At 68.8% G+C, this 55052-nt stretch carries 55 protein-coding genes, 1 pseudogene and 2 riboswitches (2 of these 58 running past the window's edge); of the genes and pseudogenes, 25 read left to right on the top strand and 31 right to left on the bottom strand.

Annotated elements, in window-relative coordinates; all coding sequences use genetic code 11:
* Window positions 1-290, bottom strand: partial view of a metalloregulator ArsR/SmtB family transcription factor gene (locus tag ACIBKY_RS43935; RefSeq protein ID WP_397106699.1) — the 5' portion only. 58 nt of this gene lie to the left of the window's left edge; only the first 290 of its 348 coding nucleotides appear in the window; the start codon lies at window positions 288-290; the stop codon falls past the left edge of the window.
* A 215-nt stretch (window positions 291-505) separates the two neighbouring features.
* On the opposite strand from ACIBKY_RS43935, the gene ACIBKY_RS43940 reads away from it, so the two are divergent.
* Together ACIBKY_RS43940 and ACIBKY_RS43945 are read left to right on the top strand one after the other, a co-directional pair.
* Entirely contained in the window at window positions 506-1738 is a 1233-nt protein-coding gene (locus ACIBKY_RS43940; RefSeq protein WP_397106701.1) for a sensor histidine kinase, read from the top strand.
* Window positions 1735-2424 carry a response regulator gene (locus ACIBKY_RS43945; protein ID WP_397106703.1) on the top strand — a complete coding sequence of 230 codons (690 nt, stop codon included), beginning with the start codon at window positions 1735-1737 and terminating at the stop codon, window positions 2422-2424. Before ACIBKY_RS43940 ends, ACIBKY_RS43945 begins: the two co-directional genes overlap by 4 nt.
* On the opposite strand, the gene ACIBKY_RS43950 is transcribed toward ACIBKY_RS43945, so the two are convergent.
* From ACIBKY_RS43950 to lanKC, 8 genes are all read right to left on the bottom strand, one after another.
* Window positions 2403-4154 (bottom strand): ATP-binding cassette domain-containing protein, encoded by a 1752-nt coding sequence (locus ACIBKY_RS43950; protein ID WP_397106705.1) that lies wholly within the window; start codon window positions 4152-4154, stop codon window positions 2403-2405. The two genes, ACIBKY_RS43945 and ACIBKY_RS43950, sit on opposite strands and share 22 nt — an antisense overlap.
* Complete coding sequence (locus ACIBKY_RS43955; RefSeq protein ID WP_397106707.1) at window positions 4144-5829, bottom strand: ABC transporter ATP-binding protein; 1686 nt, start codon at window positions 5827-5829, stop codon at window positions 4144-4146. Before ACIBKY_RS43955 ends, ACIBKY_RS43950 begins: the two co-directional genes overlap by 11 nt.
* A 65-nt stretch (window positions 5830-5894) precedes the next feature.
* On the bottom strand, window positions 5895-6059 hold the full coding sequence (locus ACIBKY_RS43960) for a hypothetical protein (RefSeq protein ID WP_397106709.1): 165 nt from the start codon (window positions 6057-6059) through the stop codon (window positions 5895-5897).
* Between the two features lie 28 nt (window positions 6060-6087).
* Window positions 6088-6213 carry a hypothetical protein gene (locus ACIBKY_RS43965; protein WP_397106711.1) on the bottom strand — a complete coding sequence of 42 codons (126 nt, stop codon included), beginning with the start codon at window positions 6211-6213 and terminating at the stop codon, window positions 6088-6090.
* A 20-nt stretch (window positions 6214-6233) separates the two neighbouring features.
* Window positions 6234-6380 carry a hypothetical protein gene (locus ACIBKY_RS43970; RefSeq protein ID WP_397106713.1) on the bottom strand — a complete coding sequence of 49 codons (147 nt, stop codon included), beginning with the start codon at window positions 6378-6380 and terminating at the stop codon, window positions 6234-6236.
* Window positions 6381-6400: 20 nt separating this feature from the next.
* Window positions 6401-6529: a SapB/AmfS family lanthipeptide gene (locus ACIBKY_RS43975; protein ID WP_397106715.1), complete on the bottom strand. Its 129-nt coding sequence runs from the start codon at window positions 6527-6529 to the stop codon at window positions 6401-6403.
* Between the two features lie 21 nt (window positions 6530-6550).
* Window positions 6551-6682 (bottom strand): hypothetical protein, encoded by a 132-nt coding sequence (locus ACIBKY_RS43980; protein WP_397106717.1) that lies wholly within the window; start codon window positions 6680-6682, stop codon window positions 6551-6553.
* Window positions 6683-6714: 32 nt separating this feature from the next.
* Window positions 6715-9345 (bottom strand): class III lanthionine synthetase LanKC, encoded by a 2631-nt coding sequence (lanKC, locus tag ACIBKY_RS43985; protein ID WP_397106719.1) that lies wholly within the window; start codon window positions 9343-9345, stop codon window positions 6715-6717.
* Between the two features lie 673 nt (window positions 9346-10018).
* Between lanKC and ACIBKY_RS43990 the strand changes: the two genes are divergently transcribed.
* Both ACIBKY_RS43990 and ACIBKY_RS43995 read left to right on the top strand, forming a co-directional pair.
* Window positions 10019-10480, top strand: coding sequence for a GbsR/MarR family transcriptional regulator (locus tag ACIBKY_RS43990; RefSeq protein WP_397106721.1), 462 nt, complete (start codon window positions 10019-10021; stop codon window positions 10478-10480).
* A complete protein-coding gene (locus tag ACIBKY_RS43995) occupies window positions 10477-11601 on the top strand; it encodes an FAD-dependent monooxygenase (RefSeq protein WP_397106723.1) in 1125 nt (374 codons plus the stop codon). The genes ACIBKY_RS43990 and ACIBKY_RS43995 overlap by 4 nt, the downstream gene beginning before the upstream one ends.
* Window positions 11602-11646: 45 nt before the next feature.
* Here ACIBKY_RS43995 and ACIBKY_RS44000 read toward each other — a convergent pair.
* Together ACIBKY_RS44000 and ACIBKY_RS44005 are read right to left on the bottom strand one after the other, a co-directional pair.
* Window positions 11647-12609 (bottom strand): annotated as a pseudogene (locus tag ACIBKY_RS44000) (alpha/beta hydrolase); the annotation flags it as partial.
* Window positions 12610-13385: 776 nt separating this feature from the next.
* Window positions 13386-13994: a TetR/AcrR family transcriptional regulator gene (locus ACIBKY_RS44005; protein WP_397106725.1), complete on the bottom strand. Its 609-nt coding sequence runs from the start codon at window positions 13992-13994 to the stop codon at window positions 13386-13388.
* Window positions 13995-14124: 130 nt separating this feature from the next.
* Here ACIBKY_RS44005 and ACIBKY_RS44010 point away from each other — a divergent pair, with 130 nt between their 5' ends.
* Complete coding sequence (locus tag ACIBKY_RS44010) at window positions 14125-14781, top strand: hypothetical protein (protein ID WP_397106727.1); 657 nt, start codon at window positions 14125-14127, stop codon at window positions 14779-14781.
* A gap of 64 nt (window positions 14782-14845) precedes the next feature.
* Window positions 14846-15463, top strand: a complete 618-nt coding sequence (locus tag ACIBKY_RS44015; protein ID WP_397106729.1) for a stage II sporulation protein M — start codon at window positions 14846-14848, stop codon at window positions 15461-15463.
* Between the two features lie 273 nt (window positions 15464-15736).
* On the opposite strand, the gene ACIBKY_RS44020 is transcribed toward ACIBKY_RS44015, so the two are convergent.
* The 3 genes from ACIBKY_RS44020 to ACIBKY_RS44030 all read right to left on the bottom strand — a co-directional run bounded on the left by ACIBKY_RS44020 (window position 15737) and on the right by ACIBKY_RS44030 (window position 18332).
* Complete coding sequence (locus ACIBKY_RS44020) at window positions 15737-16150, bottom strand: Dabb family protein (protein WP_397106731.1); 414 nt, start codon at window positions 16148-16150, stop codon at window positions 15737-15739.
* Between the two features lie 39 nt (window positions 16151-16189).
* Complete coding sequence (locus ACIBKY_RS44025; protein WP_397106733.1) at window positions 16190-17404, bottom strand: MFS transporter; 1215 nt, start codon at window positions 17402-17404, stop codon at window positions 16190-16192.
* Window positions 17405-17762: 358 nt separating this feature from the next.
* The gene (locus ACIBKY_RS44030; protein ID WP_397106735.1) at window positions 17763-18332 is read right to left on the bottom strand and encodes a TetR/AcrR family transcriptional regulator; all 570 of its coding nucleotides are present in this window, start codon (window positions 18330-18332) and stop codon (window positions 17763-17765) included.
* 158 nt (window positions 18333-18490) lie between these two features.
* Between ACIBKY_RS44030 and ACIBKY_RS44035 the strand changes: the two genes are divergently transcribed.
* Window positions 18491-18691, top strand: a complete 201-nt coding sequence (locus ACIBKY_RS44035) for a hypothetical protein (RefSeq protein ID WP_397106737.1) — start codon at window positions 18491-18493, stop codon at window positions 18689-18691.
* Between the two features lie 131 nt (window positions 18692-18822).
* On the opposite strand, the gene ACIBKY_RS44040 is transcribed toward ACIBKY_RS44035, so the two are convergent.
* Window positions 18823-19680 (bottom strand): hypothetical protein, encoded by an 858-nt coding sequence (locus tag ACIBKY_RS44040; RefSeq protein ID WP_397106739.1) that lies wholly within the window; start codon window positions 19678-19680, stop codon window positions 18823-18825.
* 223 nt (window positions 19681-19903) lie between these two features.
* Window positions 19904-20452, bottom strand: a complete 549-nt coding sequence (locus tag ACIBKY_RS44045) for a PadR family transcriptional regulator (RefSeq protein WP_397106741.1) — start codon at window positions 20450-20452, stop codon at window positions 19904-19906.
* 209 nt (window positions 20453-20661) lie between these two features.
* Here ACIBKY_RS44045 and ACIBKY_RS44050 point away from each other — a divergent pair, with 209 nt between their 5' ends.
* Both ACIBKY_RS44050 and ACIBKY_RS44055 read left to right on the top strand, forming a co-directional pair.
* Window positions 20662-22299, top strand: coding sequence for an MFS transporter (locus ACIBKY_RS44050; protein ID WP_397106743.1), 1638 nt, complete (start codon window positions 20662-20664; stop codon window positions 22297-22299).
* Between the two features lie 46 nt (window positions 22300-22345).
* Window positions 22346-23188, top strand: a complete 843-nt coding sequence (locus tag ACIBKY_RS44055; RefSeq protein WP_397106745.1) for an NAD(P)H-binding protein — start codon at window positions 22346-22348, stop codon at window positions 23186-23188.
* A 176-nt stretch (window positions 23189-23364) separates the two neighbouring features.
* Here the strand turns inward: ACIBKY_RS44055 and ACIBKY_RS44060 are convergent, their stop codons facing one another.
* The 7 genes from ACIBKY_RS44060 to ACIBKY_RS44090 all read right to left on the bottom strand — a co-directional run bounded on the left by ACIBKY_RS44060 (window position 23365) and on the right by ACIBKY_RS44090 (window position 28801).
* The gene (locus tag ACIBKY_RS44060) at window positions 23365-23844 is read right to left on the bottom strand and encodes a TspO/MBR family protein (RefSeq protein ID WP_397106747.1); all 480 of its coding nucleotides are present in this window, start codon (window positions 23842-23844) and stop codon (window positions 23365-23367) included.
* 42 nt (window positions 23845-23886) lie between these two features.
* Entirely contained in the window at window positions 23887-24342 is a 456-nt protein-coding gene (locus ACIBKY_RS44065) for an SDR family oxidoreductase (protein WP_397106749.1), read from the bottom strand.
* Between the two features lie 1060 nt (window positions 24343-25402).
* Window positions 25403-25591 carry a hypothetical protein gene (locus tag ACIBKY_RS44070; protein WP_397106751.1) on the bottom strand — a complete coding sequence of 63 codons (189 nt, stop codon included), beginning with the start codon at window positions 25589-25591 and terminating at the stop codon, window positions 25403-25405.
* A 47-nt stretch (window positions 25592-25638) separates the two neighbouring features.
* Window positions 25639-26937, bottom strand: a complete 1299-nt coding sequence (locus tag ACIBKY_RS44075; RefSeq protein ID WP_397106752.1) for a hypothetical protein — start codon at window positions 26935-26937, stop codon at window positions 25639-25641.
* Window positions 26938-26963: 26 nt separating this feature from the next.
* Entirely contained in the window at window positions 26964-27434 is a 471-nt protein-coding gene (locus ACIBKY_RS44080) for a SigE family RNA polymerase sigma factor (protein WP_397106753.1), read from the bottom strand.
* Window positions 27435-27740: 306 nt separating this feature from the next.
* Window positions 27741-28313 (bottom strand): type II toxin-antitoxin system PemK/MazF family toxin, encoded by a 573-nt coding sequence (locus tag ACIBKY_RS44085; RefSeq protein ID WP_397106754.1) that lies wholly within the window; start codon window positions 28311-28313, stop codon window positions 27741-27743.
* Window positions 28314-28447: 134 nt separating this feature from the next.
* A complete protein-coding gene (locus ACIBKY_RS44090) occupies window positions 28448-28801 on the bottom strand; it encodes a hypothetical protein (protein WP_397106755.1) in 354 nt (117 codons plus the stop codon).
* A gap of 153 nt (window positions 28802-28954) precedes the next feature.
* Here ACIBKY_RS44090 and ACIBKY_RS44095 point away from each other — a divergent pair, with 153 nt between their 5' ends.
* From ACIBKY_RS44095 to ACIBKY_RS44105, 3 genes are all read left to right on the top strand, one after another.
* Window positions 28955-29800 carry a hypothetical protein gene (locus ACIBKY_RS44095; RefSeq protein WP_397106756.1) on the top strand — a complete coding sequence of 282 codons (846 nt, stop codon included), beginning with the start codon at window positions 28955-28957 and terminating at the stop codon, window positions 29798-29800.
* 190 nt (window positions 29801-29990) lie between these two features.
* Window positions 29991-34532 (top strand): hypothetical protein, encoded by a 4542-nt coding sequence (locus ACIBKY_RS44100; protein WP_397106757.1) that lies wholly within the window; start codon window positions 29991-29993, stop codon window positions 34530-34532.
* Window positions 34529-34990, top strand: a complete 462-nt coding sequence (locus tag ACIBKY_RS44105; RefSeq protein ID WP_397106758.1) for a FixH family protein — start codon at window positions 34529-34531, stop codon at window positions 34988-34990. The genes ACIBKY_RS44100 and ACIBKY_RS44105 overlap by 4 nt, the downstream gene beginning before the upstream one ends.
* A gap of 65 nt (window positions 34991-35055) precedes the next feature.
* On the opposite strand, the gene ACIBKY_RS44110 is transcribed toward ACIBKY_RS44105, so the two are convergent.
* Window positions 35056-35676: a LuxR C-terminal-related transcriptional regulator gene (locus tag ACIBKY_RS44110; protein WP_397106759.1), complete on the bottom strand. Its 621-nt coding sequence runs from the start codon at window positions 35674-35676 to the stop codon at window positions 35056-35058.
* A gap of 619 nt (window positions 35677-36295) precedes the next feature.
* Here ACIBKY_RS44110 and ACIBKY_RS44115 point away from each other — a divergent pair.
* On the top strand, window positions 36296-37333 hold the full coding sequence (locus ACIBKY_RS44115) for a hypothetical protein (RefSeq protein ID WP_397106761.1): 1038 nt from the start codon (window positions 36296-36298) through the stop codon (window positions 37331-37333).
* 246 nt (window positions 37334-37579) lie between these two features.
* Here the strand turns inward: ACIBKY_RS44115 and ACIBKY_RS44120 are convergent, their stop codons facing one another.
* The 3 genes from ACIBKY_RS44120 to ACIBKY_RS44130 all read right to left on the bottom strand — a co-directional run bounded on the left by ACIBKY_RS44120 (window position 37580) and on the right by ACIBKY_RS44130 (window position 40293).
* Window positions 37580-38623 (bottom strand): ATP-dependent Clp protease proteolytic subunit, encoded by a 1044-nt coding sequence (locus tag ACIBKY_RS44120; protein WP_397106949.1) that lies wholly within the window; start codon window positions 38621-38623, stop codon window positions 37580-37582.
* Window positions 38624-38940: 317 nt separating this feature from the next.
* Window positions 38941-39810: a hypothetical protein gene (locus ACIBKY_RS44125; RefSeq protein ID WP_397106763.1), complete on the bottom strand. Its 870-nt coding sequence runs from the start codon at window positions 39808-39810 to the stop codon at window positions 38941-38943.
* 45 nt (window positions 39811-39855) lie between these two features.
* Complete coding sequence (locus ACIBKY_RS44130; protein ID WP_397106765.1) at window positions 39856-40293, bottom strand: peptidase inhibitor family I36 protein; 438 nt, start codon at window positions 40291-40293, stop codon at window positions 39856-39858.
* Between the two features lie 731 nt (window positions 40294-41024).
* Here ACIBKY_RS44130 and ACIBKY_RS44135 point away from each other — a divergent pair.
* From ACIBKY_RS44135 to ACIBKY_RS44155, 5 genes are all read left to right on the top strand, one after another.
* Entirely contained in the window at window positions 41025-41543 is a 519-nt protein-coding gene (locus tag ACIBKY_RS44135) for a sigma factor-like helix-turn-helix DNA-binding protein (protein WP_397106767.1), read from the top strand.
* A gap of 36 nt (window positions 41544-41579) precedes the next feature.
* Window positions 41580-41876 (top strand): hypothetical protein, encoded by a 297-nt coding sequence (locus ACIBKY_RS44140; RefSeq protein WP_397106769.1) that lies wholly within the window; start codon window positions 41580-41582, stop codon window positions 41874-41876.
* Between the two features lie 22 nt (window positions 41877-41898).
* Entirely contained in the window at window positions 41899-42519 is a 621-nt protein-coding gene (locus ACIBKY_RS44145; RefSeq protein ID WP_397106771.1) for a TetR/AcrR family transcriptional regulator, read from the top strand.
* Window positions 42520-42559: 40 nt separating this feature from the next.
* Window positions 42560-43750, top strand: a complete 1191-nt coding sequence (locus tag ACIBKY_RS44150; protein WP_397106773.1) for a cytochrome P450 — start codon at window positions 42560-42562, stop codon at window positions 43748-43750.
* A 183-nt stretch (window positions 43751-43933) separates the two neighbouring features.
* A complete protein-coding gene (locus tag ACIBKY_RS44155; protein ID WP_397106775.1) occupies window positions 43934-44665 on the top strand; it encodes a hypothetical protein in 732 nt (243 codons plus the stop codon).
* A 257-nt stretch (window positions 44666-44922) separates the two neighbouring features.
* Here ACIBKY_RS44155 and ACIBKY_RS44160 read toward each other — a convergent pair whose 3' ends face one another.
* From ACIBKY_RS44160 to ACIBKY_RS44175, 4 genes are read right to left on the bottom strand one after another with little or no spacing between them, the layout of a single operon-like run.
* Window positions 44923-45471 (bottom strand): hypothetical protein, encoded by a 549-nt coding sequence (locus ACIBKY_RS44160; protein ID WP_397106777.1) that lies wholly within the window; start codon window positions 45469-45471, stop codon window positions 44923-44925.
* Complete coding sequence (locus tag ACIBKY_RS44165) at window positions 45468-47225, bottom strand: ATP-binding cassette domain-containing protein (RefSeq protein WP_397106779.1); 1758 nt, start codon at window positions 47223-47225, stop codon at window positions 45468-45470. The genes ACIBKY_RS44160 and ACIBKY_RS44165 overlap by 4 nt, the downstream gene beginning before the upstream one ends.
* Window positions 47222-48298, bottom strand: a complete 1077-nt coding sequence (locus ACIBKY_RS44170) for an iron chelate uptake ABC transporter family permease subunit (RefSeq protein WP_397106781.1) — start codon at window positions 48296-48298, stop codon at window positions 47222-47224. The genes ACIBKY_RS44165 and ACIBKY_RS44170 overlap by 4 nt, the downstream gene beginning before the upstream one ends.
* Window positions 48295-49482 carry an ABC transporter substrate-binding protein gene (locus tag ACIBKY_RS44175; RefSeq protein ID WP_397106783.1) on the bottom strand — a complete coding sequence of 396 codons (1188 nt, stop codon included), beginning with the start codon at window positions 49480-49482 and terminating at the stop codon, window positions 48295-48297. The genes ACIBKY_RS44170 and ACIBKY_RS44175 overlap by 4 nt, the downstream gene beginning before the upstream one ends.
* A 134-nt stretch (window positions 49483-49616) precedes the next feature.
* A riboswitch (cobalamin riboswitch) is annotated at window positions 49617-49812 on the bottom strand.
* 26 nt (window positions 49813-49838) lie between these two features.
* Window positions 49839-49965, top strand: a riboswitch (cobalamin riboswitch).
* Between the two features lie 146 nt (window positions 49966-50111).
* Between ACIBKY_RS44175 and ACIBKY_RS44180 the strand changes: the two genes are divergently transcribed.
* The 7 genes from ACIBKY_RS44180 to ACIBKY_RS44210 all read left to right on the top strand — a co-directional run.
* On the top strand, window positions 50112-51164 hold the full coding sequence (locus tag ACIBKY_RS44180) for a hypothetical protein (protein ID WP_397106785.1): 1053 nt from the start codon (window positions 50112-50114) through the stop codon (window positions 51162-51164).
* 61 nt (window positions 51165-51225) lie between these two features.
* Window positions 51226-51597 (top strand): (2Fe-2S) ferredoxin domain-containing protein, encoded by a 372-nt coding sequence (locus tag ACIBKY_RS44185; RefSeq protein WP_397106787.1) that lies wholly within the window; start codon window positions 51226-51228, stop codon window positions 51595-51597.
* Between the two features lie 119 nt (window positions 51598-51716).
* On the top strand, window positions 51717-52265 hold the full coding sequence (locus ACIBKY_RS44190; protein ID WP_397106789.1) for a hypothetical protein: 549 nt from the start codon (window positions 51717-51719) through the stop codon (window positions 52263-52265).
* Window positions 52266-52407: 142 nt separating this feature from the next.
* A complete protein-coding gene (locus tag ACIBKY_RS44195; protein WP_397106791.1) occupies window positions 52408-53037 on the top strand; it encodes a metal ABC transporter ATP-binding protein in 630 nt (209 codons plus the stop codon).
* Entirely contained in the window at window positions 53034-53831 is a 798-nt protein-coding gene (locus ACIBKY_RS44200) for a metal ABC transporter permease (RefSeq protein ID WP_397106793.1), read from the top strand. Before ACIBKY_RS44195 ends, ACIBKY_RS44200 begins: the two co-directional genes overlap by 4 nt.
* Window positions 53828-54565 carry a metal ABC transporter solute-binding protein, Zn/Mn family gene (locus tag ACIBKY_RS44205; RefSeq protein ID WP_397106795.1) on the top strand — a complete coding sequence of 246 codons (738 nt, stop codon included), beginning with the start codon at window positions 53828-53830 and terminating at the stop codon, window positions 54563-54565. Before ACIBKY_RS44200 ends, ACIBKY_RS44205 begins: the two co-directional genes overlap by 4 nt.
* Window positions 54562-55052, top strand: partial view of an FAD-dependent monooxygenase gene (locus tag ACIBKY_RS44210; RefSeq protein ID WP_397106797.1) — the start only. It continues 1033 nt past the right edge of the window; the window shows 491 of its 1524 coding nt (coding positions 1-491); its start codon is at window positions 54562-54564; the stop codon falls past the right edge of the window. The genes ACIBKY_RS44205 and ACIBKY_RS44210 overlap by 4 nt, the downstream gene beginning before the upstream one ends.

Here is a 55052-nt window from a genome sequence, read left to right on the forward strand (position 1 = left end):
GCGCGGACCTTGAGTGCGGTGTTTTCCCTGGTCAGCAGCGATAAGACGAGATGGGCGGTCTCTTCCATCACGCTGAGGTTGAGCCGGTACCAGATGGTCGTCCCGTCTCGCTCGCCTACGATCAGCTCCGCGCCTTTCAGGACGTTGAGATGCCCGGACAGGGTGGGCCGGGGCACGCCGAGGTGCTCGGCGAGCTGGCCGGCCGACATCCGCTGGTGATCTCTGAGTACGGACAACACCTCGCGGCGCCGCGCGTGAGCCAATGCTTCGAAGGTGCGATTCGCCAACACCTAACACGCTCCGTTCCGACGTTTGTCGCTGCCTGAGCCGGGCCCCCGTTAGGAGTCGTGATGATCGTAGATTCGGATAATCGGTCCCAGATATCCCACACACGGCACATCAGGGTCATGATTCGGAGCGGGGCCGCCATGACCGGGGTCATGGCTGTCAGGACATGACCTTTGCCACGCTGTGCTGAGGGAAAGGGCTGGTTATGCTCCCGGTTATGCGGGATGCCAGGTCGATCCGTGACGTCAACAGCTGGGTGGGATTCCCAGAGGATCGCCCGCCGCTGGTGTTCAACATCTTCTTCTGGGGGTCCGCGCTCATCAGCGCGCTGGTGTTCGTGGTCGGATTCCAGGCGTCAGATCGGTTGCAGGGTGGGTGGCCGCTGTCGCAGACGACGTTCCTGATCAGCGCGGCCGCCTTACCACTGAGCTGCGTGTTGTGGCTGGCGGTGCCGTGGCGGCCCGGGGCTTCGGTTCTGCGCAAGACGGCCAGTGCGCTGTTCGTGATCACGAGCCTGCTGCTGATGACGGCCGGAGGGGTCGCCGCTCTGCTGATCGCCAGCATGGCGGTGGGCAACGTCCTGGTGGTCTTCGGATTGCGCGGGGGCATCGCCTACGCCGCCACGGCCGGGTTGTTCCACTTCATGCTCGGCGTGATCAACCCGGAGCAGTCGCTGCTGGCCGCCGTTCTGAACGGCGCGACCGTGCTGCTTCTCTGTTTGGTGATCATGGTTGTCGTGGTGGCGATGATCGAGGCGCATCGGCGGGCGGAGGAGACGCGGCGTCTGCTGTCCGAACTGGAGGATGCGCACGCGGAGCTCCGGCGCCATGCGGCGCGGACACGGGAGCTGGCCATTGCCGAGGAGCGGGCCAGGATGGCGCGGGACATGCATGATTCGGTGGGTCACTATCTGACCGTGATCAACGTGGGGCTGTCGAACGCGCAGCGGTACAGGTCCTTGCGCCCCGAGGCGGCCTGGGGGGAAGTGCGGCAAGCCCAAGAGCTCACGCTGGAGGCCCTGACGGACACGAGGCGGTGGGTGCGTGCGCTGCGGCCGTTGCGGATGGACGGCCGCAAGGGTATCGCCGCGCTGCGGGCACTGGCCGAGTCGTTCTCCTCGGCCGACCTTGAGGTCGACTTCACGGTGACGGGCGCGTGGCCGGACATCGATGAGGGCCGTGAACTGGTGTGTTACCGGATAGTTCAGGAAGGGTTGACCAATGCTCTACGCCATTCCCGGGCGCGCCGCATCGAGGTGGCGCTCCAGTGCACGCCGGAGCGTGTGGAGGTGAGCGTCCGCGATGACGGCACCGGTGTTGTGGTGGACGCGATCGCCGGCGGGTTCGGACTGCGCGGCCTGCGGGAACGAGTGGAAGCCGTCAAGGGCGAGCTGCGGCTGGCGAGCGACCCTGGTGAGGGATTCACTCTGCGAGCGATGGTGCCGGTGTGAACGTGATTCGGGTGTTGCTGGTCGACGATCAGATCCTCATGCGTGAGGGCCTGCGTAAGCTGCTGGAGATCGAGCCGGGTATCGAGGTCGCCGGGTTGGCCGCCGATGGCCTGGAGGCGCTGGAACTGCTGACGACGTTTTCGCGGGAGCGTCAGCCGGAGGTCGCCTTGGTCGATGCCCGGATGCCGCGTATGGATGGTGTCGAGCTGGTCGCGAGGCTTCGTGCGGACTTTCCGCGGATCGCCGCGGTGATGCTGACGACGTTCGACGACGATGACTACATTTTTGGCGGCCTGCGCGCGGGAGCGCGCGGTTATCTGTTGAAGGACACCTCGCCAGACGAACTGGTGGCCGCGATCAGGCGGGCTGCGCGGGGGGAGACCGTGCTGGGCGCGCCCGCGGCCGAGCGGCTGGTGGCGGCCCTGCGTGAAGAGGCCGGCGTGGCTGGTCCGGCCGAGCCGCAGCAGCCGGGCGCCGCGACGGGGGCACCGTGCGGGTTGTCGGATCGCGAGTATGAGGTTGCCATGCTCATCGGTTCCGGTGCTTCCAACCGTGAGATCGCGCGGCACCTGCACATCACCGAGGGCACGACCAAGAATCACATCTCCAACTGCCTGCGCAAGCTGGGCCTGCGCGACCGGACCCAGCTGGCGGTGTGGGTGTCTCAGCGGCAGACCGGCTCGTGAGGTACGGCCGATCCGCCGTGGCCTGATCCGCGCTGTCCGGCGGGAGCCACGAGTTCGGCGTAGAGCGCGCAGGATGTCAGGAGATGGTCGTGGTCGCCGAAGAAGGCACGGGTGCCGTCCAGCAGGAGGATGTGGTCAGCCCGCAGGGCGGACGCGGCGCGGTGAGCGATCACGATGAGCGTGCCCGGCCGGTCGCGGAACGCGCGTTCGGCGTGTGCCTCCGCGGCGGGGTCCAGGTGGCAGCTGGCCTCGTCGAGAATGACCACCCGGGCTCGGCTCGCGTAGGCGCGGGCCAGCCCGATCAGCTGCTTCTCGCCCGCCGACAACGTGGCGGGGTCGAGCTGCGCGCGCAGCCCGCCCAGGCGGCTGATGAGCTGGTCGGCGCCGACGAGCTCAGCGGCGGTCGCCAGCTCGTGCTCGTTCGACTCGGGAGCGAGGTAGCGGAGATTGTCGGCGACGGTGGCGCGGAAGACATACGACTCCTGCGGTAGCAGCACGATGTGCTCGCGGCGGTGGATGGCGGCGATGCCATCCGGACGCACCGCCCCCACCGTGACCTGCCCCCGGCAGGGGAGCGCAAGGCCGGCCAGGAGCATCGCGAGCGTCGACTTGCCGATGCCGCTGGGGCCCACGATGGCCAGATGGCCGTCCTCGGGCACGGCGAAGGACAACTCACGCAGGACGGGTTCGGCGTCCGCGCCGTAGGAGAACCAGATGTCGTCCACCATGACGCGGTTGCCGCGCGGGGTGACCGGCTCGCCTGCCTGAGCGGGCGCCGGCGCGTGATCGAGGGCGGCGAGGCGGCGGACGGTCACCGCCAGCTGCAGCCCGGACCCGCCGACGAGCTCGGTGAGCATCCGCATGGCCGGCTCCAGGTGCGCGCTGAGGTAGGTCGCCGCGCCCACGAGCACACCGGCGCTCATACCACGGTCAATGAGCCAGGGGGCGGCCAGCAGCAACGCGAGCAGAGGCAACTGGCCGCCGATCGCGGTGATGAGGCTGCGCGTGGCGGTCGCGCCGGCCAGCCGCTGCTGGGCCGCGCGCTCGGCGCTCAGCGCGAGGTGGACGCCGTCGACCACCTCGTCCTGGCGGCCGAAGGCCGCGATGTCGCGATGGCCGCCGATGGCGGCGCCCGCCTCGCGGGCCACGCGCTCGTTCGCCTCGATCGTGGCCCGCTGGCGGCGGGCCAGGCGGCGTAGCAGCGCGGTGAACAGCAGTGCAGAGGCGAGCACGGGCGGCAGGATCAGCCACACGATCTCGCCGGCCAGCGCGCTCAGCCCGATGGCCGCCGCGACGATCGTGAAGGCGAAGCGGCGCAAGCCGTTCAGCAGCGCCGCCACCGATCTGCGTACGGATTCGACCTGCTGGGTGATACGGGAGATCGTGGCTCCGTCGGCGATGACGCCGTCGCCGCCGCGTACGATGCCGGCGACGACCGCGTGCATCAGCTCGTCGCGCAGGGGCTCGACGATCGATCCGATCATCGGGAAGGTGAAGCGGGTGGCGATGCCGCCCAGGGCGTAGGCGAGCAGCAGCCCGGACAACCACAGCAGCCCGGTCGGGATGTCGCCGCGCAGAAAGCCCGTGTCGATCGCCTTGGCGAGCAGCAACCCGGTTACGGTCGCGGGCAGCGCCTCGAGAGCCGACCAGGCCGCCAGCCCGGCCAGCGGCCTGCGGCGGGCCAAGAGCGAGCGGCCGATCAGGTGCCAGCCCACTGTGTCATGACGCATGGCTGAACTCCCGTTCCTGTCCTGGGTTGAACAGCCGGCGGTAGCGCGGCTGTTTCCACAGCTCGTGGTGTGGCGCCACGGCGAGCAGGCGGCCGTCTTCGAGCCAGGCCACCCGGTCGGCGCGGGCGGCCAGTGAAGGGCGGTGGGTCACGATGATCCGGGTAGCGGTGACCTGCTGGGTGAGGGCCTTGCTGATGTGCAGCTCGGTGACGCTGTCCACGCTGGACAGCGCGTCGTCGAGGATCAGCAGGCGACTGGTGTGGGCCAGGGCGCGGGCCAGGCCAAGGCGCTGGCGTTCCCCGCCGGACAGCGGGGTGCTCGCGCACGCGCTGTCATACCCTTGGGGCAACCGCCTGATGAACGCGTCCGCCCGCGCCGCCCGGGCGGCATCCCGGACCCGGTCGCCGGAGCCGAAACCGATCGCGTCCGTGAACGTCCCCTCCAGGTAGCAAGGGCGCTCGAACGCCCAGCTGACATGGGCGGCCAGCTCCGCGGCGGTGAGTTCACGTACCGGTACCCCGTCCAGGAGTAGTTGGCCGGTGTCCGGGTCGATGAGCCGACCGGCGACCGCTGCCAGCGTGCTCTTGCCCGATCCGGACAAGCCGACGAGAGCAAGGCTGCTTCCGCCCGGCACGCGCAGGTTGACGCCGTCCAGGACACCGTTCACGGTCAGGCCTTGGAAGGTGAGGTCACCGGGACCTTCGGGCAGCGTGCGCGTGCCGTACGACATGGTCGGGGTGGACAGGACCTCCTCCAGGCGGCGGGCGCCCGCGCGTGCCTGGGCAAGGGCCATGAAAGCCCCGGCCTGACTCAGCAGCCCGAGTGCCATCCCCGCATACCCCGCTGCGGCGGTCAGCCGGCCCGGGGTGATGTCGCCACCCACCAGCGCGTACCCGGCGGTGGCCAGGACCGCGACCTGGATCAGCGGCATCAGCAGGGAGGCACGCAGGCTCAGCTTGCCCTGCAGTATCCACGAGTCATGCCCGGCGCGACGGAGGTCGGGCAGGTCCGCGAGCACGCGGTCGATCTCCTGAGTTTCGGAGCCGGCCGCGCGGACCGTGCGGATGCCGGCCAGAACCTCCGCCAGCCGGCCCGACATCCGGCCCTGGATCTCCAGATACGCGGTCAGCAGTGGCGAGACCCTGCCGACGAAGGAGCGGATCACCAGAGCGGCGACCGGCGCGCCGACGACGAAGGCGGCCGACAGGCGAAGGTCGATCAGAGCGAGCGCGATCAGGGCGCCGCCGGATACCAGCAGCGAGGTGATCCAGGAGCTGAACAGCGGGACGACGGAGGCCGTCTCCGTGGTGTTGGTCAGCAACCTGCTGGTCAGATCGCCGCCGGCGAACCTGGCACGCTCGCGGGTGCCGAGCCGCAGGATGTGGGTGAGGAAATCACGCCGCAGGCCCAGGACGAGCGTGCTCACACACCAGGGCGCGATGAGCTGGTTGACCACCTCGGCTGCCAGCAGTAGGAGGACCAGGCCGGTCAGCTGGGCGATGGCGGTATGTCCCTCCTCCTTCGCGAGCCGCTCGTCGATCGCAGCCGCGAGGACCGCCGGGAGCGCGAGCGCCCCGGCCGCGCGGATCAGATTCACGGTGAAAAGCGGGATGTTCCACCACCAGCCGGCCCGTGCCGTGCGGGCCAGTAACCGGTCGGCGCTTGTCCAGCGCATTCATGTCCTCCCTGACATGAGCGTGGCCGGGACGCGCGAGGCGCCCCGGCCAGGCCCGGACGGTGCTACATGCAGACGACGGCGCTCACCGTGCTGCCGCCGATGCACGCCGACAGGCTGACGGTGCTGGCCAGGCAGGCGACGCCGACGCTGACGGTGCTGAGCACCGAGGCGGGTCCCTCACCGGAGGAGGGGGCGCTTCTGTTCTGCAGATTGAGGACGTATCCCATGGTCGGTTCCTTTCGCTTGTGCGGATGGTTAGCAGACGGCGATGCTGGTGGTGCTGAAGCAGGTCACAGGGCTGAGGAAGCTGAGCGAGGCCGGCTCGACGCCGTCGTGCGCCTCGCGGACGTTCTTGGTCTGGAGATCGAGGACGAAGCTCATGTCGGGTTTCTCCTTTCAGATCACGCGGTGATGGTGGTGATGCACAGGAACTGACTGGCGCTGCTCTGGCAGTTGAACCAGCTGTTGGTGCTGATCGACAGGACCGCGTCACCGTCGGCGGAGGCGCCGGATCGCGACAGGTCCTGAAGGTTGAGGACGAAAGCCATGTCGGTCTCTCCTTAACGGGCTAGCAGGCGGCCCAGCTTTGATTGCTGAAGCACAGCGACAGGCTCCAGGTGCTGGGCTGCCGGGCGGCGCCGTTCCCGGTGTCGTCACGGCCGGCCTGGATGCTCTGCAGGTTCAGAACGAAGGACATCTCTTGGACTCCCTTGGGTCGTCAGCAGCCGATCAAGGTCCAGCCGCTGATACAGAACGATGGGCTGAGACTGCTCGGACCGAGCGCGTCGTAGTCGCCGTTGGCCCGGTCGGCCGGAACGCCACGCGACTGGAGGTCGAGGACGAATGCCATGTGGATCTTCCTTTCGGGATGGAGTGGAACGGTCAGTCGAGCTCGTCTGGGTGAGCCGGCGCCTCCTTTCCGCGCTCTGCCCCGGCGAAGGGCCGCAGGAAAGGCAGCAGCGGCAACGACGCATCGCGTACACCGGCGAGCGCGTGCAGGATGCCCGCGCTGCCGGTGCCGAAGTCCATCGACAGCCGCATCAGCTGATCGCCGGGGAAGGCGATCTCGCCCCGGAGCCCGACCATGTGCAGACGCAGCCGCTCGCGTTTGACGGCGATCAGCTCATCCAGGCGGGTGGTGTCCGGGTAAAGCGTGCGGAGGTGGTTGAGGAAGCCCATCTGGCCGGCAGTGCCGAAGAACACCATGGGGCACACGTGGAACTCGGCGTGGGCCGCGCGGCGCAGGCGATCCATCGCGACCGACAGATCCTCGGTACGGCGGTGCCGCAGCAGCTCACTGAGAGCCAGCCCGACCCCCGCCGACCCCGTGCCGATGTAGGGCATCATGCGCCAGCCCTCGTTGACGAACAGCACGTCGGTTTCCTCGACGTGGGCGCAGCACTCCAGCTCGTGCCCGATGGCCTGTTCGGCCAGATCGAGGTAGGTGTCGTCGCCGGTGGCCTCGAAGAGCCGGACGAACAGCAGGGCCGGCCCCGACATGCCATACAGCAGCCCGGCTCTGCGGTGCTTGCCGTTGTCGTCGACCGGCTTGGGCGGCTGGTTCACCAGCCGTTCGCCGATCTGGTTGGCCGCCTTGATCGCCGAGTCGCGTAACCCCTGATCGTCGAGGCGTCCGGCGAAGTAGAGCTGGTTCAGCGCCACACCGCTCAGCCCGCTCATCAGCTCGTCGGCCAGCGACACGTGGCCGATCGTGTCGATCCGGTCGAGCACTTCCAGCGCTGCCTCCCGGTTGCCGATCTCCTCGAAGGCATGAGCGATGCCGTGCAGACCGTCATAGAAGCCGATCCGGTGCAGGCCCTGATGGTGGCGGACCCGCTCCAGCAGCCACCGCTCGTATTCCTCGCGCCGGCCGTACCCGCTCTTGGCCAGCGCGTACAGCACGCCGGCCGCGCCATAGCCGAACCCGAGGCCGCCCAGGGTGAACTGCTCGACGTCGCCCGGAAAGAGGCGGTCTTCGCGTTCCGGTGTGGCGCTGGCCCACACCGCCCTGGCCATGGACGCCTCGATCTCCTGCCAGTCGCCTCCAGCGATCACCTCGCTGGTGTGCGTCATCTGCTCCTGGCTGCCCGCCCATTCAGAGGAGCCCAGGTCGAGCAGGCCGAGCACGCTCTCGCCCCAGCCTTCGGGCATCGGGAAGCGCTGCCGCACGAAGTCGACCAGGGCGCGTGCCCTGGTGGTGTCGAGGGTGATGAGCACGGTGAGCGGCACGAACGGCGCGATCTTCAAGCAGCCGAGGGCATAACGGTCGGCGGCCAGGCTCTCGCGCTTGTCCGGCGGCACGAAGCCCGGCGCCCCCATGCCGATGCGCTGTTCTTGGTCGACGTAGGTGGCCAGCTCGAAGTCGATCAGTTTCACCTGACCCTCTTCGGTGATCATGATGTTGTTCGGGTGCAGGTCTCCGAAGGCGATGCCGCGTTCGTGCAGCCGGGCGACGACCTCGTCGATCTGCGCCGTGATGTCGACGGCCCATTCGGCGAACTCGCGGATCGTCTCCTCGGTGGGCTCGAACTGGATCAGCGGCGTGCGGTGCACCATGCGCTTGTTGAGCGTGACGCCGTCGACGAACTCCTGGACCAGGAAGTGGTGCTCCCAAAGCTCGAAGTAGTCGTAGCAGTCGACCACCGCGTCCAGGTCGGTCAGCTTGACCAGGAACTCGTGCTCCCTTTTCAACCGGCTGACCGCGTCCCGGCCAACCTGGTCGAGCCCCGCTCCGGGCCTGGCCTCCTTCAAGATGACCTTCCTGCCGGTGGCCTTCTCGATGGCCACGTAGATGCCGCCGCCGTTGGAGAAGTGCACTGCCGACTCGATGTCGTAAGGGAAGTCGGCGGGGGCCTCACCGTCGCGCCGCTCGCGCAGATGGGAGTCGAGGAAGGCCGGCGGGCGCACCCAGTCCGGCACGTAGAACACCGGATCCCGCTGGTCCACCACCAGCTCGCCGTCCGGCGTCTCGATCGCCATGGCCGGCTCGCCCAGGTCATTGCGGGTCACCCGCTCGACGAAGCCGCCGTAGCGCAGGTACAGCGGGCCGTCCTTCCAGCGCAGGTCACTGAGGATGTACGGCCCGCCGAGCCCGCGCAGACGCGGGTCCAGGTCATCGAGCACCTGCTTGAGCTGCTCGTCAGAGGTCGGGTAGATGGTGATGAACTTCCCGCTGCCGCCCCGGTCGGCGTACTTGAGGTTGCGGCCGATGAACGCGGCCTCGCTGGTCAGGAACTTGAAGGAGATCTGCCCGGCCAGGCAGTACTCCGCGGTGACGTCGAGCACCTGTTGTGCTGTTTCACGAGTGGCCGAAATATGAATCTTCCAGCCCTGGGAGAGCATTGTCGCCGCGCCGCACATGTAATTGAACCAGGGGCCCTTTCTGACCGTGCGCCAGCCTTCTGGAGCAGGGGCCTCGGCCTGCTTGTAACCCTTCTGGGCTGCAGCCCACTTGCCTGGCTCGTCATAGAAGAGGCGGTCGGCGAAACAGTACTCGAAGTATTGGAGCTTCATCTCTGCACCGTCCTGAGTGGGCCTTGTCTGTGTGCGTGACTAACACGATATGGACAATGCGAATTAAGTCCAATTACGCAGAGTTGCCGCGATCTGGGCAGCTGGCTGTGCTGATAACGTTTTCAATCACGTCTGCGATGCGCTCCGACGCACTCCGTGATCGCCGTTGAACATTTCCCAAGGGAAAGGAAAGGAGTCCTGATTACGCTCTGTGATATCCCGGGCGAAGACTTCTTGAAAAACGTCGCTATTTTGATTCTTTCCGAATAATCAAAAAGGCGCGATCGGGGCCCGGTTGACATGAAATGGCTCGCGGCTAAATTCGGCGATGGCGTTATGTAGAGAAAATGTAGACGAAGCGAGTAGTCTGCACAATTCTTTTCCCGGCCGCCCGTAGAAGTGCGCCGCGTTCGGGGCTCGTCCTGAGCGCCTGGGGGCTCATCGCCCTGCGGATCTGGCCGCTCGTGCTGGGCGCCGTCCTGCTCGTGATGGCCCAACTGCGGCGGATCGATCGCTACGGCCTGCTGTACGGCCGGCGAGAGAACGATGGCGGCCGAGTGAGCCGGACGGCCGGTGCGGCGATCCAGCAGAACATGGGAAGACCTGCGGGCCGACCAGGCTTCCCGGTTCACCCTCTTGCTGGATACACGGGTTTTATCTCATACTAAATCTCGTGAAAAGCGTGGAAGACGACAAGCTGCTGGAGTGGGCCGAGCAGGTGGCCATGTACCTGGCACGCGACGGTGTGCCACCCATCGCCGGGCGCATCCTCGGCTGGCTGATGGTGTGCGACCCGGCCGAGCAGTCGGCCGGGCAGATCAGCGCCGCGATCGGCGCCAGCCGCGCCTCGCTCACCCTCAACCTGCGACTGCTGACCGGCATGGGCTTCCTGTCCTGGCGCACCCGGCCGGGTGATCGCACCATGTACTACCGGATGGCCGACGACGCCTGGCATGCCGTGGTCCGCAAGCAGATCGCCGGGATCACCGCTTTCCTCGACATCACCCGCCAGGGCCTCGACCTGGTCGGCCCGGACGGCGAGCGCGCCGCCCGCATCCGCCAGGCACAGGCCACCTTCAGCTGGATGGCCGCGGTGTTCGACAACGCCCCGCCCCTGGACCAGGAGGAACCATGACCGGCCACGCCATCGTGATCGGCGCCGGCATCGGAGGGCTCGCAGCCGCACTGGCCCTGCACCGCATCGGCTGGCGGGCCACCGTGCTCGAACGCGCACCCGAGCTGGGCGAGATCGGTGCGGGCATGTCCCAGGCCCCCAACGCCCTGCGCGCCCTCGACGAACTCGGTGTCGGCGAGCGGGCCCGCCAGGTGGGCGTGCCCACGCACGCCACCGCCAACCTGCGCACCGCCAACGGCCGCCACCTGCAACGGGCCCACCCCGTCGAGCCCTCGCCCCTGCTCGCCTTCCACCGCGCCGACCTGCACCGCCTCATGATGGAGTCCCTGCCCGCCGGCTGGATCCGCACGGGCTCCGAGGCCACCGGCATCAGCCAGGACCGTGGCAGCGCCGCCGTCGGTGAGCTGAGCGCCGACCTGGTCATCGCCGCGGACGGCATCGGCAGTACGGCACGGCGCCTGCTGTGGCCCGATGCCCCGGCACCCCGGTTTCTCGGCCGGACCGCCTGGCTGGGCGTCGCCCCGATCGACGGGCTGCCGGGCAGCATGACGCTGGGACCAGGCGCCTACTTCCTCATCCACCCCCTGTCCCGGGGCCGTGCCTACTGGGCCCTGGTCGCCACCGCCGACCGGCCCGGCATTCGCCACGCCGACGAGAAGGCCGAGGCGGCCCGCCGTACCCAGGACTGGCATGATCCGATCCCCGGCCTGATCGACGCCACCCCCGCCGACGCGGTGATCCACATCGACATCCGCGACCTCGACCCGCTGCCCACCTACGTCAACGGCCGCGTGGCCCTTCTGGGTGACGCCGCGCACGCGATGAGCCCCGACCGCGGCCAGGGCGCCGGTCAGTCGATCGAGGACGCCGTCGTCCTGGCCGCCGCCCTCGCCACCGAGCCCACCGTCGAGACGGCGTTGCGCCACTACGACGCCGCCCGCCGTCCCCGCACCCAGACCACCGCCCGTGGGGCCCGCGCGGACGGCCGCCGCGCCACCTCCCGCGCCGCCCATCGGGCACTGACCACCATGATCCGGCTCACCCCCGCGTCCCTGTGGCGGCGGGGCATCGCGCCGGACGCCAACCCCACCTGGCGCTGGCGTCCCCCGCGCCTCGGCTGAGGCCGCCGATCACCGGACGAGCCCGCGAGTTCTCCGTGCCGCTGTTCAGGACGGGCCGGGCGGATCGAGCGGGAGGGTGGCTGGTGTGGGTCGGGACTGTGGCGGCGCCGGTGTGCTCGTGTAGGGGACCGCGGGGCAGCGTGTGCCGGGAGGGGGAAGCGTCTGGTCGATGAGGTATCGGTCGATCGTGCCGCGGGTGCACTGGCTGCGGTTGTAGATGCTGTGTCCCCAGCCTTCGTACGTCAGCAGCCGTGCCTCACCGCCGATCTGGCCGGCCGCGCTGGCTGCCCAGGCGTGGCCGGTGGCGGGGTCATGCCGTGCGTTGCCCAGGAGCAACGTGGGGGTGCCATCGATCCGCAGGCGGTGTTGCGGGTTGGGGATCGGGACGGGTTCGCCGAGGCAGCCCATGGTGAAGGAGAAGGTCAGCGGGCTCACCCGCATGTCAGGTGCGATGCGCTGCGAACGGCGCAGGAGGGCCGCGAACTCGCGGTAGTTCCGGATCGGCAGATGGAAGTCCTGGCAGACGATTCGCAGGGGGTTGGGGACGAGACCGTCCGCGCGCGGGGTCCGGCGCTGCGTGAGCTGACGTGTGAAGATCTCCGGCAGCGCTTTCGAGGGGGTGGCGCCGCTGTCGATCGCGACCATCGTCTCGGCGAGTTCCCGCCAGTAGGGGCCGTAGGCGGTCTGGAAGGGAAGCCTGATGAGGTCGAGAGTGCTCAGCGTGACGGTGGGGTGGCCGGGGTGGTGCAACTCGCCGCGTTCGGCGCGGGCGAGCAAGTTCGCCCAGAACGCGCGTAGGTCGCGGTCATGCAGTACGCAGGCGCTGTCGCGTTCGCACCAGGCTGCGAACTCCTCGAAGGAGTCCTGGGCCGTGGCGGCCCCCGTGTTGAGGAAGGCGGCGGTGCGCAGGCTGTGGTCGATGTTGCTGTCCAGGGCGAGCGCCCGGACTCGGCCGGGGAAACGCTCGGCGTACAGCTGCCCGATGAGGGTGCCGTAGGAAAGGCCGTAGTAGGTGAGTTCCTGTCACCGATGGCGGCGCGCAACGCGTCCACGTCGTTGACCACACTGAGCGTGTCGACGTGGTCGAACAGGGGTCCGGTCCGGGCGCGGCAATCGGCGCGGAGCCGGTTGTTGTAGTCGAGCCATCGATCGAAGTCGATCTGGCTCTTGAGGAAAGGGTCGGCTGGTGCCTGCCGCATGAGTTCGGCGGAGCAGACCACGGGAGTGCTTCGTGCCACGCCGCGAGGATCGAATCCGACGATGTCGAATCTCCGGGTGATCTCTTCGCTGAAGTAGCTTCGCCGTCTCAGGGCGAAGTCGACCCCCGATTCGCCGGGACCACCCGGGTTGATGATCAGGGAGCCGATTCTGGCTTGGGGGTCGGTGGCCTTGCGCCTGGCCACGGCCAGGTCGATGGTGGGGCCGCCGGGGTTCGCCCCATCGATGGGGACGGTCAGGGTGCCGCACTCCGCGGTCGGGTTCTCGACGCAGGGTGCCCAGGCGATGGCCCGGCCGGCCGACGTAACGGCCGCAGCCGCGTTTCCACGAGGGATGAGGACCGTCATCATCAGAAGAACGGTCAGGACGCGAACGAATCTTGTCATGCTTCTCCGCTCGTCAGGTGGGGTTGGCCGACCGCACCGGTTATCGGAAAGGCGATTCGTCCCGATTATCGATCATGCACGGCAGCTGCGCCCATGAGGCGTGAGGATGACATGACTGGTCGTCCCTTCGAGGGATGTCGATGAGATGGTGTCCAGTTCTCGCTGCCCGGCACGAACGGGTCAGGATGTTCCGGAGTTCAGGACCGCGTCGACCGCCATGTAGAGGGTGTCGTTCTCGGACTGCAGGATCGAGCCGTCGGAGGGGAGGGCTCGCTCCAGCGCGAGGCCGTTCAGGACGGTAAGGAGGAACTTCGCGCGCCGGGAGGTGTCGCCGGGGGTGAGAGCGCCTTCCTGCGTGAGCACCGTCAGCCAGTACTCCACGCGACGACGCCCCTCCCCTTCGAGGGCGAGATACGCCTCCCGCACGTGTTCGGTCGGTTCCGGGGCGATGAAGTGTTCGTGGATGGTGCGGTGCGCCTCCCGTGCGCCGGCGCCGACTCCGGCGGGGGCGAGGACCTGGCGCAGGCAGTCGGCAAGGCGGTCACGGGCCGGCACGTCCCGATCGTGGATCCGGTCTTCGGGGACGACGACGTCGTACAGACGGGTGAGTACCTCGTCCTGGAGCGCCCGCTGTGTCGGGAAGTGGAACCGGAGAGATCCTGTGCTCACTCCCGCGCGGGCGGCGACCGCTCGCACGCTGAGCTTCGCCCCGGGGTTTTCCCCGATCAGCTGCATCGCCGCCAGGAGAACCTTGTCCCGGCTGCTGAGCCGCTCGTTCTGTTCCGTCATCACCTGAGCCTCCGCCTCACTCGTTCACAGCACTATCACACTGTACTAGCACGCTGTGATAGCTTGTCCATTATTCCGGGTAACACAGTGTGTTAGTCGAGTGCTGATGAAGCGACGAAGTGGAGGAAACGTGTTGAAGGCATGGCGGCGCAGCCGGGCGATCCGGCGGGTCAAGCGCGGCGACGGGCGGCCTCTTCAGCGGTATCGCTGGTGGCAGTTGCCCTTGGGGCGCGCGCTGTTCCACCTGCCGCCCTCGTCCGATGGCCGGAGGCCGGGGACATACGCCGTCGACGTGCGGCACTGGGGCAACCAGTCGGGCGGCGAGAGTACGGCGCACCTGTATCTCGACGGTCGCCATCACGCCCAGTCGAAGATCCCCGCCGTGTTCCCCCTGGAGTGCGGCGTCATCGAGGTCGCGACGAGCAGCTTCGGGATCAAGCGCTGCCATTTCGTCACCACCACGGGCGAGGAGCACCAACTCGTTCCCGACCCGGCATCGGGAGAGGGCAGGCGGGCCCGGCTCCAGCGTGATCATCCGACGGTGAGCCGCATGATCGCCGCCGCCTCGGTCGTGATGCTCGTGATCGGCCTGATGCTGAACCTCCCGCAGATCATCGGGCCGATCTCACGGGTGCCGCCCATCGCCGAGAACCTCGGCACCTTCACTTCCCCCATCCACCTGCCGCTCTGGCTCAACCTCACGCTCGCCCTCGGCGCCGCGCTGGCCGGCATGGAAAGGGCACTGCGTCTGCGCCACCACTGGCTGCTCGACGCCGGGGGCAACTGACCGCCGGGTGGCCCGCTCCGGCAGACGCCGATGACACATCACCAGAGAAACGGAGACGAGAATCATGAACCTCCTTCGCAGGCCATTCCAGATCATCCGTGCCGACCCGCGCGCGTACCTGCTGATCAACGCCCTTGCCTACGGCACGCTCCTCCTGGGCATGGCCCTGGCCCTGATCTTCCCCGATCTCCACGCCGCGCGGACGTCCTCCTTCGTCGACGGCGGCCAGGGGGCGCTCGTCGACACCGTGATCGGCAGCCCCTGGATCTTCGGCGCGACCATCTTCTTGGTCAACGTGTTCGCGACGGCGCTGCCGCTCATCGTCCTGCCGTCCCTCGTGATCCCCTTCGCGGGCCTCGTGGTCTTCGTGATCAAGACGATCGACATAGGGATCCTCCTGGCGCCCGTCGACCGGACATCGGCGCTGATCCTCATCCCGCACTCGCTGACCATGCTCATCGAGTTCCAGGCCTACGCGCTGGTGATGTTCGGCGCCTACCTGCTGGGCAGGTCCTGGCTCCGGCCGGCGACGGTGGGGGCCACCACGCGACGACAGGCCTACGTGCGCGGTCTGGGCCGGCTTGGCCGGCTCTGGCTGGCGGCGCTCGCGCTCTTCGTCATCGGCGCGGTCTACGAGGCCGTCGAGATCTACTTCCTCGTACCGCTGGTGCTCGGCGCCTGAATGTCCCCATGGCGACGCCGATCGAGGCTTCCGGGCTCGCCCGCCTGAGCGAGTCCGGCCGGTCAGGCGTCACTCAGATCTGGTTCAGGCCGCCGTCGACGTACGATCGGGTGGCGGCCCTGGGTCGCCGCGTACACGCCGAACTCCCGCGGCATCTCGCGCCATTGAGCGCCGGTCCTGAACCGCCGGATCATGCCCGGGCTGGGCAGACTGCCGGAGGGCGCCCGTCCCGGCCGGGACGGGCGCCCTCCAGTTCAGAGTGTGACGCGGTGGTCAGGCTCCGTGCGGGCCCGGCGCGGCGCTTCCCTTGTACTCTCCCAGGTCGGAGACCAGCTCCGCGATGTCGGGGATGTTGTCGTAGCGGCGCTGGTGCAGGGCGGCGATCTTCGCGCCGATGTCCGGGTCGGGGTCGTCGGTGATGTCGAACGAGGTCATCTTGTCGATCAGCGGTAGTCCGATGCGGTCGGTGTGGAGGTGTGCGGGGTGGATGAGGTACTCCCAGTAGCGGTCGAGGTCCTCGATCGCCCAGGTGGCTCCCCACTCGTACTCACCGCCGTAGTCGCGGCCGACGACGAAGGACGTCACGGGCGGGATCTTGCCGTGGTTGCGCAGGCTCTGGAGGGCCTCCTCGAGCTGTTGCGGTGTGACGCCGGGCTTGAGGGTGAAGCGGATGCCGTGAATGATCATCGGTCTTCCCTTTCTGGTGGTGTTGGTGGTGATGGGTTGTCAGCCGGCGGCGGCGCGGGCCCTGCGTGCCACCCACGGTGCGAGGGCGGCGAGGGCGGCTGCCGCTGCCATCGCGATCCCGGTCCAGGTGAAGGCGGCGGTGATGCCGGCGCTCCGGACCAGGGGTTGGATGACCAGTGGGGACAGGAACTGTCCGAGGAAGATGCCCGTGACCAGGCCGCTGAGGACCCGGCCGCGCTGGTCGGGGTGGGCGAGCTCGCTGAGGCGCAGGTTGAGGTTGGGGACGGCGAATCCGACCCCGAGGCCGCCGACGAGCAGCCCGGCCGCGATCTGGCCAACGGCGTCGGCCGTGCCGACCAGCAGCCAGCCCGCGCCGAGCAGGGCGACGCTGACCGCGGTGATCGTGGCGGACCTCAGTCGCCGGCGCAGTGCCGGGAAGGCCAGAGCGCCGATCGCGCTGGACAGGGTGCTCCCGGCGATCACCGCGCCGGTGAGGGTGGGTCCGCTGCCGTGGCTGCTGAGCAGGAACGGCAGCTGGGTGGGTGCCATGTAGAACGCCAGCGTCACGACCAGGGCCAGCGCGTACACGCCGAGGATCCTGCCGGTCATCGGCGACCGCCGAGGACGTGGGAGGCCGGGCGCCGCCGTACGCCGGCTCGGTGGTTCCCGGCGCAGGGCGCCGATGGCGAGCGCGGCGACGCCGGCCGAGGCGAGGTAGATCCAGAACGGTGCCCGCCAGGTGGCCGTGGCCAGCAGTCCGGCCAGTGGCAGGAAGACGACACCGCCCAGGCCGGCGAAGGCCTGCTGCAGCCCGAGGAAGGACGCACGCCGCGGCCCGGCGAACCAGTCGGTGATCGTCGCGCTGACCGCCGTCATGATTCCGCCCACCGCGATGCCGAGCAGCGCCCTGGTGGCCAGCAGCAGGTACAGGTCGTTGGCGAAGAATCCGGCGGTGCCGCTGATGGCGTACAGCACGAGGCTGGAGACCAGCAGCGGGCGGCGCCCCAGGCGGTCGGCGACCAGCCCGGAGACGGGGGCGCTGACGGCGATCGCGAGGGAGGTGACGGTCAGCGCGAAGCGGACGAGGAGGTCCGCGCCGGGGGTGTCGGCGAAGGCCTCCCGCATCGCGGGCAGACTGGGCGAGATGATCGCCGGCGCCATGATCGTCAGCATGGCCGCCGCCAGGATTGCGGCGCGCGCCGGGCGTGAGGGCGCCCGCTGGGACGGGGCGGGCTGAGTCGAAACGGATGCCATGGGAGGGCTCCTCTCGCGGGATCGGCCGAGAGCGCCCGGCCGGAGGGTCAGTTCCAGAGCGTGACCATGAAGGCCAGGGCGAGGGTCAGGACGGTGAGCGTGGCCGCCCAGGCGAGGCGTTCGGCGCGTGGGGTCGTCGGGGTGGTCATGGCGATCTCCTCAATCTCCAGATATGTGTGGTCAATCACTCACTCTTTGGTCCGAAAAAATGGCCACCGGGGACCGGTGACGCGGGGCGCTCAGCGCCACAGCATGAACAGCACCACGTCCAGAACGGCCAGCGGCGCGAGCGCGGCCCAACGGATCACGACGGTGCGGGTCATGTCATCACCTCCTTCGGTCTACCTCGGAACGGATGTCAGTAATGGCGCAGGCCGTCGCTCAGCACCCGGGCCCAGGGAGCGTCGACCTGGTGGGCGTCAATGGCGACCACCAGATGGCACAGCATGCCCCTGGCGAAGAACTGCTGGATATCGGCCTCCGCCGCACCGGAGACACCTCGTACGTACTCGACCAGCCGGGCGTAGCCGACGCGCACCACCTCACGGATCGCGGCCTCCGAGGCCGCCGCACACTGCGCGTGCAACTTCACCAGGAGCAGATTCCGGTCGGCGACAAGCCGGGCGTAGGCGTCGCCCATCGCATCCAGGACCTTCTCCGGCGAGCTGCCCCCGGCCGCGGCGGCGCCATCGCTCAGGCTCTCGCGGATCAGGGCGAAGCAGTGCTCGACCACCGCCACGAACAGCGTCTCCTTGTCGGGAAACAGCCGATAGACGTAGGCCTGCGAGATGCCCGCCCGCTGGGCCACATCCATGGTCGTGGTCCCGAAGTAGCCCCGGCCGGCGAAGGTGCTGACCGCTGTTTCAAGGACCACCTTCTTCCGTTCGTCGGCGGTCGACAGCTGTCGTCGGGATGGTGATGTCGCCATGTGAGTAATAAACCACTCACACTTTTGCCTGTCAAGCCCGGCTCGGAGCCTCCGCTCATCCCGGCCGAAGCGTCCAGCTAAGTTGCTCACGGCTGTCCGCAGGTTCCTCAGCCCCGTTGACCGGCGCCGCCGTCACCGGCGTTCAGGCTCGTGGGCCGATGCCCAGCGTCAAGTGGCTCTGCGGGAAGCCGATCGTCAAGAAGCTCATCCCCGCGTGCTCGAACGGCAAGTGGGAGCTTCCGATGATCAAGAAGATGCGATGCATCCAGGGGCACGCGCCGTACGTGGGCATCTTCGGCATGTCGAAGCTGACGTACTGGTCGATGAAGTGCTTCAAATCCGAGTGGCAGAGGTGGTAGCCGACTGCCTCAGTGGGCGATGCAGCCCCCTGTGCTGTCGCCGTCCCGCAGAACTACCGAGTCGCGCGGCATCGTGAGGATGAAAGGCGTCATTGATCGGATGCGAATGGCCGCTGAATGAAAGGGCGAGCTCACGTACCGCAAATGGCGTGCGAGGTGATGCCTCTCGGGCCGGTGTTGCCGGGGTGCGCACGTGCGTAGATCGTCCAGGAGTCCTGCGCGGAACGGTAGGAGTCGGTGATCGTCACGCCCTGATGGGTGTCGTACCAGACGCCGCCCCCGCCTCCGCCGAGGAGCGTGGTCCCCGCCGGGCAGGTCGCGGTGGCCGGTTTGTACTCGCCCGGGGCGACGACCGCACCCCCTCCCGAGACGATCTGGGTCGTCAGGCCGCTGCCGCAGATGGCGATGGGCTGGATGCCGATGATCTCCGCGTTGTGGTTGCGGACCCGGATGAACCAGCGATCACTGACCGAGTCGCTCAGCGGAAGCGAAGCGTCGATGGAGACGTTGAGCGGGCCGCTGATCCACTGCCCGCCGCCGAGGATCCGCATCCCCGCCGGGCAGTCCACGGAGGCCAGCTCCTGGCCGCCGTTCGGGGTGACGCTGACCGCGCTTCCGTGGACTTGCCGGTACGCGGTGAGGCCGCTTCCGCAGACCGCGTAACCGGTGACATAGGCGTCGCTCGTACCGTTGTTGCGCACGGTGGTCTCCCACGTGCCGCGCCACGGGACCGAGCGGGTGATGACCACGGTCCCGGAGACGGGGTTGCTTTCGCCGCCGCCGAACACCTGCGTCCCGGCCGGGCAGGTGGCGATGGCTTGGGCGGTGCCGCCCGCGGGCACCCTGACCGGCGAGGACTGGACGAAGACGGGAGCGTCCGCGCTGCCGGCCACCGCCGAAGTGGACCACGGTTCGATCTTGGATGGCGGGGGCTCGCCGGGCGGGATCGGCCCTGGCAGGTACAGGCCGAGGGCGACAGTCAACGCCATGACCTCAGCAAGAAGGGGCATACGGATCTCCCGCCGTCATCGTGATCGCCTCCGGGCCCATCCCATTGTGACCGCGCAAAGGGAAAGCAAGGGGCGAAACGCGTAACCGCCGAGGGGCCCGGGTTGCGGAGGCGGGAAGAGCTTGATCCACTGGACGCGCGGGCCAGGTCTGGTCCTGATCCAAGAAACAGCTCCCAGCCGTCCTGGCCGACGGTTGCTTTCCTCAGCGGTCGGGAGCCCGCCATGTGATGTCTCCGGTACGCAGATCGTCAACGAACGCGCGTACCCAGGTGAGTTCGGCCCGCAACACCGTGCGTAGGTATTCGGTCTCGATGAGGTGGATGCGCTCGACGCGGTCGGCGACAGCCGCTTGGGTCTCGTTGTCGAGGTGGGCGAGCTTGCCTTCGAGAGTTTTGATTCGTTTCTCGAGTGCCGCGCGTGTTTCTTCGGGGGAGATCGAGTTGAGCAGAGCGAGCGCCGCGGGAAACTCCGGGTACTCATCAGCGGGGGCGGCCAGCATGTCGAGCATCCACGCCCTGGCCGTGTCGGCGCCGGCGCGGGTGGTCTCGTATACGGTCCGCTCCGGCCGATTCTCGTTGCGTGAGGTCTCCTTGACCGCGATCAGTCCGGCACGTTCCAGGCGCTCGATGATCTGATAGATCGCGTTACGTTGCGTGACGTTGATGACGAGGTCCTTGCCCCATTCGCGGATCCGCTGCCGGACGCCGTAGGGATGCATCGGAGACTCGTCCAGCAGCAGGAGCACGGTCATCGCCAAGGGCGATCGTCGCGGAGATGGGCTCGTCATCGCGGCTGATGCCCCTCCCTCTGTGACGGTTCCGTCCTCGCTCATCGTAGTGGCTCACCCAAGGCTTGCCGTACCTTGTATGGTCATATTATGGTTATCCATCAAGCAACTAATCATTCTATGACGTCCATGGGTGGGCCGTCGGACGGGAAGCGAGCGGGACGGGGGTCCTCGTGAGCGCGCTACTGGAGGAGACCGAGCAGGTCAAGACGCCCTTGCGGAGCTATCTCGCCTTGGCGGTCGTCGTCCTCGCGACGTTCATGGACATGCTCGACGTCGGCATCGTGATGATCATGGTTCCCGCCATTCAGGAGAACCTGCACGCCGGCTACGCGGCAGGCCAATGGATTCTGGTGGGGTACGGCCTGGCCTTCGCCGTACTCCTGATCCCGGCGGGCAGGCTCGGCGACATGTTCGGGCGCAAGCTGATCTTCCAGATCGGCGTCGCGGGCTTCGTCGTGATGTCGCTGGCCTGCGGCCTGGCGCGATCACCCGAGACGCTCATCGCCTTCCGCCTCTTGCAGGGCGGCTTCGGCGCCCTGATCGCCCCGCAGGTCCTGGCCATCATCCAGGTGCTGTTTCCGCCGGCCCGCCGGGCGCCCGCCTATCTCGCCTACGGCCTGACGATCACCCTCGCCCAGCTCCTCGGGCCGTTGCTCGGCGCGTTGCTGGCCGAGGCCGATGTCTTCGGGATGGGCTGGCGGAGTGTCTTCTTCATCAACGTCCCGATCGGGATCCTGATCCTCGCGGGCGCCGTGCTCTGGGTTCCCGAGTCCCGCTCGGCGCAGCGGGTGCGGCTGGACGTCGCGGGCTTCTTACTGATCGCCGCCCTGTCGGGCCTGCTCATGTACCCCCTGCAGACGGGACGGGAGAGCGGCTGGCCGAGCTGGATGCTCCTCATGCTCGGCGCCGCGTTGCCGGTCCTGGTGCTGTTCGCCTGGCTTGAACGCCGCCGGGGCGTGCACGCCCTGGTGCCGGCGAAGCTGTTCCGGCTGCGTTCCTTCAGCGCCGGGACGATCATGATGCTGCTGCTGTTCACGGCGATGGTGTCGGCGTCGCTCATCGTGATCTGGTTCGTCCAGCTCGCCTATGAATGGTCACCGCTGAAGACGGCACTGACCATGCTGCCGTGGTTTGCCGGCATCGCCTTGTTCGGCGGGATCTCAGTGAACTTCGCCCAGCGCCTCGGCCGCCTGCTGATCGGCGGGGGCATGCTGGTCATGGCGGTGGGCATGGCCGTACTGAGCCTGATCATCGCTGCTTCCGGATCCGACCTGCAGCCATGGGAGCTCGGGGCCGCTCTGTTCGTCGTCGGCTGCGGGATCGGCCTGGTACTGCCGAGCCTCATGGACGTGGTTCTCCTCGAGATCCCGGTCGACGACGCCGGCGCCGGCAGCGGCGTACTCAATGCTGTCGATCAGTTCGCCGCGGCGGCCGGCGTCGGCGTCGTCTCCCTCATCCTGTTCGGTCTCCTCGGCGTCGGCGCGGCAGCCCAGGCCGAGCGTTCCATGCCGGAACTGACGGCCGCGCTGACCGCGCAAGGGATCCGCCCGGCCGAACAAGCCCGCATCACAACCGAGTTCCGAACCTGCCTCGTGGACCGCGCGAAGGCGACCAACCCCTTCGACGTACCGGCCAGTTGCCAGGTCCCCAGCGCACAGATCCCGGCGGTCGCCGAGGCCGGCCAGGCCGCCACTCGGCGCAACTTCGCCGATGCCACCGCCGACACCCTCTGGTACCACGTCGGCGTTCTGCTGCTGGCCGTGCTGCTGTCCCCGCTCCTTCCTCGAGGCCGCTCCGCCAAGCAGTAAGCGCATGACCACGTCAACGACAGCGAACGAAGAGAGGACATCGACAATGACCATTCTGGTGACAGGGGCGACCGGCACCGTGGGGCGTCGCGTGGTCGAGCAACTGCTCGCCGCCGGGCAAGAGGTCCGGGCTCTGACCACGCGAGACCCCAGCGTCGTGGACATGCCGAAAGAGGCGCACGTCGTGCAGGGTGACCTCACCCGGCCCGGGACGTTGACGGCCGCGCTGGAAGGCGTGGAGGGCGTGCACCTGTTCTCGGAGGTGGCAAAGGCCGCCGAGGAGTTCGTGCACCTGGCACAGAACGCCGGAGTACGACGCGTCGTCGTGTTCTCCTCGCAAGCCGTGGCCCATCCCCGGGACTTCGCCATGTTCAGCGTCGCCTACCACACAGCGGTCGAACGGGCGGTTGAACGGGCGGACTTCGAATGGACCATTCTGCGGCCGACCGGGTTCGCGGCCAACACCCTGGAATGGGCCTCATCCATCCGAGAAGAAGGCGTGGTCCGCACGCCGTACCCGAACGCGGCCCAGGCCCTGATCCATGAAGCGGACATCGCGGCGGTCGCGGTGAAGGCGCTGACCGAAAACGGCCACGCGGAGCAGAAGTACCTGCTCACCGGCCCTGAACCGATCAACAAAATAGACCAGGTCAAGGCGATCGGCGGGGCGATCGGCCGCGACATTCGATTCGAGACGTTGTCGCCGGTTCAATGGCGGACGTTCATGGTCCCCTACGCGGGCGAACTCGTCGCGGACATGATGCTCGGCCACTGGGCGGAAGCCGACACGGAGCCGGAAGCGGTCGACCCCACTCTGGAACGGGTACTCGGCCGCCCGGCTCGCACCTTCGCCCAATGGGCCCTCGACCACCGGAGCGACTTCAGTTAGGAGCCGCGTCGGCTGGGAGCCGCGTCCCAAGCTCGGCTCCCAGTCGGTCGCTGCGTTTGAGGTGATGATGGGTGCCGGCTCGGCTAAAAAGGGGTGCCGGCGTCGACCGTCTCGCGGCCCTGCTGCAGTCCATCGACACGGTACGGCGCGCCGGCACCGTCTCCGTCAGCCGTACCTCAGGAAGGGTTGAGCTGCCAGATGGCGAGGTTCAGCGCCGCGGCGTAGCTCACCCAGAGCAGGTACGGCACCAGCAGCAGCGCCGCCACGCGGCGGATGCGCCAGAACAGCACGATGGTGGCCACGATCAGCAGGCCGAGCGCCACGATGTCGGCGAAGGCCAGGCCATACTGACCGGCGGCGAAGAACAGCGGGGTCCAGGCGGCGTTCAGCACCAGCTGGCCGCCATAGACGACGAACGCCGCAGGGTCGCGGCGGGTGCTCCAGGCGAGCCAGCCCGACACGGCGATCAAGGCGTACAGGACGGTCCAGGCCGGGCCGAACAGCCACGGGGGTGGCGCCCACGCGGGCCGCCGCAGAGCCAGGTACGTGCTGCCCGCGTCCATCGCCGCCACGGACCCGACGGCGGCCACGAGCACGACGGCCACCACGAAGATCGGCAAGGTGGCCCAGGTGCGGACCGGCTGGTTGATGACCATACGTTTCTCCCTGCCCGCAGGGGGACGAGCGACACGGATCGGTCAGCCGGGGAGGATCTCGCCGCTGTAGTAGGACGACAGCCGGGCGGCGGCGAAGAACACGTACGAGGGAGCGATCTCGTCGGGCTGGGCCGGACGGCCCATCGGCGCCTGCTCGCCGAAGTCCTCGACCCGCTCCCGCGGGAAGGTGGCGGGGATGAGCGGCGTCCATACCGGGCCGGGCGCCACCGCGTTCACCCGGATGCCGCGTTCCAGGAGGTTCTGCGCCATCGCCTGGGTGAAGGCGTTGACCGCGCCCTTGGTGGCCGAGTAGTCGAGGAGCGTCTTGTTGCCGCGCAGGCCGTTGACCGAGGAGGTGTTGATGATCGCCGCCCCTTCTCCCAGGTACGGCAGCGCCGCCTTGGTCACCCGGTAGTAGCTGTGGATGTTGACCTCGAAGGTGCGCTGCCATTGTTCGTCGGTCAGCTCGTCCAGGGACGACGCCGGCGCTCGATACACCTAGTGCTGTCCGGGACGGACGGCGCGGGCAGGACCTTCCTGGCCCCCGTCTGGTCGCCGGCCGCCTGAACGGCTGCGACGCGGACGTGAAGCGGTGATGAAGACGCGCCTTGGTACACCGGAGGTCTCACGCCCGCCAAAGAGGGGAAGCCGGCCGAACTGAGAGACCGGCGTGGGCGCGATGGCGTTGGCCCGCTCGGGTCGGTCAAAGAAGCACTAGGCACACCCCTCAGAAAAGGGCTACTCGCCAATCGAAAGGAACATAAATGCGTTCAAGGCGGCAATACATGCTGAGAGCGGCATTGGCATTGGTGACGTTCGCTGCTCTCTTCGCCGGTCTCCAGATCGGCATCTACTCGGCGGCGGCGTCAACCGTCACACGGGCGGGGTCGAATGCCCTCGCCGTGCCGCATGCATATGTACACGTCAACAGAGCGAGCGCCCAGGTGCGCAGCATCTCATTCCCGCGCACTCCCGCAGGCGCCGCGGATGCGCGAAACTACGTTCATAATCGGGACAGATGCGGCGACGCGTTCTGCACCATACAAGAGGGCCCTACCGGGTACTACAACGTATGGCGGTTCAGCGGATGCGGCGACTTCGCTCTGGCATACTTCAACGGACGCTGGGACGCACACAATCACGGGTCGCTGACGGTGAATGCCCTCAGAAGCAACAAGACGGTATTCGGCTGGTACCGGGGAGGCACGGGATATATCGTGGACTGGACCCCGGTCTGGTATGTGCGAACCTGCGGATCGTAACGCAGCGTGCGGCAAAATCGTGAAGAGGGTGCGGCGCTGGGAGTGGATCTCGGCGCCTCATCTCGTAAGCTGCAGCAGCTTCGGCGCTGATCGTCTCCGCCATGACAATCTGCGGATGGCAAAACTCGTCCGCCCACTCTTGAGTGACGCCCGTACCCCATCTGAGCACTTTGAGGAGGTGCTCGGCGTCCATGCAGGCGCTCCGCCGGCAGGCGACCGCCGTCGTGGTGGCACTGACCCGGGCCGCAACCGAACGCGACCTCGCCCGCCGGGATGGGCCGTCAACTGCTCCAAGGTCAATTGCTGTGTGCGTCGGCCGTCCATGCCAGGATCCGCGGACCGACGTCGTGTTCCTGAGGCAGACCGCCGACGGCCGTGTCCCGCTCGTGGGAGACGAACAGCTTGTGCGGGTACTCGGCGAACTCAACGGGGAACCCGAGCACCGCGACGGCGGGCCGCAGATACGCCTGCGCGTCACGGGGCAACCTCGCCCCGCCTCGTCGTGATCAGGCCTGCTTCGCGCTGCACGGTGCTATTTCTCGGACGGGACGGCTGACAGGTTCAGTATCCAGAACTTGGCCGGCTTCTGCTCCTTGGTGACGCCCCAGTAGAGGATCGTGCTGGCTTCCGACGAGGTGCCGACGCCGCTCCAGTCACCGACTCTCGTGATCGTGGCCTGCTTGCCGGTGTTCAGGTCGTACACGGCGTCCCCGTCCTGCAGGAAGCGGTCGAGAATGGGGTAGGGGGAGAGCCCGCCCATGAACCCGGCCTCTGCCAGCCTGCGGAATCCGCTTCCGTCGGGGCGCTGGATGATCACCCCGTTGTCGAGGCGGCCCTGGCACCAGGTCGGACCGCATCGCAGGCCCGTCGTGCCCGGTTTGACGGTGATCCTGGTCTCCGTGCCCTCGGCCAGGTTGACGATCTTCGTCTGGTTGGTCTCCAGGGTGGCGGGCCCTTCACCGACGTCGCCGGCCCAGGGCCAGCGGATCAGGTGCAGGTTCTCGTCGCTCAGCAGCTCGATGGTGCTGCCCACGAGCGGTTTGCGTTGCACTCCGCCCTTCACGGCGGACCAGACGACCTGGGTTCCGTCTAGTCCGATGGCGTCGATGGCGTACTCGCTCGTCGTGTAGATCTTCTGCGCCTTGCCACCGGACAGGGGGGCCCACCAGATCTCCGCGACCCTGTTCCGGTTCTTGTCCGTGCCGCTCGCGTACCAGGCGACGTTCGTGCCGTCGGTCGTGGCGCTCTGCGGGAAATACGTCGTCAATCCCTTGGTCTCCGGCACCTCAGTGACCAGCCGTGCCTTGCCGGTTCTGGTGTCGTAAATCTCGATCTTTCCGGCCCTTTCGAACGAGGACTCCGCCATCAGTAGCACCTCGGTGGCGTTGATCCCGGTGACCGGGCGATAACGCCAGCCGTCGGCGTTCTTGGCGGGCATCGGAAAAAGCGCCTTCGGCCACAGTCTCCCGACCGGCGTCGCCGCGGAAACCCTGGGCGTCTCCGTCACGGTCCTGGTGGGTTCGGCCGGGTCGTGCCCCTCGCCGAGCCGATGGGTCACCGAGGCCGTGGGATCCGTGACCGCCCCGCGATCTTCCTCGGCTGTGGGCCGGGTGGCAGTCCCGCGACCTTCGCCGCCCCCGCTGGCGAAGATCCCCTTGGCTGCGGCCGTACCCGCGCCCACCACGACCACCACCGCGGCCGCCGCCAGCAACTGCGCCCGCCGTCTGGTCCTGCGGCGCCTGCGCTCGCCGACCCCTGCCAGGAGGTCGGACTCCGGTGCCCGCTCGGCCGCCTGCCGCAACGCTCCCGCCAGATCGCCTTCCGTCCTCATGCCCGCCCTCCGCTCGTCTCCTGATCTCATGTGCGTCCCCTTTCGAGCACGGCGGGCCTGATCCTGAGTGTGGCGAGCGCCCGGAACGCCTGGCTGCGAACCGTTCCACGAGAGATGCCGAGGATCACGGCGATCTCGTCATCCGGGAGGTCTTCGTAGTACCGCAGGACCAGCACGGCCCGCTGTCTCCTGGGCAGGGTGGCAAGCTCCTTCCAGATCTCGCCGAACGTGTGGGTGTCGTGGTGGAGCCCTTCCGGGACCTCGCCGGTCACCTGCTCCTTGCGCCGCCTGCGCCACCAGCTGATGTGCTGGCGGGCCATGGTCGTGCGCACGTACGCCTCGGGGCTGGCCTTGTTGCGTACGCGGCTCCAGGTGCCGCCCACTTTGAGCAGGGCCTCTTGGACGAGATCGGCGGCGTCTTCGGCGTTGCCGGTGAGCACGTAGCCGTAACGGAGCAGGGCTGAACCCCTGCTCCGGACGAAATCTTCGAACTCCACACCACCAAGACGCATGAGCCGCTCGCTCTGTTGCAAAGCTCTTTACCGTCTTGGCGGCGTGGGACTGGGCCACTGGTTGCAGGCTGGTTGAGGTCCGTGGGAGAACGGCGCGGGTTTGGGAGCGTAGCAGGGCAGCGGCGCGCTCTCCTGCGAAGCGACCTCGGAATTTCGACATGGGTGAGCACAGAGGCGGATGCGAGGCTCTGCCGCGCCTCCAGGACGTCCCGAGGGCGGGGACCCAACGGGCTGGACGGGTTCCCGTCGCTGGGCAGCAGCTGATGCATGCCGTCCCATCTCGTGCGGAGTTCAGCGCGGCTTTGGCGCGTACACCCAGCCCGTTCGGTGCTGCCGTCGCACTCCCTGCCAGCTCGCCGTGTCGCATGGGCCGGCGATGCGGTGGAAGGCTTGATCGTGGAGGAAGTGGGTTCCCGACAGGTCGATCCAGCTGTCCTTGCGGGCCCGCTTATCCCAGGGCCGGGTGGGGATGGGCACGCAATCGTGGCGGTGGGACTTGTCCTGGCTGGTGATCTTCAGGACCTCGACGCCGGCGCCGTGCGTGCGTACCACCAGGCAAGGCCGGACCTTGGATCCCGATCCGTCAGCGAAGGGGACGGCGGCCCACCAGATCTGGCCCGGCGCCGGACGGGAATTCCAGGAGGAATCCGGCGGCCTCTCGTGGACAACCGGTCTCCGCCCTGCGACCCATACCCCGAGCCAGGCGATCAGGGCGAAGAAGCCCACCACGCATCCGAGCACCAGGAGCAGGTCGACGACACCCTCGGCGGCTCCTGGTGAGCCGGTGGCCCATGAGAGGCACGAGACCATCACGAGGAGACAATCTAGAACTCCTCCGGCGGGGTGAAAGGCACTTTTCGACATACACCTAAATTCCTCTCTATAAATGGCCATTTCGTAGAGGCCGGAATCAAGGGGTGCGACTGCCTGCCGTTCGGTGTGCCGCTGCCAGGGCACGGACGCCCTGGCAGCGGCCGGTTGCGGTGATCGTGCGGCTGCTAGGACAGCCAGTAGGAACGGATCCAGCCGATGCCGTCGGTGGTGCACGAGCAGTCCACGGCGGTGAACCAGACCCGGCTTTCGGTGTCGTAGGCCGCCCGGCACGGTCCGGTGACCCGGGCACCGGCCGGCTTGTATTTCCGGGCGATGGAGTCGGTGTCGGGGTTCTCCTGCACCGGGGTGTGGTTGTAGCGGACGAAGTACACACATCCACCGCCGGCAGACGCCGCGTGGGCGCTGCGCGTGGTGAAGGCGGAAGTGGCCGCCTGCGCGCCGGTGCCGGCGGAGGTCACCAGTCCGGCGGCCAGCACTGCCAGTGCTCCGGACATGGCCATGCGTCGTGTGATCGACATTGCGGGGGCTCCTTGTCTTGCCGGGCCGGAGCGACCTTGTTCGCGTCCGGCGCCATGCCAGCATCAGGACCGTGACCAGGCCGAACGAAGCGAGTCGCGGTGACTCGCGGAAATTGGCGGACAGGGTTACGCCCGTGCGCCATCATCTCTGCTGTGCCCGAGGACCTCTCGCCAGCAGAGATCAGGTTCTATGACGCGTTCGAGGACGCGCGGCGGCAGGCGGGCGGGCCGACGGCTGACAAGATCAGCGGGCTGGTCCGGAGGCTGCGCCGCCTGCCATCCGCCGCCGGGCGGCCACTCCCCGCCGCAGCCGAGCCGCCGCAGGTGCCCGCCCCGACCATCCGGGGATGGATCAAGCGCGAGCGTCTGCCGCGCGAGGAGGAGAGCCTCCTCCTGGTCATGACCGTCCTGTACGGCCTGCGGGCCGAGCATCGGCGCCCCCAGCCCGATCGACCGGACAGCCGCGCCTTTCCGCAGGATTTCTGGCGCAAGCTGTGGCTGGAGGCCAAAGCCGGCCGCCACGAGCGGCTGAACGAGCCCGCTTGCGCGGAGCCGCCCCCAGACCACCAGGGCGCATCGAGGGCGGCAGGCGGCGATCAAACCCGGGCCGAGTCCTCAGGTGCGGAAGAGCAGACCCTGAGCCCGGCCGTCCCATCGCCTGCCGGGGCCCGGCCTGGACGTCATCTCCTCCTGAGCATCTGCGGTGTCGCGCTGGCCGGTGGCGCTCTGCTCATCTTCCTGGCGGGGCCATCGGGCCAGCCTCAGCGGCAGTGCGCGACCGTCACGGCCGCGCCGTCCGCGCCGGTCTGGGAGGATCTCGACCAGCCGAAACTGAAGGACAAGCGCTTCGGCGAGCAGGTGGAGCTGTACCAGGGCCTGAACTCCCTCAGCACGACACCTGCCTCCCACCAGGCGGTGCTGCTTCGTGAGGGAGGCAAGAACACCTACGGCTGGATGCTGAAGGCCCACCTGCGACCGAGTGCCTGCAATCCGCGCTAGCGAGATCTTGACCTCATCGGCGGCAAGAGCAGCCCGTCACTGACCCGATTGAGGGCGGCGGTCCCGGTGGCTCATTCGAGGCGAGCCTGTTGGGTCAACCTTAGGTCCGCAGGGATCAGATTGCGGCGGCTCGCTTGTCCCGGCACCGGCCGCGCGCGGTACTGGTGTGAACGGGGCAAAGGAGCGCATCATGGCGGACCTGTCGACGGTTGCTTTGGCGTGTGCCGGCATCGGGCTGGTGCTGATCAGGTTCAGAAGGCGCGGCATCGGAGTGCGGCTGCTGTTCGCCATGTCGATAGGCGCATGGGTGCTGGTGGCGGGTGGCGGGATGTGGGGAGTCAGTGGCGCCTTCGCGCAGCGCGTCGCGGCACCGGATCCGTGTGCGGCCGGTGCGCCGGTCAGGACGTTCGACATCTCCCTGATCAACCTCCCGCTCTTCCTGAATCGCTTCGGGGACGTGGTTCCCGAAGGGCGCATGTACGTCCTGGACGAGAACATCGCGGCGGTGCGGGCGAACTTCAAGAAGGCGGCCGATCCGTTCAGCCAGCGGGATCTGGTCGAGCCGCTGACCATCCGGGTGAATGACGGCGACTGCGTGTCGATCAGGTTCACGAACAGGTTGCGGGAGCCGGCGCCGGACCTGGAGTTCGACCTGGGAGAGTCGGTGTTCAAGCTGCCCGGTGAGACGGTGGTCGCCACTCCGGGGGCGGTCACCCCGGCCAAGCGACAGTTCGCACCGGCCAGGTCCGCGCGCAAGGTGCAGTTCGACACGACTGCGGCGCCGTACGCCTCGATGCACTTCGATGGGCTGAAGTATGACGTCGCCACGTCGGACGGCACGGCGGTCGGCAACAATCCGCCGTCCACCACGGCGCCCGGCGCCTCCACGACCTACCGGCTGTTCGCCGACGCGGAGGGGGAGTTCCAGTTCAAGGACGGCGCCGACATGAGCTCCGCGCAGACCGGGGCGGGCAACTTCATCGGATCGCACGCCTTCGGCGCCTTCGGCGCGATCATGGTGGAACCGGCCGGTACCACCTGGGTGGACTCTTCGACGGGCCAGCCGCTGAAGTCGGGCACCCGGGCGATCATTCAGAACCCGTCGGGCAAGGACTTTCGCGAGCAGGTCGTGTTCATGCACGACGAAGTGGAAGCGCAGCCCGGCATTCTGACGCGGCTCTGCCGTACCGAAGAAGACGAGGAGGACCGCGCGAGCGGTGAGTGCGTGGAACCGAGCGCGGCCGAACTGGCCAAGCTGAAGGCGGGCACGCTGCCGGGGCTGTCGGGCGGCGACGCCGACGCGCTGGTGCAGGGCGAGGTGCCGGTCAAGATGGAGTGGTTCGCCTTCAACTACCGGGCCGAGCCGGGATTCAACCGTGAGGAGGTGGGCTGCCCGGCCGCGACGCGGGCGGGGCAGGGGTTCGACGCGGCGGAGTGCGTGGGCGAGGAGACGAGCCTGTCGTCGTGGGCCTTCGGCGATCCTGGCGGCGGAGACCTGGTGTTTCCCAGTTACCGGGGTGAGCCGACCCAGTTCCGGCTGATCCATCCGGCGGAGTTCGAGACCCACACCTTCCACCAGCACGTGAACCGGTGGCCGTTCGACCCGAAGGACGAGGGCGGGCTGGAGGAGATCAGCAAGCCCACGCACCACACCTCGGTGAGCAATGCCCTGGACGTGCAGGCGGTGAGCCCGGGTTCCCACTACTCGCTGATCATGGAGGGCGGGACCGGCAGCGCCCATGACGACAAGAAGGCGACCTTCGGCGACATCATTTTCCATTGCCATCTCTATCCGCACTTCGCCAACGGCATGTGGGGCTTGAACCGCACCTTCGACAAACTCGAGGACGGCACGCGGCGCAATCCCGACACCACCCTGGTGGCCAAGCTCATCCCGCTGGCCGACCATGCGGCTCCGCCCGCGCCGACCGCGGACCAGCCCGGATTCCCGCACTTCATTCCCGGCGCGTTCGGCCACAAGAGCCCGAAGGCGCCGCTGGCCGTCGCGGAGCGGCGGACCGGGGCGGTGTTCGCGCCCACGCCCGCGGAGATTCGCGCTGCCGACGTCCGAGGTCAGGTGCCGGGCGGCTTCTTCCAGAACCCCTGCCCGGCCACCAGGTCGGACGGCCGGCCCATTCCCACCAAGACGTTCTACGTGTCCGCGATCGAGACCAAGCAGGTCTACAACCCGAAGCTCAACTGGAACAATCCACAGAGCCGCGTCTACATCGGCGGCACCACCGCGGCGGAGCGAGATACGAAAGTCGCCGAGGTGCGGAACGGCAAGAAACCCGAACCCTTCTCACCCTTGCTGAACGTCGGCGACTGCGTCGTCTACCACTTACGCAACGACCTTCCCGAGCAGTTCGGCGGCACCGTCTTCGACCGGCGGCAGATCACCAATGAGGTCGGCATTCACCAGCACATGGTCCAGTTCGACGTGCTGTCCTCCGACGGGGCCGCCAACGGCTGGAACTACGACCAGGGGGCCGACGCCACCGGACCCAACCGTGAATACACCTATCGCGACTTCGTGCACGCCGACACCGCGACGAACTCCTTCCACGATCACTTCTTTCCGAACGTGCACCAGGACAACGGCCTGTTCGGCGGCGCCACCATCCATCCGCCCGGCTGCGTCTTCCGCGACCCGACGACCGACGCGGCGGTGTCGATCGGCACCATCGTGGACGTCCATTGCGCTCCGGGCGCCACCGATTATCACGGCAGACCGGCCGACGGCGAGGACTACCGGAACGTGGCGTTGTTCGTCGAGGACCACGTCCCCATGTTCAAACCCGCGGACGCCGCCGATCCGAACGACGACCAGTTCGGCACGCCGGAAGGAGTGCCGATCTACCCGGCGAAATTCCCTTCCAGCAACGACGACCAGGGCGTGATGGGGGTCAACTACCGGCTGGAGCCGTTCGAGGCGCGCCGGAACTCCGACATGGCCAACATGTTCAGCTCCATCAGCCACGGAAATCCCAACACGCCGATTCCCCGCGCGTTCGAAGGCGACCGGGTCAAATGGCGGTTGTTCCAGCTGAGCCAGGAGGAGTCGCATGGCTTCAACCTGGAGCGCTTCCGCTGGAAACAGGAGCCCAACGATCCGCATTCGCCGTGGGTTCAGGCCCAGCACATCAGCGTGCTCGAGTACTTCGACGTGAAACTCGACATGGGCTATGAGATGTACTGGCCGGGAAACCCCGGCGAACACCGGAACTACCTCTACGACTACGGCGGGTCGGACGACTGGTTCCTCGGCACCTGGGGAGAGCTCGTCGTCTACGGGTGCCGTGAGGGATTCGAGCCGCCCACCGGGCGGCTGGCCTGGCTCCCGGACAACGTGCCCCATCACATCTGCGCAGGCCCGCAGCCGGAGAAGGCCGGACCAAAGATCCCCATCCCCGGCCTCAACAACCCGTGTCCGCACCTGCCCGACGAGACGATCACGGTGCCGATCAAGCGGCACACGGTGGTGGCGTTCAACAAGGACATCACCTACAACGCCGCGGGCGACCACGATCCGAACGGCGCGATGTACGCGCTGGAAGAGGACGTCGCGGCGATCAAGGCGGGCACGAAGAAGGCCGAGCCGCTGATCCTGCGGGCCAACGCCGGCGACTGCATCGAGATCACCCTGAAGAACCAGCTGGAACCGGCCAAGATGGCTCCCCACTGCTTCGAGGGCACCGAACCCGGCCAGCTCGGCTTCCGCGATCCCGGCGAAGGCGGACTGACGCTGCCGGGCTGCCTGGACCAGCCGCCGAAGAACGAGCACAACGTGCCGGGGTTCAAACCGCTCCCGGTCAGCTCCCGGGTCGGCCTGCGCTCGGCCATGGCCGACAGTCATGTGGACAGCTCAGGTTCCAACGTTGGCACCAACTACCCTGACACCACGGTCGCCCCGGGCGGGTCGATCTTCTACCGGTGGTACGCGCCGGAGGAGGACGGCTCCACCGGCCTCGGCATCCTTCAGGACTACGCCGACCCGCTCAACCACGGACATCACGGCCTCTACGCCGGCCTGGTGATCGAGCCGAAGGGATCGACCTACCTCGACCCGAAGACCGGCGCCGGCCTGAAGAGCGGCACGGACGCGGTGATCGTCGACCCGAACGGCAAGGACTTCCGCGAGCACGTGATCCTCATGAACAGCGACCTGTCGCTGGTACGCAAGAACACCAACCACCCGGTTCCCGACAACTACGACCTGGCGCTCACCCCGAGCCACGAGGCCGACGACCCGGAGGACCAGGGCGAGTTCGCGATCAACTACGGCAACGAACCGTGGAGCCACCGATACACCCGCGATCAGGACCTGGCCAAGATCTTCTCCTCGCGGGTCCACGGCGACCCGGCCACGCCGCTCTTCCGCGCGTACGCGAAGGACCCGGTGCGCTTCCGCGTCGGACAGGCGGTCGGCGACCCGCGATCGACCGGCTTCGCGCTGCACGGTCACAAGTGGCGGCGTGCCCCGGACGACCCGCAGTCGCAGCTGGCCGCCTTCCAGGGCCAGTTCAACCCGGGCGTGGTCCACAACATCCACCTCGATCCCGCGGTGACCGGCGGCGCCGGCGGACCGGACGGCACACCGGGCGACTACCTCTACCGGTCCAGCACGCTCGCCCGCCATCTCACCGGCGGACAGTGGGGCATCTTCCGGGTGCTCGCCGCGAAACAGGCCGACCTCATCGAGCTGCCCGACCGTGGAGGAGCACGCAGATGACGTTCCGTCATGGCTTCCTGTACGGCACGGCCGCCGGGCTGACCGCGGCCCTGGTGATAGCGCTGATCGCGTTCTTCGTCACCGATCCGGTCCCGGCGGTCTCCGCCGGCGGGCAGACCCGTTCCCCGGCCGCGCCGTCGGCCGGGGCGGGCCTGCCCGTGGGCATCGACGTCAAGGCCCGGCACCGCGGCAGCCTCAAGGTCGAGGTGACGGCCAGAGTCAGCACCAAGACCTACGACCCGCTGTCACGGGCAGGCGTGGTCATGTACGCGGACATGGTCGCCATGCCGATGGCGCACCGCCTGGGCCCGATCCCGATGAAGGAGGTGGCGGGCAAACCCGGCCAGTACGCGGCAGAGGCCCAGGTGCCGATGGCCGGCGAGTACGACATCCAGATCAGCGTCCAGCGCCCGCTTCCGGGGGAGGCGCATACCAGGCTCGACGTGGGCGCGGGCTGAGCCGTTCGTCAACGTGCCCGGCCTCGGCGGCGACTTTCAGAGGAGTCCGGCCTCGGCGGCGGCTGTCAGAGGAGTCCGGCCTTGGCCGCGGCGAACAGCGCGCTGGCCCGGTCGGTCGCGTCGAGCTTGGACAGGATCGGCTTGAGATTGCGCTTGAGCGTCGACGGGCTGATCGCCAGCTGGCGGGCGATCTCATCGTTGCGCAGCCCTTTGGCGACCAGCCGCAGAATGCGCAGCTCGTGCGCGGTCAGCGCGGGGATGGGCCCGGTCGGCTCGCGGAAGAGCGGACCGCTCGCGGTCGAGCTGATCACGACGTCACCCGCGCTGACCGCCTGCAGCCCGCGTAACAGCCCGTGGGGATCGGCATCGCTGGAGAACAACCCGCTCACCCCGAGCCGCATCACCTCCCTGGCGCCCGCCGAGTCGATGATGTCCACGACCAGCATGATCTTCACCGAGGGCGCGCTCTCACGCAGCCGCCGGACGGCCTGGATCAGGGCGGGGTCGAGCGTGCGCACGTCAAGGACGGCGATGTCGGGCGCACGCCCATCGATGGCGTGCCCGAGTTCGTCGAACCTGCGGACCACGGCGAGCACCGAAATGTTCGACGAGACCTGCCGTAGCAGCATTCTGAACCCCGCGACCTGAAGTCGCGAACCTTCGACCATGGCCACGACGCGGATCACATCACTCGTCTGCCCCCAAGACAGAATGACGCCGGCATTTTTATCTGCCCTTTACCAAAGAGGTTACCCAAAGATCGAAAAGAGTGTCATCCGCCCGATGGGGGATCTTGCACATCTTTGGATCCGCTCGCCGGACGCTCCCGTCCCTGGGCCTTGTGACACGCCTGCTGTCCCTGCCCGTGCTGTGACGTCTCCAAGGACGTGGAATCGCCGATGCTCGGGCACGAGAACGCGGTCGTGCGCCGTCAGGTCTCACGGGTGCCTGTGGCTGGCGGCGCTCTCGCAGGTTCCACCGCAGAACCATCCTCGGCGGCTTCATCAACGAGTACCGGATCGCCGGCCGACACCACGAAGAATCCCCAGGCCAGACGCCGAATCCTATTAATGAGTCCCACAGGGAGAACCCGGCATTGGCGTTACGGCTCCGCCGAGCGCGGGCCGTTTCTGGCCATTCCTCCACGATCCGTGTGGAGGTTCCACCACAATGTGGGCTCGGAGGTTCACGGTGGGATACGAGAGCCATTACTCCCGTCCAGCGCATCAGCGCCCGCTGCCGCCCGCTCCGCCGGCGGCTGTCGCTCCGCGCGCCAGGTTCCAGCGCAGGCTGCGCAGGCCCTGGGTGGTCAGACGGCTCAAGCATGAGGTCACCGGTCTGATGCGGCAGGCCGACATGCTCAAGGCGGCGGCCACGGGCCCGCCCGACACGCTGGTCGTGTCCCTGCAGAACGCCAGGACCGCGGTCGAGAGTGTGCGCACCGAACTGGGTGCGTGGGGCTTGATGGAAGTCCGAGAGGGTGATCGAGGCGCCGGGGTGGAGGCGCTGCTGGAGTTCGACATCGCCGAGGAACTGGCCCGCCGCGGGATCACGCTCGATTGGTCGGTCGAGGAACTCTTTGCGCGGCTGCGGCGCCAACTGCTCCAAACGGGACGGGTCGCTCAGGGGCAGGGCCGTACCTCGTCGTCGGACGGACCGGGCGGCGGCGTGAAGGATCTGCTGGACGCCGCGTTGTCCTCGCTCGACGAGTTGCTGGCGAACCAGAACGTTCGCAACGACAGCTGGCGGCGGCGGGCCCGCAAGCTGTTGGGGACGGTCTCGGAGCTGCTCATCACCTTGCTCGTGGGCATCGTCGCCGTCGGCTTCACAGTCCTGGCCGTCGACGAGCCACTGGCCAAGGAGATGACCAAGAAAGTCATCGACCTCCTGGCGACCGCCATGAGCCTACAGCTCATCTACGCGGTCAGGGAGAAACTGAAACCTCCGCAAATCGCCGCCGTGCTCCACGTGGCCGGTGAGGGAATGCGCAGTCAGGCGGGCCAGCTTCGGTTGATCATGAACAGGGTGGGCCTGCGGCGTGCGCTTTCGACCTATGAGATGCGGCAGATAGGGCATCTCGCGGTCTGCGTGTCGGGGCATGTCTTCACCGTGGAGCGACTGGTGGAGCTGTCCGACTGCGCGGAGTGGCCACAGGCGGGGGAGTATGTCCGGGTGTGTCGGCGGTTGCGTGAGCTGTGTGACGGCGCGGCTGAGTCCGACAGCTCCTCGGTGCTCACGCGATGGCGGTTGCGACGGGGGTTGGTGACCTCGTTGAACGAGGTCCTGGTGGAGCTCGACGGGTTCAGCGTGCCGGACCACTTGCCCATGAAGCTGCCTGGGTGACCGAGGCGGGCCTGCGATCACATCCCGCAGGAGGTACGGCGCGAAGGCAGCCGACGTCGATGAACAGCACGCCGCCTCAGGCAAGGGTCATACTTCGCGTCACCGCGGTCGGCGCCCAGATCGCAGCGTGGAAACCTCGAGTTCGCCCCCGATCCGCAGCCCAGGCGGGTCGAGGATCTGTGAACGGGTCGACCACCTGATGGAGCGACGTCCCGGGGCTGTTCACGGAGCCGGGGCGGGCCTGAACTATCTCGCCTTCCGGACCACTGCGTCCACGAGGCCATATTCGCAGGCGGACTCAGCCGTGAAGATTCGTTCGCGGCCCCCATCGGTCTCGATGCGTTCGATGCTCTGGCCGGTGTGATACGCAATGCGCTCGACGAGCGTGCGTTTGACATAATCCATTTGCGCAGCCTGGGCTTCAGGGCTGGCAGCACTTCCCCCGCCACGCGGAAGAGTCACGACTATCTTGGCATCGCGTAGCGCAAAGCGCTTTCCTGATGCCCCTGCGCAGAGCAGGAACTGACCCATTCCCGCCGCCATTCCCATGGCGACGGTACAAATGTCATTGGGGACATACTCCATCATGTCGTAGATGGCCATTCCAGCTGTGACCGAACCGCCCGGAGAATCTATATAGAGCCAAATATCGCGCGTAGAATCATCGGCCGAGAGCAGGAGGATTTCAGCGCAAATTCGGTTCGCGGCAGCGTCATCGACATCCGCGCGAAGGACTATGATGCGCTCGCGTAACAGCCTTTCATAGAGCTGCGCTTCCGAGTCGCCGGGCAGCGTGGAGCTCGACACCGAGGCCAAAGATTCCTTGACGCCGGGGACGTTCTCAGTGGTAGTGCGGTGCCGTTTCCTCAACAAGAGCAGGAATGCTCCACCCCCCGCTCTGATGATTGATTTACTTGAGGAATCCACATCCGTAGCTCGGCCCACCGCGGGGCCCAGGCCGCCACCAAGCGGCGGCTTCCCATGGATGCTTCCATCGGACCGAACGTGACCTATCGCGGGGCCGGGGCCGCCACCAAACGGCAGCTCCTCATGAATGCTTCCGTCGGACCGGACATGGCCCACCGCGGGCCCCAGGCCGCCGCCATGCGGCAGCTCCCCATAAATGCTTCCATCGGACCGAACGTGACCTATCGGCGGGCCGGAGCCGCCGCCAGTCGATAGCCGCTCGTGAATGCTTCCATCCGGCAAAACACTGCCAACTTTTATGCCATGATGCCGATAGATTTCCATGGAAACCTCTGCATGCTCGCCAGCTACAAGACCGAGCATGTCATACACCTGCTCCCTTGAAGCCTGACTCCGTCAACTTTTAAAGATCATTCACGAGCTACTGGGGCGGTAGCCAACTCGGCGGGCGCAGGGCCCACGGGGTGGCGCCAAGGCGCTGCTGAACCGGGCCGGATCCGCGAACGCCCGGTGGCCGTCCTCGTGGCGGCGGACCAGGCAGCCGGGCGGGGCCCAGGCGTCCGCGCCGGGCCCATGCCCTCGCTGTCGCGGACCCGAGCCTGATCCTCTGCCGCGCCGAGATCGTTCCGCCGCGCCTGTAGCGGTAGTTCGTTCAGTGCTCCGCGATCGACCGGGCCGGGTCAGTCGCGGGCGATGACCCGGTGGGCGACTTCAAGCTGATGGATCTTGACGGCCCTCAGCCGCTGGAACCTCTCCGGGTGGCTGCGGATGACGTCGTTCTGGATGCGGGTCTCCGCCGCCGCCCAGATGGCTACGAGGTCGGTCTTGTCCTTGCACCTCAGGTCGGCCTGGGCCGTGCGGATCTCCTGTGAGGTGGGTTGCCCCGTCTCCCAGCGTGCGTCGGTGATCGCTGCGAGCGGATCGGGATAGCGGAAGCCTTCGCCCGCCATGCACGCGCTCCAGGAGCGGAACGCCCTCCTGACCTGCTCGTCGCGCTGGGAGGCGTCGAAGGAGGCGAAGATGGTCTTGTTGAAGAAGCTGGCGTCGGCCTTCGGCGCCCCGGCCGACATGTGGTCGCGCGCTCGGTCGAGGCATCGCTCGGCGGCCTCTCGCACGTCCGGCGACGCCTGCGTCATCCGTGCGAGATCGTTCTCTTTGCGCGCGGCCACGGCCGGCCGGTCAGGCGGTGTGTGGTACCCGAACACGTCGGCCATCTCGGGTTCGAGGATGCCGTAACGGCGACGGTGCGGTGGTTCGCTCTCGCTGTCGGCAGGGCCGGGAAGCACGTGCCAGGCCATGCCGCGGGCCCGCAGGCAGTCGCGGACCAGCAGGTCCTCGGCAACCTCCAGGGTCATGTTCTCGGCCGGGCTGAAGTCGTAGGCGTCGAAGGGGAGGGTGAGCCTCCTGGCCTGCTCGCCGCCTTCCGGGGCGGTGGCTGTGTGCGGCCGGGCCGGCGAGATCGCCACCGGTGCCGCCGAGCAGGCAGCGACCGCTCCGGCGAGGAACGCCGATGCCGGGGCGATGCTCCATCGCCGGAGCGGATCGATCATCTCCCGTGCCCGGTGGACGCTATCGCATCGTCTGCGTGGGCCACGTCAGCGCTTCAGCGAGGTGGTCTTGTTGTCGAAGCCGTTGTTGGTGAGGTCCTTGTCCTCGCTCTCGGCTCGTGCGGCGTACCCCGAGGCGCCGGCACAGTTACGGCGGTCGTAGAACCGGATCTTCCGGTTGTATTTGTTCTTGTGAGAGCTCGCCCAGTTGTCGTATCTGTTCGGCAGGGTCCCGCATCTACCGGGGGCGGGCATCCTGATCTGGATATAGGTCTGTCCTCGGAAGTCGTCGTGCTCGAACAGGCACAAGCGATTGTTGGCACACGCAGCTGACCGCACGGCCACTCCGCCGACGACCTCGTAGGAGACTTCTTCGCCGGGCGGTGCCGCAGGGGCCGCGACGGCATGGGCGGCGGAGCCGTAGCCCGCCAATCCCATGAAGCTGAGCGACATGGCGCCGGCGATGAGAGCGGTCTTACCCTTCATGTGCATTCCTTTCCATACGGTGTGGACGACGACGTTCCTCAGGAGCTCCCCTCTCGGGTACTCAGGCGACGAACGAGGGGCAGCTGGGGGGACGGCCGGCTCGGAATTGTTCGAGTCGCCAGGTCGGGAGCAGCCGCCGGGGGACGAGGCGGTTGGTTCAGGGGCGGCGTTCCGCGCGGTCGCGACCACCTTGTCGCCGCGCGACAGGGCGGCCTCGGCGAAGTTGCGGCCCAGGCCGCGGGACGAACCAGACCTTGCTCATGATGTCTTTCCCGTTTCCTCTGCGGTTGCGCGGCGCGCAACGGGGCCAGAGCTATCGCTCGCGTGGAGTCCTGATGACCATGCGGCGGCGGCGCCCCGGACTTTGTGACAGCGCGGCCCTGTGACGTGTGTCACCGGTCACGGGTGTCACACAGCGGTCGGCGCCGGCGCCTTGTGCATAGAGCAGGAGCCGCGGGGACCAGGCAGGAGCCAGGTATGAACGATCGCAGGGACGCGACGACGGGCGCGGCCGGGCCGATGCCTGCCGGCGGCCGGATGGACGGCGCTGCCGAGGCGACCGAGGCCTTCCTCGCCCACCGCAACCTGCTGTTCACCATCGCCTACGAAATGCTCGGCTCGGCCGCCGACGCCGAAGACGCCCTGCAGGAAACCTGGCTGCGGTGGGTCAAGGTCGGCAGGGGGCAGGTGCGCGACCAGCGCGCCTCTCACCCACCGAACGTGCCGTCTTCGTGCTGCGCGAGGTCTTCAGCATCAGTCACGAGGAGATCGCGGCCGCCGTCGGCAAGAGCTCCGCGGCCGTGCGGCAGATCGCGCACCGCGCCCGCCGGCATGTCGATGCCCGGCGGCCGCGTGAGGTGGTCTCCCCGAGCCAAGCCCGGGCGGCGCTGGAGTCGTTCCGGCGCGCGCTGGATACCAGGGACCTGCAGGGCCTGCTTGACGTGCTCGCCCCGCAGGTCGTCCTGGTGAGCGACGGCGGCGGCGTCAAACAGGCCGTGCCGCAGCCGATCACCGGCGCCGGCAAGGTGGCCCGCATGATCGTCAGCGGCCTCGGCAAGGCCCAGGTCGCGCTCACCAGCGAGCCCACCATGGTCAACGGCAACCCGGCGCTCCTGCTCCGCGTGGACGGCGAGATCGACGGCGTCATAGCGGTCCGGGTCGAGGATGCCCGCATCACCGGTCTCTACTACGTCCGCAACCCGCGGAAGCTGACCCGCATCGCATCAGAGACCCCGCTCACCCTGCGATGAACACCACTGACGGGAACTATCACCGGGAGGTCCTTCATGACGAACAGCCTCACCGGCCTCAAGCTGCCGGTCGAGCGTGGCTGCCCGTTCGCCCCGCCCGCCGCCTACGAACGGCTGCGCGAACAGGCGCCGATCACCAAGGTCCGCCTCACCAGCGGCGGCGAGGCATGGTGGGTGTCCGGGTATGAGGAAGGCCGTACCGTTCTCGCCGGCCCCCGCTTCTCCTCCGACAAGCGCAACGACGGGTTCCCGCTGTTCAACCTCGACGCGGTGACCCTGCATGCGCGCCGCCGGGCTGGTCCAGATGGCGCGTCAGGAGTTGCCCAGGGCTGAACGTTTGTTTAGCATGCTGTTCATGCGTTCAGAGTCCGATCTCACGGCGCGCGCCCGGATCCGGGACGCCGCACTCGACCTGTTCGGGCGCGAGGGCGTCAACCGGGTCAGCGTGCGCGCCATCGCCGCCCAGGCCGGAGTGTCGCCCGCGCTCGTCCTGCACCACTTCGGATCCAAGGACGGGCTTCGCAAGGCCTGCGACGCGTATCTGGTCGAGATGCTGCGCGGCGACGGCACCACCCCCGACCTCGACGACACCAGCCGAATCGGCTCGATGATCGAGGACGCCACGCCGATCCGGCGCTACCTCGCCCGCGCCTTCCTCGACGAGTCGCCCGACGCCGCGGCGCTCTTCGACTCGATGGTCGCCGGCTCCGAGCGCTGGCTGGAGCAGGGCGTCGCCGAAGGCTGGGTCAGGCCCGCCGCCGACCCGCACGCCCGCGCGGCCATCTATGTCAGCTGGCTGCTGACGCCCGTCGTGCTGCACGCCCATCTGGCGCGCGCACTCGGCGAGGACGATCTCGCCGAGACCGGCGCCACCCTGCGCTTCTCCGGCACCGCGCTCGAGATGCTCACCAAGGGCGTGTTCTCCGACGAGCGGGTGATGAGCGCATACGACAAGGTCCGAAAGGAACGGCCCTGAGCGGGCCTCGCACGAGCATCACGATCCTGAAGGGACTCGTATGAGCACCGACCTCACCGGCCTGTTCACCACCTCCGACCGGGACGCGTTCTTCGCCGACCTCGCCAAGGCGGGGCCCGTCGTCCGGGGACGCTACGTCGACGGCACGCCCATCTGGCTCGTCACCGGCTACGAGGAGAGCCTGGCGGTGCTGACCGACCCCCGGTTCAGCAGCGACCTGGCCCGGCAGGGCAAGCTCGACGTGGCCGCCGCGGCCGGACTGCCCGAAGACGTCCTGCCCTACCTGATGCGGACGCTCGGCGCCTACGACCCGCCGGATCACACCCGGCTGCGCCGGCTGGTCTCGCGGGAGTTCACCGCACGGCGCGTCCAGGCGTTGCGGCCGCGTATCCAGGAGATCACCGACGAGCTCGTCGACGCCCTCGCCGGCCGCGAGGAGGCCGACCTGATCGAGGCGCTGGCCTACCCGTTGCCGATCAGGGTCATCTGCGAGCTGCTCGGTGTTCCGCAGGCCGACCAGGACACCTGGCGTTCGTGGTCGGCCGCGCTCCAGGCCGCCGACCTCGACGGGATCGCCGCCGGCGCGCGCGGCCTGGTCGCGTACATGGGCGGGCTGATCGAGGCCAAGCGCGCCGAGCCCGGCGACGACCTGCTGTCGGCGCTGGTCCACGCCAGGGACCGGCTCTCCGACGAGGAACTCACCTCGGTGGCGATCAGCATCCTGATGGCCGGGCACGAGACCACCGTCAGCCTGATCGGCTCCGGTGCCCTCATCCTGCTCACCGACCCCGCCAGGGCCGATCTTCTGCGCGGTGACGCCGGGGCGATGGCGGTGGCCGTTGAGGAGATGTTGCGCGTCAGCGGTCCCGCGGAGATCTCGCCGATGCGCTTCACCCTCGAGGACGTCGAGATCGGCGGCGTCGCCATCCCCGAGGGTGAGGTGGTGCAGATCGTCAACGCCGCCGCCAACCGCGATCCGCGCCGGTTCGCCGGCCCGGACCAGCTGATGCTCGACCGGCACGACAACGCGCATCTGGGGTTCGGGCACGGCATCCACTACTGTCTCGGCGCCGCTCTGGCCAGGGCCGAGGCCGAGATCGCCCTGCACACTCTTCTGGTACGCCTGCCGGGGCTGCGGCCGGCCGTACCGGCGGAAGAGATCACCTGGAGGCCGGGGCTCGTGCGCGCGCTCACCGCGCTGCCGGTGCGGATCGCGCCGGGCTCGCCGTAACGGTGGATGCGGAGCGCCACCTACCACCCGCGCGATCGGCGTCGCCGCCGCGCAGGCCGGTCAGCGGTGACCTGCTGGTCTTCGGCCGCCGGGAGATCGCCGGCCTTCCGCAGCGTACGGACGATACGCGACGACGCCGTTTCGTAAATCGGGCTCTCAGATGTGAAGCGCACGGTGGAGAGCATGGAACCCAGTCGCAGAACAGTCCTGACCGCGATCGCGGCGGCAGGGCTGACCGGCGCGTGCGCCGCCGAGGACACCCCGCGAGCACCCGCCGCGGCCCCGGGCTCGTCGGCGGCGGTCTGCTTGACCACGCCCGAGGCCACCGAGGGGCCGTACTACCTGTCCAGGCAGTTCGTCCGCCGCGACATCAGGGAAGGCAAGCCGGGCCTCGTCCTGGACATGGCCCTCACGGTGGTCGACGTGGGGCGAGGCTGCGCCCCCATGCCCGGGACGCCCGTCGAGATCTGGCACTGCGACGCCTACGGCTACTACTCCGGCTTCGTGGGGGAGTCGCCCGGCGAGCCGGTGCCGCCCGAGGACGGCGTGGGCGACGACCGCACGTTCTTGCGCGGCGTCCAGGTGACGGGCGGTGACGGCGTCGCCCGCTTCACCACGATCCTGCCCGGCTGGTACGGCGACCGCGTCACCCACATCCACGTCAAGGTCCACAAGGGCGGCCAGGTCGGCCTGGTCTACGAGGGCGGCAGTATGGTGCAGACCACGCAGATCCTGTTCCCCGACCACGTCGTCGAGGCGGCCAAGGGGCGCGAGCCCTACAGCCGCCACGGCCTCGCACCCGTGAAGCTGGCCGACGACATGGTCTATGGCCGCACCGACGACCCGGACACGCTGGTCCCGGCCATGACCGCGACCGCCGACGGCTACACGCTGACCATGACCCTGGGCGTCTGACCGGCCCTTCCGGGTCGACGAGGTGCTCCGCCCAGCCTGTCGTGGGCGTCGTTCACGACCGTGATCACATGCTCGTGACCGGGCACGGTGACGGCCTCAACACCCGGCCCGAACCGCACAGTGGTGGCCGCCCTGGTGGACGACACCGGCTCGGAGGTCCCCGCGTCCGCGCGACCGTCGAGCGGCTGGCCGATCAGGTCGTCCTCGCCTCCACCTGTACGGCGGCGCGCTCACCCCAGGCGAGCGCGCCGCCCTGGTCAGCCGTGGTTGAACCCCTTTCCGGCGCGGTCGAGGGGATCGGGATCGAGGCTGAAATAGGTGGCGCGCAGCTCATCCCAGGCCGCCAGGCGGGAGAAGTCGGGCGGGTCGAGGATCTGCTGGCGGTCGGTGAGGAACGGGTTGGGCAGCAGCACGGTCATCAGCTGTTCGTCGCGCCCGTTGAACAGCCGCACGCCCCAGGAGGTCGGGCTGCCGTCGTCGCCGACCCGGCGGTACATCTCGGCCCGCGCGCACCGGCGGATGGCGCCCAGTTCCGGCCCGCCGGCGGTGTGCTCGCCGATGCACAGGTGGAAGTGCCAGCGGCCGAAGTCGACGGTGACGTAGCCGTCGTACATGCTGATCCGTTCCGGCGCGTTGGGCGCGGCCACCTCCCAGGCCGCGCCCTGCACGATGACGCCGAACCAGATGTGCTCCCAGTGCCGCTCGAACAAGAAGGTGACCAGCTCCAGGAGGCTCTTCTCGTCGGTCGGCAGCGGCCAGACGTGCAGGGTGCCGTTGCCGTGTTCTTCGACGACGGTGTAGGTCACGACGCGTCTCCTATCTGCCGCGCCCACTGCTCGCGGCGGGTGTGGTCGGGGACGAGGGCGCAGTCGCCGCACTTGCCGCCGTCCGGAAGGCGGTAGTAGAGGCAGCAGCTGCGGCGGACGAAGAAGGGCTGGCCGGGCGCGGGTTCGGCGAGTTCGCCGGTCTCGCGCAGCACGCCGATGTCGAGGAGCTCGCGGCCGAGCGACACGGCGTGGGCGGTCAGTTCCGGCTGGTGCCTGGCCAGGGCGCGGACCGTCCCGGCCAGGGAGGAGGCGGCGTTGCCCCACAGCAGGCCGGGCGCGAGCTTGACGAGGCCGCGGACGGTGTCGGCGAGCGGTTCGAGGAGGTCGCCGACGACGTTGCGGTAGATCGGGCCGGCGAGCCGGCCGGGGTCGGCGACGTGCCAGCCGGTCGGTGACGGCAGCCGCAGCGGCAGGGGGCCGCTGGGTGAGGGCCGCCAGTACGGGTCTCGCAGCTCCAGGAGCAGGTCACGGGCGATCGCGGCGCCGAGCACCGGCGACCACAACCGCGCGGCCAGCCCTTGGAACAGGATGGAGGCCGCCACCCGGGTCTCGGCGGTGCCGAGCCGTTCGGCGACCGACGCGATGCGCTCGGCCAGGGCGGACGGGTCGGTGAACAGGTCGCTGAAGGGCCGCCAGCCGTCGGTGCCTGGTGCCGTCTCCAGCTCGAAGTAGCCGCCGACCGCGCTGACCTCGGCGGCGGCCTCGGCCACCACGGTGGGGTCGGCGGGCAGCAGTCCGGGCTCGGCTCCCGCCCGGCGGGCCCAGGCGGCGAGTTCGGCGATGCCGGAGAAGCGGTGCGTGTGTCCGTCGAAGGCGGCCGCGTAGCCGTCCTCGGTCCTGTCGATGGCCAGCAGAGCGGGTCCGGCGGCGTCCGCGCGCCATCCTTCTCTGGCCAGCGCGCGTTCGAGCAGGGGATCGGCGGGCATCCTGACCGTCCTCGCGTCTGCCGGGCGCAGCATGAACACTCCTGTCCGCCGGTCGAAGGCGAGTTCGTCGCCGTCGAACGACTCGCCGATCAGCCCCTGCTCGGTCAGTTCTTCCGGCGTGCCGGTGTGCAGCGTGCCCTTGGCGCCGACGAGCCAGACCCGGTCGGCCACCCGGAGCGCCAGCTCCAGGTCGTGCGTGGAGACCACGATCGCCAGCCCACGCTCGCGCGCCAGGGCCCGCAGCAGTCCCATGAGCGCGACCCGCGCGGTGACGTCGAGGAAGGCGGTCGGCTCGTCCAGCAGGATCGCCGACGGCTCCTGAGCCAGCGCGCGGGCGATGAGCACCCGCTGCCGCTCGCCGTCCGACAGCTCGCTCACCGGACGTTCGGCCAGGTGAGCGGCGTGCACGGCATCGAGCGCCCAGGCGACGACGGCGTGGTCGGCCGGGCTCAGCCGTCCGGTGAACCCCGTGTAGGGGTGGCGTCCCAGCCCTGCCACCTCCCGCGCGGACAGCAGCGACGGCAGGTCGCGCTCGGTGAGCACGATCGCCAGGAGCCGGGCCAGGTCGGCGAGCGGGATCGATCCGATCACGTTGTGCCCCAGGAGGACCTCGCCCGCCAGCGCGGGCTGGAGCCCGGCCATGGTGCGCAGCAGGGTGGACTTGCCGCTGCCGTTGGGCCCGATGAGCACGGTCAGCTCACCCGGCTCGGCGCTCGCGTCCAAATGTTCCAGAACGCGCCGCCCGGGTCGTCCCCGCCGCGGCGGGTATCCGGCGCACACCGCGCGCAGTCGCAGCGCCGTCGTCATATCCCCAGCCCCGATCTGGCCGCGCGGCTGCGCAGCAGCACGGTGATCACCACGGGCGCGCCGATGATCGTGGTGACGGCGTTCAGCGGCAGCACCACCCCACTGCCCGGCGCCTGCGTGGCCACGCAGCACAGCAAGGCCGTGGCCGCGCCGAGCAGGACCACACCGGGCATCAGCAGCCGATGGTCGGCCGTGCCCAGCAGCAGTCTCGCGACATGGGGTACGGCCAGGCCGAGGAAGGCGACCGGCCCGCAGTAGGCGGTCACCGCTCCGGCCAGCACCGAGGCGACGGCCAGGGTCAGCGTGTGGGTCAGCCGTACCCGCACTCCCATCGTCCGCGCGTAGTTCTCGCCCAGCAGCAGCGCGTTCAGCGGCTTGACCCCGGCGAGCGCGAGGCCCAGCCCGGCCGCGCACACCGGCCCGAACAGGGCGAGATCCGCCCATGTCGTCCCGGCGAAGCTGCCCAGGCCCCAGCTGATGAACTGCTGGGCCCGCTGCGGGTCGGTGTAGACCAGCAGGAGCGTGATGACCGAGGTGGCCGCCGAGCCGACCATCACCCCGACGACCAGCAGCGTCACCACCGAGCGTACCCGCCGCGACAACGCCAGGACGAGCGCCAGCACCGCCCCCGCGCCCGCCGACGCCGCGACCACCACGCCCGCGCGGCCCAGTCCGGAGACCCCGGCGGTGAACGTGCCGACCGTGCCGCCCAGGCCCACGATGATCAGCGCGACACCGAGGCTCGCGCCCGAGCTCACGCCCAGGATGTACGGCTCGGCCAGCGGGTTGCGGAACATCGTCTGCATCTGGACCCCGGCCGCCGCCAGCGCCGCCCCGGCCAGCGCGGCGGTGATGGCGCGCGGCAGCCGTACCGTCCAGATGATCTCCCGGACGCCCGGGTCGACGCCCGGGTCGCCCGCCAGCGCGGACAGCGCGGCGTCCAGCGGGATGGAGGTGGACCCCAGCGTGACCGCCAGCGCGAACGCGGCGGGAACGCCGAGCGTGAGCGCGCCCAGGACCAGGCTCCGGCGGCGGTAGGCCGCCGGAGCCGCGGACAGGGTGAGGGCGGTCACCTGGTCAGCTTCTGGTAGAAGGCGAACTCGTGCCCCGGCGCGAGGTCCGGGTGCAGGATGGCGACCAGATCGCCGAGGATGAGGTCGGGCCGGGCGACGCCGCGCTCGAAGAAGTCGTTGCCGCCGCCGGGGCCCAGGGTCTTGTTCGAGGACCACACCTGGCCGGCGCCGAAGGCGTCGAACTTGGCATAGCGGGCGTCGGCCTTCTCCACGTCGGCCAGGCTCTTCCATTCGTTGACCGTGGCCAGCCAGACCTTGGCGTCCTTGGCTTCGGCCAGCACGGCCTCCAGGTCGAGCGTGGTGCTGCCCGGGCCCGAAGTGCCGGCCCAGGCGTAGGTGCCGCCCGCGTCCTTGATCAGCGTGGCGACGTAGCTTCCTCCGTTGGGTACCGACCACTGGCCCTGGTACATCTGGCCCGGCAGCACCGGCACCGCCGTGGCCGCCTTCGCCTTGTCCGCCAGGGACCGGTAGTCGCCCTCGACCTTGTCGAACACCTGGCCGGCCTGCTGTTCCGTGCCGGTCAGGGCGGCCATCAGCTTGATCCACTCGGCGCGGCCCAGCGGGGTGGCCTCCAGCCACTCGGCGTTGGCGACGACCTTGATCCCGGCCTGCCGGAGCGGGCCGTATGCCTTGTCCTCGGTGCCGCCGGTCATGAGCACGCCCGGCCTGGCGGCGATGACCTTCTCGGTGTCGATCTCCTGGCCCTTGGCGTACTCGGTGATCGCGCCCGCCTTCACCTTCTCCAGCACCTGCGCCGAGGTGATGAAGCCCGCCGAGGCCACGCCCTTGAGCCGGTCCAGCACGCCCAGGCCGGTGACGAACGGCAGGTGCGTGGTCGAGGCCGAGTACAAGGACTCGATCGGCGTCTCGACCACGGTCGCGCCCGCCACCTTCGGGTCAGGGGTGCCGCAGCGCAGCAGCACGTACGTCTCCGGCTTGGCGCCGGGCGCCGGCTGCTTGACGGTGATCGTCTGGTAGTGCTTGGCGTAGGTCAGGGTGAAGTTGGCAGCGTGCCTGAGCGTCTGCTTGACCGGGAAGTAGTCCTTGGCCGGGTCGTAGGAGGTGACGCACCTGCCTTCGGCCGACGTCGGAGTCGCCGGTGTCACCGCGCCGCCGCAGGCGCCGGTGAGTAACAGGGACAGCAGCAGCGCACCGCCGGTGAGCGGGCGGGAAAAACCCTTCATCCATAATCTCCGGGAGAAGGCCGGGGCCACCGTTCCTCGACGGCGCCCTCGGCGGACGGCGGGACCGGATCACCACGAGACGACCTGCGGGCACGCGCACGGCCACCGTCCTCTCTCGGGGAGATCCGCCCCAGTTCGTGAGGAGGCGACCGCGTGAGTCTCCTGACTCCCGGGTCATCGCTCTCCCGGCCTTCCCACCCTCGCGGGCAGTGGCTTGATCGGGTTCGCTCACCGGTCACAGTGGCGGGACCGTACCGGAATCACACCGGTTTCCTCGTCCGCGTTCGCCTTCGGGATCCATCGTGACATACACCCCGCACCCTGATAATGATGGCTGGGTAAAGGCGAGCGCGGACTGAGGAAGCCGGTGCGAATCCGGCGCGGTCCCGCCACTGTGATCGGCGAGCGGATCCCCACGACGCCACCGCCCCAGACCGGGGTGGGAAGGCGGGGACGAGCATCGACCCGAGAGCCAGGAGACTCACGCGCTCGCCTCCTCGACGACCTGGGGCGGATCTCCCCGGAGAGGAGCGGAGCGTGGCGCCTACGACAGCGCACCCTCCATGTAGTACTCCCACCGGCATGCCCCGGGCGATATGTCCGTGTCCGAGGCAAGAACGGGGAGAGTAATGCGCTTAGTACGTCGATCATTCCTGTCCGTCGCGGCCGTGGCCGTCATGGCCACGTTCGCCGCCCCCACCGCTCAGGCCGCCGAGGCGCCTGAGACCCTCGTCCTCACGCTCACGCCCACCCCCATCGGCCAGCTACGGCAGGCGCTGGAGATCACGACGTCCGTCGGGCGGACCGCGGCCGGGTACGGCCTGGAGGTTCTCGGCGGCGATCAGGGCGAGTTCCGCGGCGGCTACCTGGCCACCGAAGGCAGCGTGGCCCGCGCCCTCGACAAGTTCGAGGAGACCTGGAACCTCAGCGGGCGCAAGCCGCTGTACGTGGACGCGCTGCGCGTCCCCGCCGCGGACGCCGCCCCGATCGCGGGCGCGCTCAAGGGGTACGTCACCGCGCGGACCGCCGCCCCCGCGGCCACCCCGGTCGCGATCGTCGACGGCAAGGTGAGCGAAGTCCGTCCACGCCCGATGAGCGCCGCGGCCGCGGCCGAACTGGACGTGCCCGACCGGGGCATGACGCTGGCGCTGAACCAGCAGGGCCACCGCGGCATCCGCCACTCCTTCTTCGGCCTCAGCAACAGCAACGGCGCCTACGGCTCCGGCCACAGCTTCTACGCCTACGAGCACGACACCAAGGTGCTGTCGGTCAACGGCGGCTGCAACGACAACGACTTCTGGATCCTTCGCCACGGCGGCCTGGGATGGTCCAGCAACCTGCCCGGCGCCTACTTCGACACCAACGCCAGCGACCCCTGCAACACCCAGGACATGACCGTCGGCTCCTGGAACGCCCACCAGCTCAACGGCGGCACCACCTACACCGTCGACACCTGGGGCGGCCATGGCGGCGCCGTCATCTCCCACATGAACCTCACCGCGCAGGCGTTGCGTATCAAGCGAGAGAGCCCCAACTGCAGTGGCGACGAACCCAAGCCGTGGTGCGTCGGCGTCGACTTCCCCAACCCGATCGGGCGCAGCGTCCGCCTGATCTCCCTCAACCCGGTCATGATCCCCGCCTGCTACACCTGGCGGGCCGGAGGCGGCGGCGAACGCTGCTGATCGCGCCATCGATGAGCCGGCGGGCGCGTGCGGCGCGCCCGCCGTTGCGTGGAAGGAACCCGTGAAAAGGATCACCGTGTGCCGGGACTGCTGCTGCGGGAGCGTGCGGAAGGTGCCCGCGCTCGACCACGATCGGCAGATCAGTGAGCTGGCGAAGGTCGCCGATGTCCGTGTCACCGACTGCCTGGACGTGTGCGACCAGGCCAATGTCGTCATCGTGCAGCCGACACCTCAGGGACGTGCGGCCGGTGGCCGTCCGGTGTGGCTGGCCCTGGTCAACGACGAGGCCGCCACCGCCGACGTGGCCGCGTGGATCGACGCCGGCGGTCCCGGGCTGGTCCCCCTGCCGCCGATCCTCGAACTGCACCGGTTCGCCCCGCCCCGCCGGCTGCGGCCACGCGATCAGCTTCCGATCGTGAGCGGCCCCCGATGAGTGTTCGTGGTCTCCGGCAACCCGCCGGTGGCGCGTACCTTCCTGAAGCGTTCGAGGAACCCGCGACGCCGCTCACCGGCGGGGTTCTCACCCGTGAATCCGCCTGACAGGATAGGGCCGTGACTCCGGTTCTCCGCGTGATCCGCGCGGCCGCCTTCGCGGCGGTCTGCGTGCTGGTCTCCGCCGGTGGTCACGCGTTCGCGGGCGGCGGCCTCATCTCGCTGCCCGCGCTGCTGCTCGGGTTCGCCGCGCCGTACCTGCTCGCGCTGGCGGTCAACGGGTGTGAGCGGTCGCGGGAGAGCCTGCTCGCCGCGACCGTGGTCGTGCAGCTCGTCCTGCACCAGGTGTTCGCGCGGGTCGCTCCCGCCGCGGAGGTCGAGACCGGGCACGGCGGTCATCTGAACGTCGGCATGATCCTGGTCCACCTCATGCTGGCGTTGCTGAGCGGATGGTGGCTGCACCAGGGCGAGAGCGCGATGTGGACCGCGCTGCGGCTCTGGGCGGCCGCGCCGCTGCGCCTGCTGCTGTGGCTCACACCGGTTCCGGTGGAGACCGGGGCCGGGCTGTGGGAGGTCGTGCCGTGGGTGCGGACCGGCCCGTGGCGCTCGGCGGCGTTCACGAAGGCGGTTCACCGCCGCGGGCCGCCGGCCCTCCGCCGCGCCGTATGACGGCGCCCTGAGGTCATCTGGCATGCGTCGCCCCAGGTAGGGCCACGCGTCATCTCCTTGTACCCGGCCGCCGTGAGCGCGGTCCGGGCTCCTCCTCATGGAGTTCTCTCATGTTCCATCCCCCTGCGTGGGGGTGGCTCGCGTGACGACGTTGACGTTGTCGTCCGTGAGCTGCCGCCACGGCGGGCTGACGGCTGTCAGCGAGGTCGACCTCGCCCTCGCTCCGGGTGAGCACCTGGCCGTCACCGGCACCAACGGCTCGGGCAAGAGCACGCTGTTACGCGCCGTTCTCGGCCTGCACCGCGACGTCACCGGCCGCATCGAGGTGTACGGCGAGCAGGCCCGCACCCAGGCCGACTGGCGGCGGCGCCGGGCCGAGGTGGCCTGGATCCCGCAGCGGCAGGCGGCGGGCCGCTTCCCGCTGCTGGTCGGCGAGCTCCTCGACAGCGGCAGGGACGGCGCGCACGCCCGGCGGGCGGCCACCGACCTGGGCGTCGGTGAGCTGCTCGACCGCCCCCTGTCCACCCTGTCCGGCGGCCAGCTCCAGCGCGCCTACCTCGCCAGGGCCCTCGGGCAGGTGGCCGCGGGCGCCCGGCTGCTGCTGGCCGACGAGCCCACGGCGGCGCTCGACTTCGCCGGACAGGAGCAGGTCGCGGCCGTGCTGGCCGCCCTCCCCGTGGCCGTGATGGTCGTCACCCACGACCGGGTGGTGGCCGCCGCCTGCGACCGGGTCGCCGAGATGGCCGCGGGACGCCTGCGGGAGGTGCGATGAGCGACATCCTGGCCCTGCCGTCGGTCCAGCTCGCCTTCGCGGCACTGCTGCTCGGCTCGATCGGACTGCCGATCGTGGGGGTGTTCATCGTCGGCTTGGACATCATGCCGGTGCGCTTCGCGATGATGCACGTGGCCCTGCTCGGCATCGCGATCGGCCTGCTGACCGGCCTCGACCCGCTGCTGTGCGCGCTGGCGCTGTGCGCCCTGACCGGCGGCGCGCTGACACCACTGGCCCGCAGCAGCACGGGCCTGTCGGGAGCCATGGGGCTGTTGATGACGCTGGCCATCGCCGCCGCCCTGCTCGTGCTGTCGATCTCGGGCGTCAACGCCAACGGCGCCTTCGAGCTGCTGTGGGGTTCCATCCTGGCCACACGGCCGTGGGACGTGGCCGCGCTGGCCGCGCTGGCGGTGATCGTGCCGGTGCTGTACTTCTGGCGCCGCCGCGACCTGGCGCTGTTGCTGCACGACCGGGAGCTCGCGCTGTGCTCCGGCGTCGCGGTGGAGAGGCTGACGCTGGTGCTGCTGGTGGTGATCGCGCTGGCGATCGCCTCGGCCATCCGCCTCACCGGCGCGCTGCTGGTGGACGCCCTGACGTTGCTGCCCGCGCTGGCCGCCCGCCGGATCGGCCGCTCACTGCCGTCGATGATCGCCTGGTCGGTCGTCTTCGGGCTGCTGTTCAACCTGGGCGGGTTCGTGCTCGCCCTGCTGCTCGACCTCCCGCCCGGCCCGACCTTGGTCCTGGTCGGCGGGATCGGCACCCTGCTCCTCCATCTGAAAGGCGTCAAGCGATGAAGAAGATCCTTTTGGCCGCGGCGGTGCTGCTGGCCATGACCGCCTGCGGCCAGGACTCCACGGCCGAGAGCGGCGGGCTGAAGGTCGTGGCCGCCTCCAGCTGGGAGGCCGGGTTCGCGAAGGCGGCCGGAGCCAAGGACGTCACGGTGATCGTCCCGCCCGGCGTGAGCCACGCGCCCGACTACGACCCCAAACCGTCCGACCTGGCCAAGGTCGCAGAAGCCGACATCGTCCTGTACGCCGCCTTCGAGGGATTCGCCGGCAAGCTCAAGGAAGCGGCCGGATCGAAGGCCAAGGTCATCGAGGTCGCGCTCGACAACTCGCCCGAGAAGGTCAAGGCCGAGGTGACCCGGCTGGCAGGGGAGTTCGGCACCACCGAGGCGGCCAGGACGTGGACGTCCGGCTTCGACACCGAGTACGCGGCGCTGAAGCGAAAACTGGCCGGCAAGTCGCCCGTGATCGTCTCCCAGGCGTTCGTGGCCTGGGCCGCCGACCTGACCGGCGTCCAGCCCGCCGGCGTGTACGGCCCGCAGCCGCCCACCGCCGCCCAGCTCGCCGACCTGGCAGCCAAGAAGCCCACGATCATCCTGGACAACTCCGCCATGCCCGCCGGTGACGCCCTCGGCAACGTCCAGGCGAAGCGCGTGGTCATCAACAACTTCCCCGGCGACGACCACGACCTCATCGGCATGTACAAGGCCAACGCCGACGCGCTGCAGAAGGTACTCGGATGACCGAGGTCCTGATCGTGGGCGGTGGCCCGGCCGGGCTGTGCGCCTCGATCGCCCTGTCCCGCTTCGGGGTGCCGTCCCTCTTGCTGGAGCGGCATCCCGGCGCCTCGGCGTTCCCGAAAGGACGGGCGCTGAGCATCCGCACCATGGAGGTCCTGCGCCGCTACGGCCTCGAAGACCGGGTGGTGGCGGCGGGCGTGCCGAGGCAGGAGGGGCTGCACTTCTTCTTCGGCACCTCGCTGACGGCCCCGGACCACGTCCGCAACAGCAACCTGCCCGATCCCGCGCGGGCCGCGCTCAGCCCGACCTTCACCACGATCTGCTCCCAGGACGTGCTGGAGCCGCTGCTGCGCGAGCACGCCGAGTCGCTGGGTCCCGGCACGATCCGCTTCGGCTGCGAAGTCACCGGCCTGGAACAGGACGCGGCCGGGGTGACCGTGACCCTGTCCGGCGGCGACACGATCCGAGCCTCCTACGTGATAGCCGCCGA

Source organism: Nonomuraea sp. NPDC050394 (assembly GCF_044459065.1).
In the GTDB taxonomy this organism is placed as follows: Bacteria; Actinomycetota; Actinomycetes; order Streptosporangiales; family Streptosporangiaceae; genus Nonomuraea.

What these genes read in the sequence shown, in the direction of transcription:
- ACIBKY_RS43940 (WP_397106701.1), top strand. Translation starts at nt 506, where the DNA reads ATGCGGGATGCCAGGTCGATCCGTGACGTCAACAGCTGGGTGGGATTC.
- ACIBKY_RS43950 (WP_397106705.1), bottom strand. Translation starts at nt 4,154, where the DNA reads ATGCGTCATGACACAGTGGGCTGGCACCTGATCGGCCGCTCGCTCTTG.
- ACIBKY_RS43955 (WP_397106707.1), bottom strand. Translation starts at nt 5,829, where the DNA reads ATGCGCTGGACAAGCGCCGACCGGTTACTGGCCCGCACGGCACGGGCC.
- ACIBKY_RS43960 (WP_397106709.1), bottom strand. Translation starts at nt 6,059, where the DNA reads ATGGGATACGTCCTCAATCTGCAGAACAGAAGCGCCCCCTCCTCCGGT.
- ACIBKY_RS43965 (WP_397106711.1), bottom strand. Translation starts at nt 6,213, where the DNA reads ATGAGCTTCGTCCTCGATCTCCAGACCAAGAACGTCCGCGAGGCGCAC.
- ACIBKY_RS43970 (WP_397106713.1), bottom strand. Translation starts at nt 6,380, where the DNA reads ATGGCTTTCGTCCTCAACCTTCAGGACCTGTCGCGATCCGGCGCCTCC.
- ACIBKY_RS43975 (WP_397106715.1), bottom strand. Translation starts at nt 6,529, where the DNA reads ATGTCCTTCGTTCTGAACCTGCAGAGCATCCAGGCCGGCCGTGACGAC.
- ACIBKY_RS43980 (WP_397106717.1), bottom strand. Translation starts at nt 6,682, where the DNA reads ATGGCATTCGTCCTCGACCTCCAGTCGCGTGGCGTTCCGGCCGACCGG.
- lanKC (WP_397106719.1), bottom strand. Translation starts at nt 9,345, where the DNA reads ATGAAGCTCCAATACTTCGAGTACTGTTTCGCCGACCGCCTCTTCTAT.
- ACIBKY_RS43995 (WP_397106723.1), top strand. Translation starts at nt 10,477, where the DNA reads ATGACCGGCCACGCCATCGTGATCGGCGCCGGCATCGGAGGGCTCGCA.
- ACIBKY_RS44005 (WP_397106725.1), bottom strand. Translation starts at nt 13,994, where the DNA reads ATGACGGAACAGAACGAGCGGCTCAGCAGCCGGGACAAGGTTCTCCTG.
- ACIBKY_RS44015 (WP_397106729.1), top strand. Translation starts at nt 14,846, where the DNA reads ATGAACCTCCTTCGCAGGCCATTCCAGATCATCCGTGCCGACCCGCGC.
- ACIBKY_RS44020 (WP_397106731.1), bottom strand. Translation starts at nt 16,150, where the DNA reads ATGATCATTCACGGCATCCGCTTCACCCTCAAGCCCGGCGTCACACCG.
- ACIBKY_RS44025 (WP_397106733.1), bottom strand. Translation starts at nt 17,404, where the DNA reads ATGGCATCCGTTTCGACTCAGCCCGCCCCGTCCCAGCGGGCGCCCTCA.
- ACIBKY_RS44030 (WP_397106735.1), bottom strand. Translation starts at nt 18,332, where the DNA reads ATGGCGACATCACCATCCCGACGACAGCTGTCGACCGCCGACGAACGG.
- ACIBKY_RS44035 (WP_397106737.1), top strand. Translation starts at nt 18,491, where the DNA reads ATGCCCAGCGTCAAGTGGCTCTGCGGGAAGCCGATCGTCAAGAAGCTC.
- ACIBKY_RS44040 (WP_397106739.1), bottom strand. Translation starts at nt 19,680, where the DNA reads ATGGCGTTGACTGTCGCCCTCGGCCTGTACCTGCCAGGGCCGATCCCG.
- ACIBKY_RS44045 (WP_397106741.1), bottom strand. Translation starts at nt 20,452, where the DNA reads ATGACCGTGCTCCTGCTGCTGGACGAGTCTCCGATGCATCCCTACGGC.
- ACIBKY_RS44055 (WP_397106745.1), top strand. Translation starts at nt 22,346, where the DNA reads ATGACCATTCTGGTGACAGGGGCGACCGGCACCGTGGGGCGTCGCGTG.
- ACIBKY_RS44060 (WP_397106747.1), bottom strand. Translation starts at nt 23,844, where the DNA reads ATGGTCATCAACCAGCCGGTCCGCACCTGGGCCACCTTGCCGATCTTC.
- ACIBKY_RS44075 (WP_397106752.1), bottom strand. Translation starts at nt 26,937, where the DNA reads ATGAGGACGGAAGGCGATCTGGCGGGAGCGTTGCGGCAGGCGGCCGAG.
- ACIBKY_RS44085 (WP_397106754.1), bottom strand. Translation starts at nt 28,313, where the DNA reads ATGTCGAAAAGTGCCTTTCACCCCGCCGGAGGAGTTCTAGATTGTCTC.
- ACIBKY_RS44090 (WP_397106755.1), bottom strand. Translation starts at nt 28,801, where the DNA reads ATGTCGATCACACGACGCATGGCCATGTCCGGAGCACTGGCAGTGCTG.
- ACIBKY_RS44100 (WP_397106757.1), top strand. Translation starts at nt 29,991, where the DNA reads ATGGCGGACCTGTCGACGGTTGCTTTGGCGTGTGCCGGCATCGGGCTG.
- ACIBKY_RS44105 (WP_397106758.1), top strand. Translation starts at nt 34,529, where the DNA reads ATGACGTTCCGTCATGGCTTCCTGTACGGCACGGCCGCCGGGCTGACC.
- ACIBKY_RS44120 (WP_397106949.1), bottom strand. Translation starts at nt 38,623, where the DNA reads ATGCTCGGTCTTGTAGCTGGCGAGCATGCAGAGGTTTCCATGGAAATC.
- ACIBKY_RS44125 (WP_397106763.1), bottom strand. Translation starts at nt 39,810, where the DNA reads ATGATCGATCCGCTCCGGCGATGGAGCATCGCCCCGGCATCGGCGTTC.
- ACIBKY_RS44130 (WP_397106765.1), bottom strand. Translation starts at nt 40,293, where the DNA reads ATGAAGGGTAAGACCGCTCTCATCGCCGGCGCCATGTCGCTCAGCTTC.
- ACIBKY_RS44140 (WP_397106769.1), top strand. Translation starts at nt 41,580, where the DNA reads ATGACGAACAGCCTCACCGGCCTCAAGCTGCCGGTCGAGCGTGGCTGC.
- ACIBKY_RS44145 (WP_397106771.1), top strand. Translation starts at nt 41,899, where the DNA reads ATGCGTTCAGAGTCCGATCTCACGGCGCGCGCCCGGATCCGGGACGCC.
- ACIBKY_RS44150 (WP_397106773.1), top strand. Translation starts at nt 42,560, where the DNA reads ATGAGCACCGACCTCACCGGCCTGTTCACCACCTCCGACCGGGACGCG.
- ACIBKY_RS44155 (WP_397106775.1), top strand. Translation starts at nt 43,934, where the DNA reads ATGGAACCCAGTCGCAGAACAGTCCTGACCGCGATCGCGGCGGCAGGG.
- ACIBKY_RS44165 (WP_397106779.1), bottom strand. Translation starts at nt 47,225, where the DNA reads ATGACGACGGCGCTGCGACTGCGCGCGGTGTGCGCCGGATACCCGCCG.
- ACIBKY_RS44175 (WP_397106783.1), bottom strand. Translation starts at nt 49,482, where the DNA reads ATGAAGGGTTTTTCCCGCCCGCTCACCGGCGGTGCGCTGCTGCTGTCC.
- ACIBKY_RS44180 (WP_397106785.1), top strand. Translation starts at nt 50,112, where the DNA reads ATGCGCTTAGTACGTCGATCATTCCTGTCCGTCGCGGCCGTGGCCGTC.
- ACIBKY_RS44200 (WP_397106793.1), top strand. Translation starts at nt 53,034, where the DNA reads ATGAGCGACATCCTGGCCCTGCCGTCGGTCCAGCTCGCCTTCGCGGCA.
- ACIBKY_RS44205 (WP_397106795.1), top strand. Translation starts at nt 53,828, where the DNA reads ATGAAGAAGATCCTTTTGGCCGCGGCGGTGCTGCTGGCCATGACCGCC.